The organism is Ruegeria sp. CF1 (assembly GCF_056537445.1).
The window spans coordinates 167,834-209,738 of the sequence record NZ_JBQFRN010000007.1 but is presented as its reverse complement, the minus strand read 5'-3'; the positions used below and the strand labels follow the sequence as shown (position 1 = coordinate 209,738).

The 41,905-nt window shown below is 58.2% G+C and carries 55 protein-coding genes (1 of these 55 only partly in view); 21 read left to right on the top strand and 34 right to left on the bottom strand.

Annotated elements, in window-relative coordinates; all coding sequences use genetic code 11:
• The 3 genes from ACRZ96_RS14300 to parC all read right to left on the bottom strand — a co-directional run.
• Nucleotides 1-91: GTP-binding protein (locus tag ACRZ96_RS14300; protein WP_036223564.1), on the bottom strand; the 91-nt coding region annotated here is incomplete at its 3' end.
• Between the two features lie 116 nt (nucleotides 92-207).
• The gene (locus ACRZ96_RS14295; protein WP_170392584.1) at nucleotides 208-798 is read right to left on the bottom strand and encodes a hypothetical protein; all 591 of its coding nucleotides are present in this window, start codon (nucleotides 796-798) and stop codon (nucleotides 208-210) included.
• Nucleotides 799-895: 97 nt separating this feature from the next.
• Nucleotides 896-3,244, bottom strand: a complete 2,349-nt coding sequence (gene parC, locus ACRZ96_RS14290; RefSeq protein ID WP_480707396.1) for a DNA topoisomerase IV subunit A — start codon at nucleotides 3,242-3,244, stop codon at nucleotides 896-898.
• 200 nt (nucleotides 3,245-3,444) lie between these two features.
• Between parC and ACRZ96_RS14285 the strand changes: the two genes are divergently transcribed.
• From ACRZ96_RS14285 to ACRZ96_RS14260, 6 genes are all read left to right on the top strand, one after another.
• Nucleotides 3,445-4,086, top strand: coding sequence for an SH3 domain-containing protein (locus ACRZ96_RS14285; RefSeq protein ID WP_480454364.1), 642 nt, complete (start codon nucleotides 3,445-3,447; stop codon nucleotides 4,084-4,086).
• A 69-nt stretch (nucleotides 4,087-4,155) separates the two neighbouring features.
• Nucleotides 4,156-4,983 (top strand): SDR family NAD(P)-dependent oxidoreductase, encoded by an 828-nt coding sequence (locus ACRZ96_RS14280; protein ID WP_480814768.1) that lies wholly within the window; start codon nucleotides 4,156-4,158, stop codon nucleotides 4,981-4,983.
• A gap of 79 nt (nucleotides 4,984-5,062) precedes the next feature.
• Nucleotides 5,063-5,263: a twin transmembrane helix small protein gene (locus tag ACRZ96_RS14275; protein ID WP_170392587.1), complete on the top strand. Its 201-nt coding sequence runs from the start codon at nucleotides 5,063-5,065 to the stop codon at nucleotides 5,261-5,263.
• A 3-nt stretch (nucleotides 5,264-5,266) separates the two neighbouring features.
• Nucleotides 5,267-5,839 (top strand): cob(I)yrinic acid a,c-diamide adenosyltransferase, encoded by a 573-nt coding sequence (locus ACRZ96_RS14270; protein ID WP_170736993.1) that lies wholly within the window; start codon nucleotides 5,267-5,269, stop codon nucleotides 5,837-5,839.
• Nucleotides 5,840-6,024: 185 nt separating this feature from the next.
• Entirely contained in the window at nucleotides 6,025-6,783 is a 759-nt protein-coding gene (locus tag ACRZ96_RS14265) for an electron transfer flavoprotein subunit beta/FixA family protein (RefSeq protein ID WP_170392589.1), read from the top strand.
• The gene (locus tag ACRZ96_RS14260; protein ID WP_170402252.1) at nucleotides 6,783-7,712 is read left to right on the top strand and encodes an electron transfer flavoprotein subunit alpha/FixB family protein; all 930 of its coding nucleotides are present in this window, start codon (nucleotides 6,783-6,785) and stop codon (nucleotides 7,710-7,712) included. The genes ACRZ96_RS14265 and ACRZ96_RS14260 overlap by 1 nt, the downstream gene beginning before the upstream one ends.
• Before the next feature lie 63 nt (nucleotides 7,713-7,775).
• Here ACRZ96_RS14260 and ACRZ96_RS14255 read toward each other — a convergent pair whose 3' ends face one another.
• The gene (locus tag ACRZ96_RS14255) at nucleotides 7,776-8,594 is read right to left on the bottom strand and encodes a DUF6473 family protein (RefSeq protein ID WP_480814767.1); all 819 of its coding nucleotides are present in this window, start codon (nucleotides 8,592-8,594) and stop codon (nucleotides 7,776-7,778) included.
• 163 nt (nucleotides 8,595-8,757) lie between these two features.
• Here ACRZ96_RS14255 and ACRZ96_RS14250 point away from each other — a divergent pair, with 163 nt between their 5' ends.
• Nucleotides 8,758-9,633, top strand: a complete 876-nt coding sequence (locus ACRZ96_RS14250) for a 3-hydroxybutyryl-CoA dehydrogenase (RefSeq protein WP_170392931.1) — start codon at nucleotides 8,758-8,760, stop codon at nucleotides 9,631-9,633.
• A 79-nt stretch (nucleotides 9,634-9,712) separates the two neighbouring features.
• Here ACRZ96_RS14250 and ACRZ96_RS14245 read toward each other — a convergent pair whose 3' ends face one another.
• From ACRZ96_RS14245 to ACRZ96_RS14215, 7 genes are read right to left on the bottom strand one after another with little or no spacing between them, the layout of a single operon-like run.
• A complete protein-coding gene (locus ACRZ96_RS14245; protein ID WP_170392592.1) occupies nucleotides 9,713-10,612 on the bottom strand; it encodes a lysophospholipid acyltransferase family protein in 900 nt (299 codons plus the stop codon).
• 34 nt (nucleotides 10,613-10,646) lie between these two features.
• The gene (locus ACRZ96_RS14240) at nucleotides 10,647-10,916 is read right to left on the bottom strand and encodes an HPr family phosphocarrier protein (RefSeq protein WP_170392593.1); all 270 of its coding nucleotides are present in this window, start codon (nucleotides 10,914-10,916) and stop codon (nucleotides 10,647-10,649) included.
• Nucleotides 10,917-10,932: 16 nt separating this feature from the next.
• Nucleotides 10,933-11,325, bottom strand: a complete 393-nt coding sequence (locus ACRZ96_RS14235) for a PTS sugar transporter subunit IIA (protein ID WP_170392594.1) — start codon at nucleotides 11,323-11,325, stop codon at nucleotides 10,933-10,935.
• Nucleotides 11,322-12,215 carry an RNase adapter RapZ gene (gene rapZ / locus ACRZ96_RS14230; RefSeq protein ID WP_170508468.1) on the bottom strand — a complete coding sequence of 298 codons (894 nt, stop codon included), beginning with the start codon at nucleotides 12,213-12,215 and terminating at the stop codon, nucleotides 11,322-11,324. The genes ACRZ96_RS14235 and rapZ overlap by 4 nt, the downstream gene beginning before the upstream one ends.
• Nucleotides 12,200-12,670 (bottom strand): HPr kinase/phosphorylase, encoded by a 471-nt coding sequence (locus ACRZ96_RS14225; protein ID WP_480707393.1) that lies wholly within the window; start codon nucleotides 12,668-12,670, stop codon nucleotides 12,200-12,202. Before ACRZ96_RS14225 ends, rapZ begins: the two co-directional genes overlap by 16 nt.
• A 3-nt stretch (nucleotides 12,671-12,673) precedes the next feature.
• Nucleotides 12,674-14,383 carry a sensor histidine kinase gene (locus ACRZ96_RS14220; protein ID WP_170392597.1) on the bottom strand — a complete coding sequence of 570 codons (1,710 nt, stop codon included), beginning with the start codon at nucleotides 14,381-14,383 and terminating at the stop codon, nucleotides 12,674-12,676.
• A 32-nt stretch (nucleotides 14,384-14,415) separates the two neighbouring features.
• On the bottom strand, nucleotides 14,416-15,120 hold the full coding sequence (locus ACRZ96_RS14215; RefSeq protein WP_170392598.1) for a response regulator transcription factor: 705 nt from the start codon (nucleotides 15,118-15,120) through the stop codon (nucleotides 14,416-14,418).
• Nucleotides 15,121-15,464: 344 nt separating this feature from the next.
• Here ACRZ96_RS14215 and ACRZ96_RS14210 point away from each other — a divergent pair, with 344 nt between their 5' ends.
• From ACRZ96_RS14210 to ACRZ96_RS14200, 3 genes are all read left to right on the top strand, one after another.
• Nucleotides 15,465-17,063, top strand: a complete 1,599-nt coding sequence (locus tag ACRZ96_RS14210; protein WP_170465138.1) for a phosphoenolpyruvate carboxykinase — start codon at nucleotides 15,465-15,467, stop codon at nucleotides 17,061-17,063.
• Nucleotides 17,064-17,385: 322 nt separating this feature from the next.
• Nucleotides 17,386-17,676 (top strand): hypothetical protein, encoded by a 291-nt coding sequence (locus ACRZ96_RS14205; RefSeq protein WP_170392600.1) that lies wholly within the window; start codon nucleotides 17,386-17,388, stop codon nucleotides 17,674-17,676.
• Between the two features lie 32 nt (nucleotides 17,677-17,708).
• Nucleotides 17,709-18,251 carry a hypothetical protein gene (locus tag ACRZ96_RS14200; RefSeq protein ID WP_255611805.1) on the top strand — a complete coding sequence of 181 codons (543 nt, stop codon included), beginning with the start codon at nucleotides 17,709-17,711 and terminating at the stop codon, nucleotides 18,249-18,251.
• On the opposite strand, the gene ACRZ96_RS14195 is transcribed toward ACRZ96_RS14200, so the two are convergent.
• Nucleotides 18,248-19,012 (bottom strand): sulfite exporter TauE/SafE family protein, encoded by a 765-nt coding sequence (locus tag ACRZ96_RS14195; protein WP_170392601.1) that lies wholly within the window; start codon nucleotides 19,010-19,012, stop codon nucleotides 18,248-18,250. The two genes, ACRZ96_RS14200 and ACRZ96_RS14195, sit on opposite strands and share 4 nt — an antisense overlap.
• A gap of 144 nt (nucleotides 19,013-19,156) precedes the next feature.
• On the opposite strand from ACRZ96_RS14195, the gene ACRZ96_RS14190 reads away from it, so the two are divergent.
• The 3 genes from ACRZ96_RS14190 (at nucleotide 19,157) to ACRZ96_RS14180 (ending at nucleotide 22,013) form a co-directional block, all read left to right on the top strand.
• Nucleotides 19,157-20,848, top strand: a complete 1,692-nt coding sequence (locus ACRZ96_RS14190; protein ID WP_480772130.1) for an acyl-CoA dehydrogenase family protein — start codon at nucleotides 19,157-19,159, stop codon at nucleotides 20,846-20,848.
• 217 nt (nucleotides 20,849-21,065) lie between these two features.
• On the top strand, nucleotides 21,066-21,608 hold the full coding sequence (locus tag ACRZ96_RS14185; protein WP_170402284.1) for a hypothetical protein: 543 nt from the start codon (nucleotides 21,066-21,068) through the stop codon (nucleotides 21,606-21,608).
• Between the two features lie 12 nt (nucleotides 21,609-21,620).
• Nucleotides 21,621-22,013: an META domain-containing protein gene (locus ACRZ96_RS14180; RefSeq protein ID WP_480814766.1), complete on the top strand. Its 393-nt coding sequence runs from the start codon at nucleotides 21,621-21,623 to the stop codon at nucleotides 22,011-22,013.
• Here the strand turns inward: ACRZ96_RS14180 and recO are convergent.
• A complete protein-coding gene (recO, locus tag ACRZ96_RS14175) occupies nucleotides 21,997-22,722 on the bottom strand; it encodes a DNA repair protein RecO (protein WP_480814765.1) in 726 nt (241 codons plus the stop codon). The genes ACRZ96_RS14180 and recO overlap by 17 nt on opposite strands.
• Nucleotides 22,723-22,890: 168 nt before the next feature.
• Between recO and ACRZ96_RS14170 the strand changes: the two genes are divergently transcribed.
• A complete protein-coding gene (locus ACRZ96_RS14170) occupies nucleotides 22,891-23,280 on the top strand; it encodes a VOC family protein (RefSeq protein WP_170402289.1) in 390 nt (129 codons plus the stop codon).
• Between the two features lie 9 nt (nucleotides 23,281-23,289).
• On the opposite strand, the gene ACRZ96_RS14165 is transcribed toward ACRZ96_RS14170, so the two are convergent.
• The 15 genes from ACRZ96_RS14165 to folK form a co-directional block, all read right to left on the bottom strand.
• Entirely contained in the window at nucleotides 23,290-23,613 is a 324-nt protein-coding gene (locus ACRZ96_RS14165) for a SemiSWEET transporter (protein ID WP_170392607.1), read from the bottom strand.
• Between the two features lie 110 nt (nucleotides 23,614-23,723).
• Nucleotides 23,724-24,053 (bottom strand): DUF1491 family protein, encoded by a 330-nt coding sequence (locus tag ACRZ96_RS14160; RefSeq protein ID WP_170402292.1) that lies wholly within the window; start codon nucleotides 24,051-24,053, stop codon nucleotides 23,724-23,726.
• A 55-nt stretch (nucleotides 24,054-24,108) separates the two neighbouring features.
• Complete coding sequence (gene era, locus ACRZ96_RS14155; protein ID WP_170392609.1) at nucleotides 24,109-25,017, bottom strand: GTPase Era; 909 nt, start codon at nucleotides 25,015-25,017, stop codon at nucleotides 24,109-24,111.
• A 168-nt stretch (nucleotides 25,018-25,185) separates the two neighbouring features.
• Nucleotides 25,186-25,698, bottom strand: a complete 513-nt coding sequence (locus ACRZ96_RS14150; RefSeq protein WP_170392610.1) for a GNAT family N-acetyltransferase — start codon at nucleotides 25,696-25,698, stop codon at nucleotides 25,186-25,188.
• A 19-nt stretch (nucleotides 25,699-25,717) separates the two neighbouring features.
• Nucleotides 25,718-26,395: a ribonuclease III gene (rnc, locus tag ACRZ96_RS14145; protein ID WP_170392611.1), complete on the bottom strand. Its 678-nt coding sequence runs from the start codon at nucleotides 26,393-26,395 to the stop codon at nucleotides 25,718-25,720.
• Nucleotides 26,392-27,231 (bottom strand): signal peptidase I, encoded by an 840-nt coding sequence (gene lepB / locus ACRZ96_RS14140; RefSeq protein WP_170392612.1) that lies wholly within the window; start codon nucleotides 27,229-27,231, stop codon nucleotides 26,392-26,394. The genes rnc and lepB overlap by 4 nt, the downstream gene beginning before the upstream one ends.
• A 59-nt stretch (nucleotides 27,232-27,290) precedes the next feature.
• Nucleotides 27,291-27,710, bottom strand: coding sequence for a holo-ACP synthase (acpS, locus tag ACRZ96_RS14135; protein ID WP_170392613.1), 420 nt, complete (start codon nucleotides 27,708-27,710; stop codon nucleotides 27,291-27,293).
• Nucleotide 27,711: 1 nt separating this feature from the next.
• Nucleotides 27,712-28,689: an NADPH:quinone reductase gene (locus ACRZ96_RS14130; protein WP_480814764.1), complete on the bottom strand. Its 978-nt coding sequence runs from the start codon at nucleotides 28,687-28,689 to the stop codon at nucleotides 27,712-27,714.
• A 16-nt stretch (nucleotides 28,690-28,705) separates the two neighbouring features.
• On the bottom strand, nucleotides 28,706-29,032 hold the full coding sequence (locus ACRZ96_RS14125) for a Dabb family protein (RefSeq protein WP_170565060.1): 327 nt from the start codon (nucleotides 29,030-29,032) through the stop codon (nucleotides 28,706-28,708).
• A 16-nt stretch (nucleotides 29,033-29,048) separates the two neighbouring features.
• Nucleotides 29,049-29,672, bottom strand: a complete 624-nt coding sequence (locus ACRZ96_RS14120) for a LysE family translocator (RefSeq protein ID WP_170425202.1) — start codon at nucleotides 29,670-29,672, stop codon at nucleotides 29,049-29,051.
• Complete coding sequence (locus ACRZ96_RS14115) at nucleotides 29,669-30,415, bottom strand: pyridoxine 5'-phosphate synthase (protein ID WP_170392617.1); 747 nt, start codon at nucleotides 30,413-30,415, stop codon at nucleotides 29,669-29,671. The genes ACRZ96_RS14120 and ACRZ96_RS14115 overlap by 4 nt, the downstream gene beginning before the upstream one ends.
• Nucleotides 30,408-31,106 carry a DUF2062 domain-containing protein gene (locus ACRZ96_RS14110; RefSeq protein ID WP_170392618.1) on the bottom strand — a complete coding sequence of 233 codons (699 nt, stop codon included), beginning with the start codon at nucleotides 31,104-31,106 and terminating at the stop codon, nucleotides 30,408-30,410. The genes ACRZ96_RS14115 and ACRZ96_RS14110 overlap by 8 nt, the downstream gene beginning before the upstream one ends.
• A gap of 16 nt (nucleotides 31,107-31,122) precedes the next feature.
• On the bottom strand, nucleotides 31,123-33,255 hold the full coding sequence (locus tag ACRZ96_RS14105) for a RelA/SpoT family protein (RefSeq protein ID WP_480814763.1): 2,133 nt from the start codon (nucleotides 33,253-33,255) through the stop codon (nucleotides 31,123-31,125).
• A 25-nt stretch (nucleotides 33,256-33,280) separates the two neighbouring features.
• Nucleotides 33,281-33,634, bottom strand: coding sequence for a DNA-directed RNA polymerase subunit omega (gene rpoZ, locus ACRZ96_RS14100; RefSeq protein ID WP_010437681.1), 354 nt, complete (start codon nucleotides 33,632-33,634; stop codon nucleotides 33,281-33,283).
• 94 nt (nucleotides 33,635-33,728) lie between these two features.
• Entirely contained in the window at nucleotides 33,729-34,310 is a 582-nt protein-coding gene (folK, locus tag ACRZ96_RS14095; protein WP_170565063.1) for a 2-amino-4-hydroxy-6-hydroxymethyldihydropteridine diphosphokinase, read from the bottom strand.
• Between the two features lie 126 nt (nucleotides 34,311-34,436).
• Between folK and ACRZ96_RS14090 the strand changes: the two genes are divergently transcribed.
• The 7 genes from ACRZ96_RS14090 (at nucleotide 34,437) to ACRZ96_RS14060 (ending at nucleotide 38,902) form a co-directional block, all read left to right on the top strand.
• Nucleotides 34,437-35,012, top strand: coding sequence for a LabA-like NYN domain-containing protein (locus tag ACRZ96_RS14090; RefSeq protein ID WP_039541714.1), 576 nt, complete (start codon nucleotides 34,437-34,439; stop codon nucleotides 35,010-35,012).
• A 202-nt stretch (nucleotides 35,013-35,214) separates the two neighbouring features.
• Nucleotides 35,215-36,165: a 4-hydroxy-3-methylbut-2-enyl diphosphate reductase gene (ispH, locus tag ACRZ96_RS14085; RefSeq protein WP_480814762.1), complete on the top strand. Its 951-nt coding sequence runs from the start codon at nucleotides 35,215-35,217 to the stop codon at nucleotides 36,163-36,165.
• On the top strand, nucleotides 36,162-36,614 hold the full coding sequence (locus ACRZ96_RS14080; RefSeq protein WP_480734725.1) for a DUF3429 domain-containing protein: 453 nt from the start codon (nucleotides 36,162-36,164) through the stop codon (nucleotides 36,612-36,614). The genes ispH and ACRZ96_RS14080 overlap by 4 nt, the downstream gene beginning before the upstream one ends.
• Nucleotides 36,611-37,198, top strand: coding sequence for a class I SAM-dependent methyltransferase (locus tag ACRZ96_RS14075; protein WP_170565069.1), 588 nt, complete (start codon nucleotides 36,611-36,613; stop codon nucleotides 37,196-37,198). The genes ACRZ96_RS14080 and ACRZ96_RS14075 overlap by 4 nt, the downstream gene beginning before the upstream one ends.
• Complete coding sequence (rnhA, locus tag ACRZ96_RS14070; protein ID WP_170402325.1) at nucleotides 37,191-37,658, top strand: ribonuclease HI; 468 nt, start codon at nucleotides 37,191-37,193, stop codon at nucleotides 37,656-37,658. The genes ACRZ96_RS14075 and rnhA overlap by 8 nt, the downstream gene beginning before the upstream one ends.
• Entirely contained in the window at nucleotides 37,655-38,278 is a 624-nt protein-coding gene (locus tag ACRZ96_RS14065; RefSeq protein WP_170392625.1) for a trimeric intracellular cation channel family protein, read from the top strand. The genes rnhA and ACRZ96_RS14065 overlap by 4 nt, the downstream gene beginning before the upstream one ends.
• Nucleotides 38,279-38,302: 24 nt before the next feature.
• Complete coding sequence (locus tag ACRZ96_RS14060; RefSeq protein WP_170392626.1) at nucleotides 38,303-38,902, top strand: COG3904 family protein; 600 nt, start codon at nucleotides 38,303-38,305, stop codon at nucleotides 38,900-38,902.
• On the opposite strand, the gene speB is transcribed toward ACRZ96_RS14060, so the two are convergent.
• The 6 genes from speB to def (ACRZ96_RS14030) form a co-directional block, all read right to left on the bottom strand.
• Nucleotides 38,899-39,720 (bottom strand): agmatinase, encoded by an 822-nt coding sequence (gene speB / locus ACRZ96_RS14055; RefSeq protein WP_170513426.1) that lies wholly within the window; start codon nucleotides 39,718-39,720, stop codon nucleotides 38,899-38,901. The two genes, ACRZ96_RS14060 and speB, sit on opposite strands and share 4 nt — an antisense overlap.
• A gap of 62 nt (nucleotides 39,721-39,782) precedes the next feature.
• Nucleotides 39,783-40,019 carry a GlsB/YeaQ/YmgE family stress response membrane protein gene (locus ACRZ96_RS14050; protein ID WP_170392628.1) on the bottom strand — a complete coding sequence of 79 codons (237 nt, stop codon included), beginning with the start codon at nucleotides 40,017-40,019 and terminating at the stop codon, nucleotides 39,783-39,785.
• A 1-nt stretch (nucleotide 40,020) separates the two neighbouring features.
• The gene (locus tag ACRZ96_RS14045) at nucleotides 40,021-40,257 is read right to left on the bottom strand and encodes a hypothetical protein (protein ID WP_170392629.1); all 237 of its coding nucleotides are present in this window, start codon (nucleotides 40,255-40,257) and stop codon (nucleotides 40,021-40,023) included.
• Between the two features lie 6 nt (nucleotides 40,258-40,263).
• Nucleotides 40,264-41,178, bottom strand: a complete 915-nt coding sequence (gene fmt / locus ACRZ96_RS14040) for a methionyl-tRNA formyltransferase (protein ID WP_170609168.1) — start codon at nucleotides 41,176-41,178, stop codon at nucleotides 40,264-40,266.
• Between the two features lie 23 nt (nucleotides 41,179-41,201).
• Nucleotides 41,202-41,696: a peptide deformylase gene (def, locus tag ACRZ96_RS14035; RefSeq protein ID WP_170513416.1), complete on the bottom strand. Its 495-nt coding sequence runs from the start codon at nucleotides 41,694-41,696 to the stop codon at nucleotides 41,202-41,204.
• Nucleotides 41,693-41,905, bottom strand: the 3' portion of a protein-coding gene (gene def / locus ACRZ96_RS14030; protein WP_170392632.1) for a peptide deformylase. Its footprint extends 306 nt past the window's final position; the window shows 213 of its 519 coding nt (coding positions 307-519); the start codon falls outside the window, past its right edge; the stop codon is at nucleotides 41,693-41,695. The genes def (ACRZ96_RS14035) and def (ACRZ96_RS14030) overlap by 4 nt, the downstream gene beginning before the upstream one ends.

Genomic DNA, 41,905 nt, shown 5'->3' with positions numbered 1-41,905 from the left:
CTGCGGTCAGCGTGGTCTTGCCGTGGTCAACGTGGCCAATCGTGCCGATGTTGACGTGCGGCTTATTACGCTCAAACTTTTCCTTTGCCATTCCTCAGGCGCCCTTTTTGCAATTTGGGGGACCCTTGGTCCCGTGGTTACATCTGCGCGCGCGAGATATTTGGTTCAGGGGGGAAAATCAAGCACATCCTGAGGGAAATGCATCCATCACGCCGGATTTTGTGTGACAGCTTCGGTTTCAAGCGGCTGGATCAAGCTGGGGCGCTTGTCAAACCAGCCATCATCCTTGTGCTCTTCGGCCAGCCACTCCTCAACCCGGTCGGCAACCTTCAAGGCCAGACCGTTCATCTGTTCTTCTCGGGTGCGCGCATTTCCTGACCCAGTAAGGGCGCTTTCACCGGTGGTATCTTCGAGCACCTGAAACTGCTTGCCTTTAGCAAGGAACTCTTTCTTTTCGACGTCATAGACGTTTACCAGAACGATGGCGGTGCTTTTGGGGTTGTAAATCACAGGAATTCCCGGAGGTGCCAACATGTAGCCCTCGAGACTGATGCCAATGTCGTATTCCTGCGAACCTTCATACCGGCCAAGCCTGATGTCCACTGCATTCTGGATCGCTTTGGTCCATTCATCCGGCGTGGCATCCCGCGAAACCGGTCCCTGAACGGCCTTTTCCGCAAAGGCATAATTCACGCGTAGCTTGAATTCACCCAGCGACTCGGGGTCTTCATAAACCTGCGTTTGGGTGCATGCGCCCATCAGGGCCAGTCCGGTGATCAGGGTCAGAATGCGCAACATGTCTCTCGTCTCGATAGGCCTGTTTTTCTTGGATGTAGCGCACCGATACGGGTTGTGCCAAGCCGTATCGGCAGAAATTCACCAAACGGGTAATGGATCACGAGAACTTGTAGTCCCGCGGGAAGCCATATGGCGCCTTCTTTCCGACCCCTGCGCGCTTGGCCAGCCACTGGGACATATCGGCCTCGTGCCGGGTTTTGTCGCCGCCCATGGACCATTTCAGGCCTTCTTCCCAGTTGAAGGTCGTCACGTCCGACAAACCGCCATCCAGCTCCAGCGTTCCCTGACGTCCACGAGCCATGTTGTACTTCTGCAGACGCACACCCTTGCCACGGGTCATCTCGGGCAATTCTTCGGTCGGGAACACAAGGAATTTCCCGTTCTGCGACACCACAGCCACGTGATCGCCAGCAACCGGCTTGCAGATCATCGCGGTTTCGTCGCCTTTGACGTTTAGCACCTGCTTGCCGTTTCGGGTCTGGGCCAGAACGTCATCCTCGGGCACCATAAAGCCGTTGCCCGCATCCGAGGCCACCAGCAATTTGCGTCCCGGCTTGTGGATCAGGATATCAATGATTTGCGCTTCGTTCGGCAGATCGACCATCAAACGCAGGGGTTCGCCCATGCCGCGCCCGCCGGGCAGGTTGGCGGCGCTGACGGTATAGAATCGGCCATTTGAAGCGAAGACCAGCAGACGGTCCGTCGTTTCCGCATGGAAGATGAAACGCGGGCCATCGCCGTCCTTGAACTTCAACTCGCGCTTCAGATCGATATGCCCGGTCATGGCGCGAATCCAGCCCATCTGAGAGCAGACGACCGTGATCGGTTCCTTGTCGATCATCGCCTCGAGCGGGACTTCCTCGACCTGCCCAGCCTCGGCAAATTGCGTCCGGCGCGCACCGCCTTCGTAGTCTTTGCCAAAGGTCTTCTTGGTTTCTTTGAGTTGTTCGGCAATCTTGGCCCATTGCAGGGCGGGATCGGCCAGCAGGTCTTCGAGATTGGCGCGTTCCAGCATCAACTCATCGCGTTCGCGGACCAGCTCCATCTCTTCCAGACGTCGCAAGCTGCGCAGGCGCATGTTGAGGATGGCGTCAACCTGAACCTCAGACAATTCGCCCTCACCCGGTTTGGGCGAGACATAGTCGGACTCATCCGTGGCGCGGACGTGATCGATGCCCCAATCTTCGCGCATCAGCGCAGCTTTGGGGTCGTCGTCGTAGCGGATGATGTCGATCACGCGGTCTAGGTTCAGGAAGGCGACGATAAAGCCTTCCAGCACCTCCAAACGGTGATCGATCTTGGCCATGCGATGGCGCGAGCGGCGCAACAGCACCTCTTGCCGGTGGTCGAGGAAGGCGCGCAGCACCTCCTTCATCGAACAGACCTTGGGCGTCACGCCGTCGATCAGCACGTTCATGTTCAGGCTGAAGCGTACCTCAAGGTCCGAGTTGCGGTAGAGCATCCCCATCAGCACCTCGGGGTCCACATTCTTGGAGCGCGGCTCAAGGATCAGACGGATGTCATCGGCGGATTCGTCACGGACGTCTGCGAGGATCGGGATTTTCTTGGTCTGGATTAGCTCGGCGATCTTTTCGATCAGCTTGGATTTCTGAACCTGATAGGGAATCTCGGTGACGATGATCTGCCACTGGCCACGCCCCAGATCTTCAACCTCGTATTTACAGCGCAGCCGGAAGGATCCACGCCCGGTGCGGTAGGCCTGAGCGATATTTTCGGGCGGCTCGACAATGACGCCGCCGGTCGGAAAATCCGGGCCGGGAACGTAATTCAATAGCGTGTCGTCACGCGCATCCGGCGTCTTGATCAGATGCAGACAAGCGTCGCACAGCTCGGAAATATTATGCGGCGGGATATTCGTCGCCATGCCCACCGCGATACCGCTGGCGCCATTGGCCAGTAGATTCGGGAACTGTGCGGGCAACACGACCGGTTCGGTCAGTGTGCCGTCATAGTTGTCGCGGAAATCGACAGCGTCTTCGTTCAACCCTTCCAACAGGGCTTCGGCAACGATGGTCATCCGCGCCTCGGTGTATCGAGAGGCCGCCGGATTATCGCCGTCGATATTGCCAAAATTCCCCTGCCCGTCGACCAGTGGATATCGGACGTTGAAGTCCTGTGCCAAGCGCGCCATTGCGTCGTAAATCGCCGCGTCGCCATGAGGGTGATAGTTACCCATCACGTCGCCAGAGATTTTCGCTGACTTACGGAAACCGCCCGTCGCACTGAGTCGCAACTCGCGCATCGCGTAGAGGATTCGCCGGTGAACCGGCTTCAATCCATCGCGCGCATCTGGCAAAGCGCGGTGCATGATGGTGGAAAGCGCGTAGGTCAGGTAGCGCTCGCCAATTGCGCGGCGCAGCGGCTCGGCTACCTCGCCCCCATTGTCAGGGGTCTCCATATTGGGGTCGTCGATCGTATCGTTCATACATGATGTGATACGACGCAAGCGCGCGCGGGTAAAGCAATCGGCGCATATTTTGCTGGGGACAAGTCGGGCTTTTTGCAACAGGGGGAGGCAAGTATCGGATTTCCCCCGCTTTTCGACTCGAAGCTGAATCTATGGTAGGCTTTCGAACATTAAGACTGCTGCCTTTTATTGATGTTACGATTGCCAGGGGGTGCGCCATGAAGCGTGTTATTGTTATCACTTTCGCCATGCTCGGCTGGAGCTTCTATGTGATGAGCGGGGGCCCGGATTTCGAACCGCGCGGCACCCGCACCGAGCAACCGGTTCGCGTTGCCTCTGTGCCAGAACATGAGCCTGCATCCGACCACGCACCTCGGGCCAAAGACGACCACGCACCTCGGGCTGAAGACCTTGTGACCAACGTTGCCGCGCGCATTGTACAGGCGCGCGCTCAGCCCGAGCCACAAGTAGAGGAGGATGCCGCGGTCGTCCTGTCACAAGTCACCAACGATCCGCTGTCTCAGTTCTCTGCATTTGACGAGAACGGCGTCAGCTTTACTCTGGCTTCGCTTGAAGACGGAGCCGCCGGACTGTTGCAGGTCGAGGCCGAGGTGCAGGATGACATCACACCTGTGAATCAGGTCATCGAGCCAGAGAAAGATATCCGCGAAATCTCGGGCACGCGGGTCAATATGCGCGATGGGCCCGGAACGATTTACCCCATCATCGCCAAAGCCAAACTTGGCCAGCGCGTTGAGGTTCTCAGCGATTCCGGCACCGGCTGGCTGCGGTTGCGATTATACCCTGATCAGCGGGTGGGTTGGATTTCTGCCTCACTGGTTCGGAAACCAACAAACTGACGCAACTGTGTCATTGTCCTGACCTAAAGCTCGCCATAGCTATGGGCGAAATACACAGGCGGGGGCAATATGCAGAAATCGATTCTGATCACAGGCTGCTCATCCGGGATCGGTCTGGACGCGGCGCACGGGATGCGCGCGCGCGGTTGGCGCGTTTTTGCCTCATGCCGTCAACAGCGTGACTGTGATCGGCTACGGGCACAGGGTTTCGACAGCCCGCTGATCGACTATACCGATTCCGATAGCATTACCTCAGGCCTGCAGCAGGTTTTGGACGCGACCGGTGGCACGCTGGATGCGTTGTTCAACAATGGCGCTCACGGACTTCCCGGCGCGGTTGAAGATGTCCCAATCGAAGGGCTTCGCCTAATTTTCGAGACCAACGTATTTGGCTGGCACGAACTGACCCGGCAGGTGATTCCCGTGATGCGGGCTCAGGGCCATGGGCGCATCGTGCAGAACTCATCAGTGTTGGGACTGGTCGCGTTCCCCTGGCGCGGGGCATACGTCGCCACCAAATACGCCATCGAAGGCCTGACCGATACCTTGCGCCTAGAGCTACGAGACACCGACATCAAGGTCATCCTGATCGAACCAGGCCCGGTCACCTCGAAGATCCGTGTGAACGCGATCCCTGTCTTCGAACGCTTTATTGACTGGAAAAGCTCGGCCCTGCGACAGAGATACGAGGATACGCTGCTGAAACGCCTCTACGAATCCTCCGGACCTGACAAGTTCGAACTGCCTGCCTCGGCTGTTACCGCCAAATTGGCGCATGCGGTTGAATCCAAGCGCCCACGTCCGCGATACTATGTGACGACGCCCACCTATATCGCCGGATATCTGCGCCGTATTCTGCCCACCCGGGTCATTGATCGCATCCTCTCGGACATATGAGGCGAAATTACCTGTTCGCTTTTGCCGCTATCAACGCTAGATGACGGCTCAACAACTGAACAAACACGGACGGTGAGCTATGGACCTGACGATGGTCATACTGCTTCTGGCCATGGCGGCGGTCGTCGTCGTGCTGGTGATGGGCATTGCCAATTTTGGAAAACCCGGCAAAGAAGCCGCGCTGAAAAGCAACAAGCTGATGCGCCTGCGGATCCTGTTTCAGTTCATTGCGGTGCTGCTGATCGTACTTTACGTCTATCTGCGTGGGCAGGGAGGGTAAGGCATGGTCGTTCTCAACAAGATTTACACGCGCACCGGCGATGATGGGAAAACCGCTCTGGGCAATGGTGAGCGCGTTGCCAAATATTCCGGGCGTGTCGCGGCCTATGGCACTGTGGATGAGCTGAATTCCTTTGTCGGCGTGGCACGGACCGAAGCAGTCGGAGAAGTCGAAGCCGCCTTGTCCCGTATCCAGAATGACCTGTTTGATCTGGGTGCCGATTTCTGCCGCCCCGACATGGATAAGGATGCCGAGGCCGACTACCCGCCCCTGCGTATCGTTTCCGCTCAGATCGACCGGCTTGAAGCCGAGATCGACGCGATGAATGAAGCGCTCCAGCCCTTGCGCAGTTTCATCCTACCCGGTGGCTCACGTTTGGCCGCGCATCTGCATGTGTGCAGAACAGTTTCGCGCCGGGCCGAGCGGTTGGCGGTTGAGCTGACAAACATGGAACCGGTCAATGAGGTGGCTGTCAAATACCTCAACCGCCTGAGCGATTGGTTCTTTGTCGCCGCGCGCTGTGCCAACAACGGCGGGCACGATGATGTGCTCTGGATTCCCGGCGCAAACCGGTGATCGCGCCTGCCGTCGGGAAACTAAATTTCGTTTCTGGTCCAAAAAATGACAAAACGCGACGTCTCGAAACCATGACGTGACGATTTTGCTCTGTCGCAGAACATCACGACCCGCTATCTAAGCCAGCGAGAGCATTGGTGGAGTCGCTGCGCGGCTTGCCGTTTTTGTAAGGAGCATACGCAAAAATGAAGGTACTCGTGCCTGTCAAGCGCGTGATTGACTACAACGTGAAAGTTCGTGTGAAAGCGGATGGCAGCGGCGTTGATCTCGCCAATGTAAAAATGTCGATGAACCCGTTCGACGAAATTGCCGTGGAAGAGGCGATCCGCCTGAAAGAGGCGGGCAAGGCCGATGAGGTTGTTGCCGTTTCGATCGGTGTGAAACAGTCGCAGGAAACCCTGCGGACCGCACTGGCCATGGGCGCCGACCGTGCCATTCTGGTTGTCGCGGCGGATGACGTGCATCAGGACATCGAACCGCTTGCCGTTGCCAAGATCCTCGCCAAAGTTGTCGAAGAAGAGCAGCCGGGCATCGTTCTGGCGGGCAAGCAGGCGATCGACAATGACATGAACGCCACCGGTCAGATGCTGTCAGCCCTGCTGGGCTGGAGCCAAGGCACTTTCGCGTCCGAACTGGACATCGAAGGCGACACTGCCAAGATCACCCGTGAGGTTGACGGCGGTCTGCAGACCATCTCCGTCAAAATGCCAACCATCGTGACCGTCGACCTGCGCCTGAACGAGCCGCGCTATGCGTCGCTGCCGAACATCATGAAAGCGAAGAAAAAGCCGCTGGATGAGAAAACCGCCGCCGACTATGGCGTCGACGTCACTCCGCGTCTGGAAGTCGTCAAGACCGAAGAGCCGCCGGCACGTGCTGCTGGTATCATCGTGGGCTCGGTTGATGAGCTGGTCGAGAAACTCAAAGAAGCGGGGGCTGTATAATGGCTGTTCTTCTTCTCGCAGAGGTTAACAATGGTGAGCTGTCGGTTGACGCCACCGCCAAGACCGTAGCGGCTGTCAAATCGCTGGGCGACATCACCGTTCTGGCCGCAGGTGGTTCTGCCGCTGCTGCTGGTGAGGCCGCTGCCAAGATCGATGGCGTATCCAAGGTTCTGGTGGCCGAAGACGCCTCGCTGGGTCATCGCCTGGCGGAATCGACCGCAGCCCTGATCGTGGGGCTGGCCGATGGGTACGAGCATATCGTTGCCCCTGCCACCACCGACGCCAAGAACGTGATGCCGCGCGTTGCAGCTCTGCTGGACGTGATGGTGATTTCGGATGCATCCGGCGTGGTCGATGCCACGACCTTCGAGCGTCCGATCTATGCGGGTAACGCGATCCAGACCGTGAAATCGAACGACGCCAAGAAAGTCGTGACCATCCGGACCGCCAGCTTCGATGCGGCGGGCGAAGGTGGTTCGGCGGCGGTCGAGACCATCTCGGTCGGCGAAAACCCCGGCCTGTCGTCGTGGGTCGAGGACAAGGTTGCTGAAAGCGACCGTCCTGAACTAACTTCGGCTGGTGTTGTTGTTTCGGGTGGCCGTGGTGTTGGCTCGGAAGACGACTTCAAACTGATCGAAGGCCTGGCCGATAAGCTGGGAGCCGCCGTTGGTGCCTCACGCGCCGCAGTTGACTCGGGCTACGCCCCGAACGACTGGCAGGTGGGTCAGACCGGTAAGGTTGTTGCCCCTGACCTGTACGTTGCAGTCGGCATCTCGGGTGCGATCCAGCACCTGGCGGGCATGAAGGACTCCAAGGTCATCGTTGCGATCAACAAGGACGAAGAAGCGCCTATCTTCCAGGTCGCAGACTTCGGTCTGGTCGCAGACCTGTTCCAGGCCGTACCGGAACTCACCGAAAAACTCGGCTGATTTCAGACAAAGATTTTTCGACGAAAAATCTTAGAAGGCCCGCCACCGGCGGGCCTTTGCTGTTTATGCGCCCAGGTCGTTGATCACTTGTGCAAGTGAGCCAGCGATATTGCGATGTGTGGCTGGGCCGATCATATGCTCGGCAATCGGTTGTTGCAGGGTGCCAAACAACATGTCTTCAAGCTCATCGGATACGCCGGATACCTGAACCTGCAAGGACAAAATACCCGTACAATGGGGTCTCAAAGGCTCAATCATCTCGGGGTTGATTGCAAAGCCGTCACCCGGTGTCGAATCCAAATCGCTTCTCTCCACTTGCAGATGCAAAAGCAGGACGGGCGGGCCTACTTCTGCAAGAAACTTGCCGAGCTTTTCGATCCAGACATTGCGCAGCTCTTGTTCCACAAGTTCAATACGGGCATCCGAGCGTGCCGACAGGCGGTTCAGCAAGTGCTGTACAAAATGGACATCCGTAAAATCTTCTTCGGGATACAGCGCAACCAGATCGGCATTCGGCGCAACGAAACGGTCATTGCGTCGTGGGTGCACCCGGTAGAATCGGTTCGATAGCCCCAGCATGCCGGGTAACTGCAGGACGCATATATCAGACCGGTTTGCGATCTCCAGTAGCCCTTTGTCCTGCGTCAACGCCTCGGCACCGCAGAACAGGCTGCCCAGATTGACGCAGCGGCGATCCAGACGACGTTCCAACTCATTGGGAAAGGGGGTTTCTACGAAACGGCCAAAGGTCTCTTCGCCCCCCAAACATGCCACATAGGGGTTGTTCAACGCCCTTTGGGGGCCCCTGAAACGCAGTTTCGAATTTTCATATTCGCACGTCGTTTCCGCGGAATGGACCGCATTGATCGATTGATAGCTCATCACACTCACCCAAATATTCACCCGACCGCCATTTTGCCGCCGCAAGTCTTGAGAAAGTCCTAATGCGCGCATTTGAAGCGAAATTGACTGTCCCCGTCCCCTTGCCGCCCATAGGGAACTGCCGATAATGTCGCCGTATTCTGCGAACAAGGGCATCGAACAAATGGACGTAAAATCAGTCGGAGTGATCGGCGCTGGACAGATGGGCAACGGGATTGCTCATGTTATGGCGTTGGCAGAGTATGATGTTCTACTGAACGATGTCAGCCAGGACGCGCTAAACAGCGCGATGGCAACCATTGAAACCAACCTGGCGCGTCAAGCGTCGCGCGGCAAAATCTCGGATGATGCAGTGAAATCCGCGTTGGGTCGGATCACGACGACGCTGAATCTGCCGGATTTGGGGCAGACCGATCTTGTAATCGAAGCCGCGACCGAGCGGGAAACGGTGAAACAGGCAATCTTTGAAGACCTGTTGCCGCACCTACAGCCACATACGATCCTGACATCGAACACTTCGTCGATCTCAATTACCCGGCTGGCCAGCCGCACCGACCGGCCCGAACGTTTCATGGGATTCCACTTCATGAACCCGGTCCCTGTGATGCAGCTCGTCGAGTTGATCCGGGGCATCGCCACCGATGAAGCAACCTTTAACTCCTGTAAAGCCGTAGTGGACCGGCTTGGCAAAACCTCAGCCAGCGCCGAAGATTTTCCGGCCTTTATCGTGAATCGCATTCTGATGCCCATGATCAATGAGGCGGTTTACACATTGTATGAAGGTGTCGGGAATGTGCAGTCCATTGACCAATCGATGAAACTGGGCGCAAACCACCCTATGGGCCCATTGGAACTGGCGGACTTCATCGGCTTGGATACCTGTCTGGCGATCATGAACGTGTTACATGACGGACTGGCAGACACCAAGTATCGTCCCTGCCCGCTGTTGACGAAATATGTCGAAGCCGGATGGCTGGGACGCAAAACCGAACGCGGGTTTTATGATTATCGAGGCGAGGTTCCGGTACCCACACGGTAGAATCTGAGAGGGCCAGCCCTCTCTTGTGCCTATGGCTCAATTCACTCCCGAGATATTTTTGGCCAGATGAAGGGGCGGATCAGGATTTGAGCGTCTTGCCCAGCGCCATGGTGTGATCACGGAGCCATGCCATGAAACCGCGGGGGTCGCGTTCCAGCAGGTCCATGTCTTTATCCGAAATCGGGTCACCGATCACCGGCGACTGGGGCCTGTTGCAGGATCGGACGATTTCGTGCAGCAGTAGGCCCTGGCGCAGGATGGGCGATATCCGGTTGGCAATTTGATACCAGCGCGAGTTGCTGCCAGGGAAGAAGATCGGCACGACCTTGGCACCCGACCTACGGATCATCTTCGCGGTGAAGACATTCCACTCCCGCTCGATGGCTGGTCCGAACCAATCATCCGAAGACATCACAACACCTGACGGGAATAACGCGACAACGCCCCCATCTGCCAGATGTTTCATCGTCTTGCTGCGCATCTCGAGCATCTTGGCCTGCGCTTCAGGATCATGCGGGAACGGCACCGGGATCATGAATGAGGTCGCAGCTTCATCCAACCCGGTCAGGACTGAGCGGGTCAGGATGCGATAGTCACTGCGGACCCGGCCGATGAGTTCAGCGAAGATCATGCCATCAACCATGCCGTGCGGATGGTTCGCGACGACCACTACGGGGCCTTCTTTTGGGATGCGGGCGATCTGTTCGGCTGGGGTTGTCAGCTCGATACCCATGGTCTTGAGCGCACCGCCCCAGAACTTCTGACCTCGATAGCGTTCGTTCTGCTTCTCGAACTTGTTGACCATGCGCAAGATGGTCAGCTTGCCTGTGCACCATTCGATGGCGCGAATGGCCGTAGACGTCCAGGCATCGTCAAACGAGTTGGCGTAGGTCAGGGTTCTGCGGTCGTAGATTTCACCCTGATCGGTGTCGTGATCCACTACAGGACCTGTCTTGGTATCGTGCGTGGTTTCCGCCAATTGCCTTGTCTTTCCGTCCTTGGTGTCGTGGCTGTCAGAACCCTTCGCCGAACTTATCGTTCACCAATGTTTCCAAAGCCTCTGCCAACGCCTCAGCATCCGGGCCGGACGTCTCGACGTCAATAGTGCTTCCGCGCGACGCTGCCAACATCAAAAGGCCCATGATACTGTCGCCCGAGGCAGAAAGCCCGTCTCGTGACACCTCGGCGCGCGCATCAAAGCCCTCGACCACCTCGACCAGCTTGGCAGAAGCGCGGGCGTGAAGGCCCTTTTCATTGATAATTTTCAAACTCTTGGTCGTCATATGAATCTATCCGGTGTCAATCCAATGTCACATTTTGCGCATTGATGTACTTTCGTCCAGCTTCCAAAGCCAAACGTACGGCCTCGGCCAGTGGCAAGTGGCGACTTTTGGCCAGTTTGATCAGCATGGGAAGGTTGGCCCCGTAAAGGATTCGCCGGTCTTGTGGCGCACATGCGCGCAGGCTCAGATTCGAGGGGCTGCCGCCGAACAGATCGGTCACCACAACGACGCCATCGCCCATATCGACCTCGTCCGCCGCGCGGCAGATTTCAACTTGTTTCGCTTCGCGATCATGGTCGGCTTCTATCGGGATGGCCACCAGTCCGGGTTGCTTTCCAACCACATGCTGCGTGGCCGCAAGATACTCCTGAGCCAACCCACCATGTGCAACAATAACGATCCCGATCACTCCGGCCTCACATTCAACGCGCGTCGTTCCATTTCGCGATGCCTAATTGCCACCTGCTGCCCCCCTTCTGCAAGGGCCTTTGCAACTGCTTCAGCCACCGCGACCGAGCGGTGCTGCCCTCCGGTGCACCCAAATGCAACTGAAAGGTGCGCTTTGCCTTCCTCACGGAAGGCCGGAAGCAGTTCGATCAGCAGGTCGACCACCCGGTCAAAGAAGACGCCATAGTTTGCATCTGATTGAACATAGGCCGCCACATCCGAGTTTCGACCATCCGCATCCCGCAGTTCAGGCCGCCAGTATGGATTGGCCAGAAACCGGCAATCGAACACCATGTCCAAACCGCGCGGCAAGCCCCGCTTGTACGAGAAGGATTCGATCGACACCGCCAGATGCCGCCCGCCCTTTGGGGCGAACCAGCGTTCGACCTCTTCCCGCAGCTGATGCACATTCAACGCGCTGGTGTCGATCAGCGTGTCGGCAAACTCGCGAATTGGGGCTAACAGTTCCTTTTCCTGACAAATGCCGGTTTCTGGGCTGGCATCAGTCGCAACCGGGTGACGGCGGCGGGTCTCCGAGAAGCGACGCAGCAGCACCTCGTCACTGCAATCCAGATAGAGGATTGTCAGGTCGACATTCTCCATCCGGCCCAGTTTGGCGGCAAGTTCGATAAACCCGGTGGTTGAAAAATCGCGATTGCGCGCGTCGATACCCAAAGCCATTGGGCGCGCAGGCTCCGAATTGTCGACGAGGCGAGCCAGCAACCCCATCGGCAGGTTGTCAATCGCCTCGAACCCCAGATCTTCAAGCACATGAATTGCGGTCGATCGCCCTGCACCGGAAGGACCTGTTATCAGAACGACGCGCTGTTGTGCTGTCATGTATTCGGCCATTCCGGGGCTACGCGCCCCATTTTCACAAGTTGAATAAGTCCTGCAGCCAAATTGGGCACGCCAGCCCCCCGAAGCAAGGGAACAGTTTGCTTCAGCACAAGAATTTCAGTGGGTTCAGGCAGCCGCGCAGGCTCGGCTTGGTCCATATCCACAACAAATGCCAATCGAACCGGCCTCGCGGCTTCAGCTCGCAGTAACCCGATGCCGCGCGCTTCAATCAGGCCGCGGATCTGCGGAAGTCCAGCTGCCATCACGTGATCGGCCTGTCCGGTCAATTCGACCCGGTCATCAGCGACAAGCTGCGCCCCAAGCGCCATCATCTGTAGCGCCAAAGAAGATTTGCCCGTACCCGAGGCACCAATGATCAATAAGCCCTTTTCCTGAACCGCAATACAGGTCCCATGAATGCAGGCCGACCCTTGATCCGCTATCTCAGAAAGTGGGGTGGTCCTCATAACCTAGACGGGAAGCCCGACAACAAACCGCGCACCTAGCGGGTCCGAGGTGATATCGGCCTCGGTTGGACGGATATTTTCTGCCCAGATCACACCACCATGCGCCTCGACGATTTGTTTCGAAATCGCCAATCCAAGGCCCGAATTGTTGCCGAAATGCTCTTCGGGGCGTTCGGAATAGAAACGCTTGAAGATCTTGGTCAGCGCCTGATCAGGAATGCCGGGACCGGTGTCTTCAACCACCACGAGCACGCGGTTGTCACGACGGCGGACCCAGACCCGGATGGCGTCTTTGTCCTCGCAGAACGAAATCGCATTGGTGATCAGGTTGACAAAGACCTGCGCCAGACGCGCCTCGAGCCCGTTGACCACGATGGGGTCCGAGGGAAGGTCTGTGATATATTCGATGCCTTTCGAACGGGCATCTTCACCCAGAAACTGACTGATATTGCCAAGCAGATTGAGCAGGTCAAAGGGCTGCTCTTCTTCTTTCACCAACTCCGCGTCCAGCCGCGATGCGTTCGAGATATCGCTGACCAGTCGATCCAATCGCCGCACATCATGCTCAATCACGCCCAATAGCTTTTCGCGCTGATCATCGCGTTTGACCATACGCATGGTGCCCACGGCGGATTGCAGGCTCGCCAGTGGGTTCTTGATCTCATGCGCGACATCGGCCGCAAATTGTTCGTTCGCGTCAATGCGGTTATAAAGCGCCGTGACCATCCCGCGCAAAGCCTGGCTCAGACGGCCGATTTCATCCGGGCGCGCACTGAGATCCGGGATGCGGATACGTCCGGGGTTCACGCCGGCTCCGCGGTCCTTGCCCATCTCGGCAGCGGCGGCCAGATCAGCAAGAGGATTGGCAATCGTTGAGGCCAAAACGAGGCTCAGACCGATCGAGACCAGCAGTGCTACCACAAACATCTGCAGGATCCGCTCTTGCTCCTTGCGGGCCAGCGCATCGATCTCGCCCGCCGGGCCCGCCATAGCAACGGCACCCACAGGCGTATCGTCCAATAGGATCGGGGCCACGGCGACAATCACCGTCTTGCCTTTATCGTCGTGCACGGCCTGTACTTGCAATCCGCCGTTCAGCGCCTGCGGGATCATTTCCTGCACCCGTTGCGCCAGCGTCGGAGCCTCGCTTTCGGAAGAACCGCTAAAGACCGCAGACACACCATTCCAAACCGCATTCAATGCGTCGCTGATCAAAGTGCTTCCAGTGGCGCTGTCGGCGTCCTGATGCAAAAGGCTGGGCAATTTGTCGGCCATGGACGCCCCGCGTGTCCAACCGATCAGAGTGCCCGTGCCGTCATAAACAAAAACCTCGCCGCCTTCGGGCAAGCTGAGACCCGCTAGCGTATCACGGACATCCAATGTGCCTGCACCATTGGCAGAGGGTTGACGCAGCTGGGTTTCAAAAACGTTGCTGACAAGTTGCGCATCACCGACCAGGTTCTGCGCGGTTTGTTGAACCCGTTCTTTTCGCGTGTCGTCCAGATACAGCAGCCCTGCCACCAAAATGACAAGGGCAATGAGGTTGAAGGTGATGATCCTGCGCGCCAGGGGCGAATAGCGCATAGAAAACAGGTTTCGTCGCGAACGCTTGGCCTGTAGCTCGGCAGCATCAGGGTCTTGGGGGATGACCCAGTCATCCCCAAGAACGACGTCTGCGTCGTGCACTTGGTTGGCTTGTTCAGTATCGCGCACGAGACCCCTTCGGCTTGATAAAACGGCCGCGCCTATTCTTCGTTATAACGATACCCGATACCGTACAGCGTTTCTATCGCCGAAAACTCGGGATCGGCTGCGCGCATCTTCTTACGCAGTCGCTTGATATGACTGTCAATGGTGCGGTCATCCACGTAGACTTGATCATCATAAGCCACATCCATCAGCTGATCGCGGCTTTTGACAAAGCCCGGACGTTGCGCCAAGGCCTGCAGCAGCAGAAACTCGGTAACTGTCAGCGAGACATCATTGCCTTTCCAGCTGACTGCGTGGCGCAGCGGGTCCATCCGCAGCTCGCCCCGCTCCATCACTTTTGTATCGCCCGAGGCCGCGTTGGTCACATCGCCATCGACCGCTTCCTGACGGCGCAACAAGGCGCGAATCCGTTCGACCAGCAGCCGCTGAGAGAATGGTTTTTTGACGTAGTCATCTGCACCCATGCGCAGACCCAGAACCTCGTCAATCTCGTCATCTTTGGAGGTCAGAAAAATCACGGGCATCTGGGTTTTCTGCCGCAGCCTTTGCAGAAGATCCATGCCGTCCATCCGCGGCATCTTGATATCCAGTACGGCCATGTCTGGCAGCTTTTTGTTGAAAGCGTCCAGCGCAGCCTGACCATCGTTGTATGTTTCGACCTCAAACCCTTCGGCTTCGAGTGTCATGGACACGGACGTCAGGATATTTCTGTCGTCGTCCACCAGTGCAATCTTTGACATCGGGTTCACCCCTATTCCTGCTCACTCGCGCAATAATACGCTTTTTTGTAAGGCATTGTTGGCGGTTTTGAGCCACCGAATCAACTCGTAACCTCGAATCGTGCCATTCTTGCGGCAGGTATGCGGCAAATTTGCCTTGCTGCGCCCAAATAGCTGCCTTGATTTACGGCAGACAAATCGTGATGGCGCTAAACCTCAACTTGGTTGCGCTAACTACCCCCAACCCTCCTGTTCATGTCCCAAAATACCGTGATAAGAGGCGCTTGACCGCCGGCTCTTTCCGGTATCCGCCCCAATGGTGCACCCGGCCCAAGGCCCTCGCGCCGCCACAGGAGAAGACACACATGACATCTGGACGGGTTAACCCGCAATTCTGCCTCGAAGATCAGGGCATCGAGGGTCTGGGCAATGTCTATTACAACTTCATGGAACCGGCGCTGATCGAAGAAGCGCTGAAGCGCGGCGAAGGCACCCTTGGCAATGGCGGCGCCTTTCTGGTCACCACCGGCAAATTCACTGGCCGCTCGCCCAAGGACAAGCATGTCGTCAAGACAGACAGTGTTGCCGACAGCATCTGGTGGGAAAACAACGCCGCCATGAGCCCTGAAGGTTTTGACGCGCTCTATGAAGATATGCTGACCCATATGAAAGGCCGCGACTACTTCGTTCAGGACCTCGTGGGCGGGGCTGATCCCAGCTACTCGATCAATGTGCGCATGGTAACCGAGCTGGCGTGGCACAACCTGTTCATCCGCCACCTGCTGCGCCGTCCGGATCGTGAGGATCTGGATGATTTCACGGCTGACTTTACCATCATCAACTGTCCCAGCTTCCAGGCGGACCCCAAAAAGCATGGCTGCCGCAGCGAAACGGTGATTGCACTGAACTTTGATCGCAAGCTGATCCTGATCGGCGGCACCGAATACGCCGGCGAGAACAAGAAGTCCGTCTTCACCCTGCTGAACTATATGCTGCCCGAAAAAGGCGTGATGCCGATGCACTGCTCGGCTAACCACGCGGTTGGCAACCCGGTCGACACCGCCGTATTCTTCGGCCTGTCCGGCACCGGCAAGACCACCCTGTCTGCCGACCCGTCGCGCACCTTGATCGGTGATGACGAACACGGTTGGTCGGATCGAGGCACCTTCAACTTTGAAGGTGGTTGCTATGCCAAGACCATCAACCTGAATGCCGAAGCCGAGCCAGAAATCTACGCCACCACCTCGAAATTTGGCACTGTGATCGAGAACATGGTTTTTGATCCCGAGACCAAAGAGCTGGATTTCAACGACGACTCTCTGACTGCGAATATGCGCTGCGCCTACCCGTTGGAATACATCTCCAACGCGTCGAAAACTGCATTGGGCGGGCATCCTAAGAACATCATCATGTTGACCTGCGATGCGTTCGGCGTTTTGCCTCCGATCGCTCGGTTGACGCCTGCGCAGGCGATGTATCACTTCCTTTCCGGCTTTACCTCGAAGGTCGCCGGGACCGAACGTGGCGTGACCGAACCGCAGCCCACCTTCTCGACCTGCTTTGGCGCGCCCTTTATGCCACGCCGCCCCGAGGCTTATGGCAACCTTCTACGCGATAAGATTGCTCAGCATGGCGCGACCTGCTGGTTGGTCAACACCGGCTGGACTGGAGGTGCCTACGGCGTGGGCAGCCGCATGCCAATCAAGGCCACCCGCGCGCTGCTGACGGCTGCGCTGGAAGGATCACTGACTGATGCGGAATTCCGCAAGGACGCCAATTTCGGCTTCGATGTGCCGGTCTCTGTCCCTGGTGTGCCCGAGGTCTTGCTGGATCCGCGCCGCACCTGGGACGATCAGGAAGCGTTCGACAAACAGGCGGAAAAGCTGGTGCACATGTTCGCGGAAAACTTCGAGCAGTACCTGCCCTTCATCGACGAAGACATCAAAGCTGTCGCGATCGGTTGATCGAATTTAGGGGCCATCATGGCCCCTGACCCACCAAAGCTTACGCTTCGGCACCTTGTTTGCACACAGACAAGTTCATTGCGATAACGTGCAACATGCGCTATCGCAATTTACCCAAGACGCTTCGAAGCCCGGCGTCCTTTGGCAGCGGCTTCTGTTAAATTTGAACATCGGGCGATCCGGGCTATCTTACTCACATCATGTCTCGGGCCGTTCAACAAGGTAATGATTATTTCTACACGGGGATGGGTGTCGGCGTGATGTGTTCAAAAGGTCAGCCTTTCGAACTGCCTCGGTCCGTCACGGAAACTATAGGCAAGTAATGACTGAAATCTCAAAACTCACCGAACTGCGCAAATTGATGCAAAGCATGGAGCGCACTCTTGGGCTGGAAGAACTCTCACCGGTCGAGCGCGACATCTACTATGCCGCCGAAGAACTGTCGAAAGATGATCGCGAAGTACGCACCTTTGGTCTGATCGAACACACGCTGGTCAAAAGCGTATCTCGCCCGACATTTTTCCGCGCGCTGAAGTCTCTGGTTCAAAAGGGTTATCTGTCGCAAAGCGGTAGCGCCAATCGCGGACGGTATCTGGTTCATGCGCCCAGGTGATCGCCACCCCAGATCTGTAATCGGCTGACCCCGTGCGCAGATGGGCCTCTGAAACATTCTATGCCTCTTTGGCCTATGTCGCTGCATCGTTCCTAACATTCCAGGTGCTGATGCCGCTTCAGAACGTGTTTTTTCCCGCATACCCCAGCTATGCCAGCTTATTGTTCCTGCCGCACGGCGTGCGGGTTCTGTCGGCCTGGTTATTGGGATGGAGGGCGATATTCGCACTGTTGCCCGGCGTTGCCATAGTCTTTGCCCTTGTGGGCGGTTGGGATGTTCTTCTGCCCAGCAGATTGCTGGCGATCACTATCGCGGTCACCACAGTTCCAGCGGTTTTTTATGTCTGCAAGGCGTTGGGCTGGGATTTGTTTCCGCGCGTCGATCGGAAGCCATGCTGGCTGTGCGTGATGGGCGTTGGAATCATCACATCGGTATTGGTGTCCGTTCTCACCAACATGGCCTTCGGCAGCGCAACGGCCGAGTATATCGCCTATCTGATCGGTGATATCTCAGGTCTTTTTTTCCTAATGTTGGGCCTCTATTTCGCCTTTCGGTTTGCTGAAAGACGCAATTAACCCAAAAGACCCCTGCGCAGCAGGTTCAGCCCTGCAATCAGCAGTACAAGCAGAGTGAGTTTGCGGAACTGTGCCTGATCGATACGATCCTGCAGAAACTGACCGCCGCGCATTCCCACCAAGGCAGGGATAATCAGCAGCGCTGAGAACACCGCTGTGTCAGTCCTTAGAATACCCGAACCCAGATGCGCCACAATAAGCGCCACGGCGCCCAGACCGTATATCACGCCCTGTACCCGCATCTGATCCTTCTTCGGTGTATTCAAGGCTGTCAGATAGGCCACGGTTGGTGGTCCCCACACGCCCGAGATGCCGCCGACAGCACCGGCCACCGCACCCACCATAGCCTCAACCCGCATTGAGGGCGCTTGCAGCGTCAGTTTCAGCCCCAGTAGTTGCATCAGAGCGAAGAACGAAACTGGTGCGCCTAAGATCAGCAGAAATGCCTTGGGCGACAAGATGTTGATCAGCTGCGCGCTGGCCAATAGACAGACCAGTCCAACGCTCAGAAATACCTTGAACTTTCGAACTGACGCCGCCGCCGCAGGTAAACCTTCCCGCAAGGCCTGCACCCCATTGGTCACCAGCGTGGGCAAGATTAGACCTGCCAGCGCCAGCTCAGGCGGCAGCATCATGCTAAGACCAGAAACAAGCACCATTGGCATGGCAAAACCGACCATGCCTTTGACCCAGCCCGCGACGAAGGCAACGACCAAAGCCAGACAGAAATCCTGCGGCGACATAAGTGAAAACAGTCCCATCGACCCTTCATACCAGTCCAAAAAATTTCTGCACTGCAAAAGTCACTAAGCAATTTTTGAACTTTTTATGGATGATTTGCGTATTTTTGTTGCGCTGCACGTGCAGCATGATATGACCAGACAACCCAGCAGAGGACGTGATTCATGGCCCATGACGGACAGGATGTGACGAACATGACGCAGCCAGCGGTTTTGCCCGATCTTCTAACACTCAGCGCAGCAGCCCTGCCCGGCGTTCAAGCGGTGTTCGATAAGGCGGTCGAATCGGTTCGCGCGCAGGTGACAAGCGAAGGTCGCATATCGGGCGCACTGATCGAGGCCAATCAGACAGCCGCCCATGGGCTGGCTTGGCTGGCCACATACCACCAGTCGCTGCAGCAGATGCAGCGCTGGGCCGAGGCGCTTCAGGCCGAGGGTAAATTCGGCGAGATGGAGCAGCTGTTGCATCAGATCGCCTTTGGGGAATACTTGCATCAGATCGCCGGTGGTATTCCGATGAACCAGGGCGAGGTTGTACGTTTGCAGGATCTTGGCCTTGGCTGGGATGCTCTGTCGGGATTCCAATGCAGCGAAGTGCAGACACTGATGGCGCAAGCCAACTTTCAGGCCGCGCGCACGCGTCTGGTTGAGTTGATGCAGGACCAGTCCGGTGCCACTATGTTTGGTGCGTCTGGTCTGGACGAAGAACTGGAGATGATCCGAGACCAGTTTCGCCGCTATGCCGTTGAAAAGGTTGAGCCTAATGCCCATGAATGGCACCTGAAGGACGAACTGATCCCAATCGAGATTATCGCGGAACTGGCCGAGATGGGCGTGTTCGGTCTGACCATCCCCGAAGAATTCGGCGGGTTCGGCCTATCCAAAGCCTCAATGTGTGTGGTCTCGGAAGAGCTTTCGCGCGGGTACATCGGTGTGGGTTCTCTGGGCACACGGTCCGAAATCGCCGCAGAACTGATCATCGCGGGCGGTACGGATGAACAAAAGGCCAACTGGCTGCCAAAACTGGCCAGCGCCGAGATCCTGCCAACCGCTGTTTTCACTGAACCCAATACCGGATCGGATTTGGGCAGCCTGCGCACGCGGGCCGTCAAGGGTGAAGATGGTAACTATAAGATAACAGGAAATAAAACATGGATCACACACGCGGCGCGCACCCATGTGATGACCTTGTTGGCGCGGACTAATCCCGACAGTACCGATCATCGTGGGCTGTCCATGTTCCTGGCCGAAAAGACACCTGGAACCGACGAGAACCCCTTCCCCACGCCCGGCATGACTGGTGGTGAGATTGAGGTGTTGGGTTATCGTGGCATGAAGGAATACGAGCTGGGATTTGACGGCTTCGAAGTGAAGGGTGAAAACCTGCTGGGCGGCGAAGAAGGCAAAGGTTTCAAGCAGTTAATGGAAACCTTCGAGTCTGCCCGCATCCAAACGGCTGCCCGCGCCATCGGCGTAGCGCAGAGTGCATTGGACATTGCCATGCAATATGCACAGGACCGCAAGCAGTTCGGCAAATCTCTGATCAATTTCCCTCGCGTCTCGGGCAAGCTGGCGATGATGGCGGTCGAGATCATGATCGCGCGACAGCTAACTTATTATTCTGCTTGGGAAAAAGATCACGGTCAACGTTGCGACCTTGAGGCCGGGATGGCCAAGCTGCTGGGCGCTCGAGTTGCTTGGGCTGCGGCGGATAACGGGCTGCAGATTCATGGCGGCAACGGTTTCGCTCTGGAATACAAAATTAGCCGCGTGCTTTGTGACGCGCGCATCCTAAATATCTTTGAAGGCGCCGCAGAAATACAGGCGCAAGTCATCGCGCGTCGATTGCTGGGCTGACGCCCGAAGCGACGCGGTTTCCCCAACTGAACCCGGCCTTGCGCCGGGTTTTCTTTTTTCTTCCGTGTTGTACGGATCTTCAGGCCTATTTCTTCCGAGTTGTACAACTCGGTTTCAGGGCTTAATGGGCGAAACTTCCCCCTCGGATCGAGCGCAGAAATCGGGTAAAGGGCGTCAACCAAACCCAGCGCTCAAGCTGGCCAGAGGAGAATCGAGCGTGAAGATCATCATCGCAGTTTTGGCCACCTGCATGGCCCTTGCCGGATGCGCCATGGCACCAAACACCGGGCCCGATGATGTGGACCAGTTGGCACAAGCGATCCAGCAGCTTGACCCCAAGGTTGACCCTGCCGAGGCGCGGCGTGCAGCCGAGATATCTTATGCCTATTCCAATCAACTGAAACAGGACTGGAACGTCACCGATCCAGCCATCATCCACAACGCAAAGGTCATCAACGGATTTCGCGAAAAAGGTCTGTGCAATGATTGGGCGCAGGCCATGACCACGCGTTTGAAGCAAGAGAACTTTCGCACTCTGGATTTGCACTGGGCCACGTCGCCTCCAACTGCGTTCCGGATCATCCACCATTCGGCTCTGATCAGCGCTAAGGGAGATTCAATGTATGAAGGCATCATCCTTGACCCGTGGCGCAACAGCGGGGTGCTTTATTGGGATCAGGTGCGCGAGGACACCAAATACAACTGGCGCCCCCGCCTTGAAGTGCGCGAAGAGTTAATCAGCGGTGTGAACCCCTACTGACAGGATATTGCGATGTTACGTATGGCCTTGTTCCTGCCCCTTTTAACCCTGTTCCAATGCGACAAGGATGAGACTGTCGCCGCCTATGGCGCAGCGGATCAGACATGGGCTTTGCAAGAGATCGACGGGCAGCCTTTTGAGGCCAGCGCCCTTTTGCGATTCCCCGAAGAGGGTCGGATTGAGGGCAATGCCCCGTGCAACACTTATTCAGGTACACTGAATGCACCCTACCCGTGGTTTGAGATCACCGATCTTGTCGCCACCCGCGCGGCTTGCGCCGGGCTTGAAGCCGAGGGGTTTTATTTCGCCGCACTGATGGCGATGACCCAGTCCGAGGTGTCCGGCGATGTGCTGATCCTGCGCAATGAGGACGGGCACGAGATGGTGTTCAAAGCCGCCGAGTAAACTGCGCCACAAATCGCGCGCGTGCGTCCGGCAAAGGCGTATGACCCAGCGACGGAGCCAGATGGTTTTCCAGAAAATACCCGGTCGTGCGCAAGGCTTCAGCAATCTCGGTATCCGGAGCCGCGCCTTCGCCGCGCAGGCAGGGGGGCAAAGGCAGCAGCTTATCGGCCCAGTCCCCTGCCCCCGCCGCACTGACCGCGCGGCCGGTTTTCGGAGAGACATGGACCAACCCCTCGGTCGCCCCTGTCACTGCGCAGGCCGAAAGATCCAAGCCAAAGCCCAGCTCTTCCAGCAGCGCCAGTTCCCAGCGCAGATAGGCCAGTGGCCAGATGTCATCCTGACCCAGCAGGTCCATCAACTGTTCTGTTTGCTGATAGGTCGCCGGATGAGGCTCGCGTTCGGGCAGGCAAAAGGACAGCAGCGCCACCACCGCATTTAATCCGGCCAGCGCCAGCCGCCCTGAAAACGCCGCTGCAGCGCGCGAACGCAGGGGTTCGACCTGAAAGGTGCCAAGATGTTCTTCGAGCCGCGCGCGCCAAAGCACGTCCAGTTGCGCGCCGGGTTGCAGGATCGGGGCGATCTTGCGGCTGGTGCCACCGCGCACAATTCCGGCGTGACGACCATGGGCTTCGGTAAAGACCTCGATGATCGCCGCTGTCTCACCATGACGGCGAGAAGTCAGAAGAATGCCGTGATCACGCCAGTCCAAGTTTGGCCTCGTCAGGTCACCAGATATATACGCAGGAAATCTTATGGCCGTTGCAGGTTCAAGATGGAAACGCGTTAGGTTGACCCTGTGGAACACCAAAAACACGTTGCGTGACATCTGTTCACGCAATAGTGTTCACTTTATGTTCTACACGGAGGAATTTAAGAAATGTCACTTAACTATGTCATGATCGGTTCAAATGATGTCGTCAAAGCGCGAAGCTTTTACGATGCGGTTGTGCCCAAAATCGGCGGCAAGGTTATTGCTGAATATATGCCCCACGCTGTTTGTTACGAGCTGCGGGGCGGTGGGTCCATGTGGGTCGCGACGCCCTTTGACAAAGAGGCCGCGACGGTTGGAAACGGCAACATGGTTGGCTTGCTTTGCGAAAGTGAAGCGGAAGTTCGCGAGGTGCATGCGGAGGCTCTTGCCAATGGCGGAACAAATGAAGGTGATCCCGGAGATCGACCTCAATATGGCCCGAACTTCTATGGCGCTTATGCGCGCGATCCTGATGGCAACAAGATGAGCTTTGTCTATTTTAGCGATGCAGGCTGATCGCGCGCCCTAGAACGTCATACCTGCGTGAATCAGAATGCCGATAACCATCAGCAGGTTCAGCACCATTGAGATTCCGTTGCCCACATAGATGGGCAACTTGCCCACCACCAGCCCATAGGCGAACCACAAAAACGACAGCCCAGCATACAGAGACCAGGACAGCAGCGACTGTCCGGTCGCGTGTTCGGAGTGGGTGAAATAAAGCTTGATCAGTTGTGGAAGCGTGGCGAAGGGGCCAACGACGCCGATGAAGACCATGAACCCCTCGAACCGCTGCATCCAGTGACCGAGATTTGAGTTTTCCAGTTTCTGGGCAAGCGTTTCAGCCACTCAACCCCCTCCTGTTCCTGCGGCCCCCGGAAGATTGGGCCGTTTCATTCAGCCGGTTGCAAAGCAAAATAGTCGCTTTGCGCCGTACGTCCAAGATCATTTGGCGCGGGTTAGTCCAGACCTTCTTCACCCAGCAGGTGCCTGCCTTGGCGGTCTTCCACCTCGATCACCCAAAGGTCGGGGTCAAAACTGCGTTGGCGGGTGATGGCGGCATCTACGTCTGCCTCTTCGCCGGATGAGAGCTCCACCCATTTGCGCTCGCCGCTCATCAGATCAAAACTGCGCTGAAAGGCTGCGGCCCGCCCGTTGAGTGTGTTGAGTTTGATAAGCACCGCCCCAGCGGTGTCATCCCCATGCGCCACAACAAAAGCCGGTATTTCCTGAAACCGCAGCCGCGCCAGATAGGCATGCACCCAGAATTCAGCCGTCAGCCGGGTCATGGTTCTGACCTTTCCGTAGGGGTTGAGAATTTTCGACGAAAATTCTTGGCCCGGGTCATGCGTTGCCGTCTTTGAAATCCAGACCCATTTCCGAGTAGCGCTCGGACTCCTCCAGCCAGTTTGGCCGGACTTTCACCTGCAAGAACAGGTGAATCTTGCGGTCCAAAAACTCTTCCAGCTCGGCACGCGCCGCCTGACTGACGGCCTTTATGGTCTCACCACGTTTGCCCAGCACAATCCCTTTGTGGCCATCGCGCATGACATAGATGACCTGATCGATCTTAGCGGAGCCGTCTTTGCGCTCTTCCCAGTTCTCGGTCTCGACGGTCAGCTGATAGGGCAGTTCCTGATGCAGGCGCAGTGTCAGTTTCTCGCGGGTCATCTCGGCGGCGATCATGCGCAGGGGCAGATCGGCGATCTGATCTTCGGGGTAGAGCCACGGTCCTTCGGGCAGTTCCGAGGCGAGCCATTTGCGCAGGTCGTCGACACCATGGCCTTTTTCGGCCGAGATCATGAAGGTCTCGGCAAAGGGATAACGCGCATTCAGGTCACTGGTCAGCGCCAGCAGCTTTTCCGAGGGCACCTTGTCGATCTTGTTGATCGCAAGTGCGATGGTGCGGCCCTGTCCGATCTCTTCCAGGCCTTCGAGGATGCGTTCGACACCTTCGGTGATACCGCGATGCGCCTCGATCATCAGCACGACCACATCCGCATCTGCAGCCCCGCCCCAAGCGGCGGCTACCATGGCACGGTCCAGACGGCGGCGCGGTTTGAAGAGGCCCGGCGTGTCCACAAAGACCAGTTGCGCATCGCCCTCCATCGCCACGCCACGGATACGAGCACGGGTGGTTTGCACCTTATGCGTCACGATCGAGACCTTGGCTCCGACCATGCGGTTCAGAAGGGTGGATTTGCCTGCGTTGGGCTCTCCGATCAGGGCGATAAATCCGGCGCGTGTGCTCATGTGTCCTGCGATCCTGTTTGCAAGTGCGCACCCCTATAGCAGAATGCGCGGACGGGCCAGAGGGATTTGTCGCATCGCGGATATCTGTGAGCGAAGGCCAGTCTGCGGCCCATAGGGCGACGCTGCCCGGTCGGCCGGTGCCGGCATTGGCCGGGCTTGATCGCGCGATCAGGTTGTAGTGTTCAACGCCAGAACTTGGTTCGGATAGGCTTGGTCCCCGATCCGAAAATCTGTGACTCCGACCTGCCGGAACCCTTTGGCTAGATAGAAGTCGATTGCGGGCGTGTTCTCGGAATTGGTTGTCAGCCAAATCGACGGGCGCCCTTTTTCACGCATGTAGTCAATCGCGATATCGAGCAGCGCTGAGCCGATGCCTTTACCTTGATGGCGGTGCTGGACGTAGAACGTCACGATTTCTAGGTCAGAAAGCCCGTCCACAGGTGCGGCGCGACTTTCCGCAAGCCGAATATAGCCGTCGATCCCGTCTTCGTTTTCAGAAACCATCAAGAGATCTTGGCCGTCGTCCAATATGGCTTCGAACCGGGCGGTTGTGAATTCGGACAGTGCGAATTCGGCAAAGAAGGAATTCACACCACGCTTTAGGTAGGTTCCGATCCAGACCTCAATCGACAGGGCCGCAAGGCTGGCGGCGTCGGTTTTTTGGGCGGGTCTGATCTTCATGATCTGGCCGCAAAACGGATCAAGACAACTGTTCCAACAGAGCCTTTGCCGCTGCCTGTTCGGCCTGTCGCTTGGAGCCTGCGGTGGCCTGAGCTTCGGTACCATTTTGCAGACGAGCGGCGATCGTGAAGATCGGGGCATGGTCAGGGCCGGTGCGTTTGACCTCGACATAGCTGGGTGGTTTCTGGCCGCGGGCCTGTGCCCATTCCTGCAGGGCGGTTTTTGCATCGCGGGCGTCGGCCTCGACCTTGTGGATGCGATCGCCCCAGAGGGCGAGGATCACGTCTCGGGCAGCCTCGAATCCTGCGTCGCGGTAGATGGCCGCGATGACCGCCTCCATCGCGTCGCCCAGCAAGGCCTGCTTGCGACGACCTCCGGACAGCATCTCGGACCGGCCCAGTTTCAGCACCGCACCCAAATCAATCTGGCGGGCCACATCGGCGCAGGCTTCCTTGCGCACCAGCGCGTTGAAACGGGGGGCCAGTTGGCCTTCGGAAGCTTTCTTGTCGGCCTCAAGCAAAGCAGTGGCCATGACGAGACCCAGGACGCGGTCGCCCAAAAATTCAAGACGCTGATTGTCGGGGCGCGTGGCAGAGGACACCGAGCCGTGGGTCAGCGCACGCACCAGCAGTTCAGGGTCGGAAAACTCATACCCCAAGCGTTGCTGGAACGCCTTTATCTCAGCCGATAGCTTCAATTGACCGCCTTGAAGAAGCGGTCACCGCGCCATGTCCAGAAGAACAGCATGGACCGGCCAGCGGAGGAGAACATGATCCGGTCGGCGCGACCGATCAGGTTTTCGTAAGGAACATAGCCCACGCCACCGGCGGATTGCGGCAAGCGGCTGTCGGCCGAGTTGTCGCGGTTGTCGCCCATGAAGAAATAGTGGCCCTCGGGTACAGTATAGACCCCGGTATTGTCCGATCCCTGATTGCCGATGTTCAGCACGTCGTAGGACACGCCATTTGGCAGGGTCTCGATCAGGCGGTTCTTTTCGCAAACACCGCCGATCCCGACGGGACCGTTGGAACAGCGCGGGCGCAGGCCTTGTGGGCCCTGCGGTTCAGCAACTTCGGTGAACACACCATCGGGTTGCTGCGGCACAGGAGTGTCGTTGAGGATGATTTGACCTTCACGAATCTGGATACGATCACCCGGCAGGCCGATCAGTCGCTTGATATAGTCGCGCCCTGTTACCGGATGGCGGAAGACGATGACATCGCCCCGCTCGGGATCGCCACCCAGCAGACGGGAGTTGTCATCACCCTGCATCCAACCGCACACATCCTCGGCATCGATGTTCAGGCCGACGCTGGGGATGATCAGGCTAGGGCAGGACGCGTAGGAATAGCCATAGGCCATCTTATTGACGAAGAGGAAATCACCGATCAGCAGCGTCTGCTTCATGGAGCCTGAGGGAATCCAGAACGGCTGAAAGAAAAGCGTGCGGAAAACGCCCGCGATCAGCAGGGCGTAGACGATAGTTTTGATCGTCTCCCAGACGGCGTTTCCGGATTTGGCTTCCTCGGCCATACTGCTCTCTCCAGTCTATGCGTGGTTGGGGTGCTACATGCGTGTCGGGTGGAGGCAAGTCAAGGCTGCGCGGGTGCTTCTTGCAGCGGGCGGGCCTCGATCACCACAAAGGCCTGCGCCCAGGGATGATCATCGGTCAGGGTGACGTGGATGATCGCCTCGTGGCCTTCGGGAGTCATTTCTTTCAGACGCTCGGCGGCCCAGCCGGTGACATGCATAACGGGCTGACCCGTGCGCAGGTTGGTCACCGCCATATCTTTCCACGCGATCCCCATCCGCAGGCCGGTGCCTAACGCCTTCGAGCACGCCTCTTTCGCGGCCCAGCGTTTGGCGTAGGTGCCCGCAGTATCGGCGCGACGCTCAGCCTTGCGTTGTTCGGTTTCAGTGAAGACACGGTTACGGAAGCGGTCGCCGAACCGGTCGAGCGTGCCCTGAATGCGGTCAATATTAGCGAGGTCGGTGCCGATGCCGAGGATCATGTCAGACCTCCAACACAACGGTCCCGAGCTTTTGCCCCGCTTCGACCATTGCGTGTGCATTTGCCGCATCCATCAGCCCTCCGCCGGGGACGACGGCGTGCGACAGTGCGCCTTGTTCCAGCCACTGGCCCAACTGCGCCTCGCCACGACGGCGGGCCGCGGCGTCGAGTTGGTAGACGATCAGCATATGCAGGCGGATGTTCTTGAACATGAAGCCATAGAAATCCAGTTCGGGCTTCATTTGCGAAGCCGAGGCATAGCTGGCGATGGTGCCACCGGGGCGGATCATAGAAAGGGAAGCGGGTTGGTTGGCGGCGAAATCAACCTCGACAATGCGGTCTATGCCTGCGCCGTTGGTCATGTCCATCGCCGCCTCGGCCACGTCTTGCGTGCGGTACTTGATCCATTCGGACGCGCCGGAATGGGCGGCTTTTTCATCTGAACTGACCGTTGTGATAACGCGCGCGCCACCCAACGCGGCCATCTGGCAGGCGTAGCGCCCAACCGTTCCTGCACCACCGGTCACAAGCACAGTCTGGTCATTGATCGGTCCGTCACAATAGAGCGCATACCATGCAGTCAAGGCTGGGATACCAAAACACGCGCCCTCGGCGAAGCCGGTCGTATCTGGAAGGAATACGGCCTGTTCGGAGGGTAGCGCAATGTATTCGGCCCCAGTGCCAAAAGCGCGTTGCCATTGGCCGTTCCAGATCCAGACACGTTCGCCGACGCGCGCGGGATCGACCCCTTCGCCTACGGCCTCAATCACTCCGGCCCCGTCCGAGTGGGGAACAACCATAGAGTATTGCATCACAGCGCCAGGGCGCGCGCCGCCGCGCAGCTTGACGTCTGAGGGGTTGATGCCGCTGGCGTGGACCCGGACAAGAACGTCGCCTGGGCCGGGGTTGGGCGTGGGCAGGTCGACCAATTCTAGGACGTCCGACGCCGCACCGAATCCGCGATAAGTAATTGCTTTCATGAAAGTCCCTCGTCTCCTATTGGTCAACCGCGTCGGGCATTTCCAGATCGAACACCAAAACGCCCTCGGCCCCGTCCACGCACAAAGCGACAAGCCGAGCGCCCAGCTGCTGGTGGGTTTCGTCACTGGCGTAGCGCCGCAGGTCGGCCTGAGCCGCGAAATCCAGTGTGAAGCCGTAGGGATAGCTTGGGGATTTTGCCTCAAAATCGCGGTTGGGGCCGTGGGTGAAGCCACCGCAGCCAGACAAACGGTCTGCGACCGCGCCCAGCCCATCCATCACAGCTGCAAGCTCTGCGGTGTCGTGATCGGGCTTGAGTCGCAGCATCACGCAATGTCGGATCATCCTTGCACCTCAGAGGTCATGACAGGCGCACCGTGAGGATCTTGTAGCTGGCCACGCCAAAGAAACCCGCGAAGGCAAAATCAAACCATCGGCGGGCGCGGCGATAGGCGTTGACCATGCGCGCAGACGAAAACAGGAAGGCGTAGCCGATGAAGATCAGCAGTGAACCCGCATAGAGCATGGCGAAATAACCCAGCAGCATAGCAAGGCTGGCGTCATTTGGCGCAACGATGGCGTAGATCGAGCCCCAGCTGAGGATCGCCTTGGGGTTGGTCAGGTGGATCGCTGCACCCTTGGCAAATATCGTACCCAATGAGCCGGTGACCGGATTGCCCAGCGCCACTTCATCCGAAGTCAGCGCGCGACGTAGCGCCTTGAGCGCCAGCCAGCCCAGATAAGCGACGCCGATATAGCGGATCACCTCGAACACCCAGACATTGGCCAGCATGATCGCCGACAGCCCCAGTGCGGCGGCGATGCCCCACGCGGCGGACCCGGCGCAGATGCCCAGCGCAAAGGCCAGACCGGCGGTGCGGCCTTCGTTCATGGCGGTTCCGGCGATGCCCATGGTGGCAGGGCCCGGAGAGCCCCCGGCCATGAGCCATGCAAACCAGATCGCCACAAAACCGGGTGTGATCATGCCCGCGCCTCGTCCATCAGGCGGCGCATTTCGTGAACCGCCGGGGTGAGGCCGCGAAAGATGGCCTCGCCGATCAGGAAGTGGCCGATGTTCAGCTCACGCACTTCAGGGAAGGCTGCCACCGGTTGTACGGTGTCGTAAGTCAGCCCGTGACCCGCATGAACTTCAAGACCCAGCGAATGGGCATAGGCGGACATCTCGCGCAGGGCTTCCAGTTCGCGCGCGGCGTCGTCCAGTTTGCCTTCGGCGTGGAAATCGCAATAGGCACCGGTGTGCAGTTCGATCACCTCGGCCCCGATGCGGTGGGCGGCGTCGATCTGGCGCTGGTCGGCGGCGATGAAGATCGACACGCGGCAGCCCACATCGCGCAAGGGCGCAATGAAATGGGCCAGCTTATTTTCCTCGCGCGCGACTTCTAACCCCCCTTCGGTTGTGCGTTCCTCGCGCTTTTCGGGAACGATGCAGACGGCGTGTGGCTTGTGGCGCAGGGCGATTTTCTGCATCTCGTCCGTTGCGGCCATCTCGAAGTTCAGCGGCACCGACAGGATCTCCATCAACCCGTCGATATCGGCGTCCGAGATGTGGCGGCGATCTTCGCGCAGATGTGCTGTGATGCCGTCGGCCCCGGCCTCTTCCGCGATCCGGGCGGCGCGTAGTGGGTCGGGATAGGCCCCGCCGCGCGCATTCCGCACGGTGGCTACGTGGTCGATATTCACGCCCAGACGCAAACGGTTGTCAGACATCTTTCGAATCCTTCATTGTCCCTGAGGTCGAGCCTAGTGGTTTTGTCGGGGGAACGTCAGCCTCTGCCTGAGCAAGGCGTTTGATTTGTTCAAACTTCGCTTTGATTCTGGCGCGGCGGCGTTGCTGATAAGTACGGATAAGCGGCAGGCTAAGATAGGCGCAGATCACTCCGGCCACGATGCCTGGAATGACCCCGCCGATCATATAAGGAAAGAACACATCGTCATAGAACCGGCTAAGCCCGTGCCAGTCCGCCTCGCGATGGGTGAACATGGCGATGCAATTGTCCTTGAGATCGCCCATCGCATCCGCAAATTTCCCCATCAACCCATCGGTATCGTCTTTGCGGAACTTGGTCCCCAGCAGGAAATGCCCGGTTTGCAGGCTGATGACCGCGATCGGCACATAGGTCAGGGGATTGCCAAAGAACGTGCCGCTGAGCGCGGCAAGAATGTTGCCGTTCAGCAGCCGCGCCAGCACGGCGGCGACCAGGAAATGCAAGCCATAGAAAGGCGTGAATGAGGCAAACACCCCTGCCCCGATGCCACGCGCGATGCGTTCCGGGCTGTCAGGCAGGCGCCGAACCCGATGTTTGACATAGTGAAAGGCACGGGTCCATCCGCCGCGCGGATAGACGAACTCTGACGCGACTTGGACAGGCGAGCGGCGATCTCGGCGCTTGAAAACCACTCGTGATCACCCCTTCTCAGCCAGCCGCAACGGCGGGTTTCGCACTTTCCCGGTACCGTTCGACCGCAGCAACGTCGCTTTCAGCCTCGAGCATCAGCATCAGCGAATGCAACTGTTCAAGGTCGCGAAGTTCGACATTGATCATCAGCCGATAAAAATCCGGTTTGCGGTCGACAAATTCGAGGTTCGAGATATTGGCCTTTTTCTCGCCGATCAATGTGCAAATACGCCCCAGCACCCCGGCATCATTGCCGATGGTCAAATCCAGCGTCGCGCCATAGACGGCGGGGTGGGTGCCCGAATGCCAGTGCAGATCAACCCAGCGCTCGGGTTCATTTTCAAACTCGGTCAGGCGATCGCAGTCGATGGCGTGCACGACAACACCCTTGCCGCGATATGTAATTCCGACGATGCGCTCGCCTGGCAGTGGCTGGCAACAGGGGGCACGATCGAATTTCTGGCCCGGTTCAAGCCCGATCACAGCACGACGGGGCGAGATCGCGTCGCCATCATCCTTGGTGAGTTCGGGATATACCGCTTCGACCACCTCATGGGCGGTCAACTCGGCACTGCCCAGACGGGCCAGCAACTCGTCCCGATCTTTTAAACGCAGGTGTTTGGCAGCGGTTTCCAGCGCCTTGTCGGTGGCTTTGCGGCCCAGGTTTTCGAACCCGGCGCGGGCCAGTTCCTTACCCAGCTTGATGAAGCGTTCCCGGTCGACCTCGCGCAAGGCGCGGCGGATCGAGGTGCGGGCTTTGCCGGTGACCGCGATCTCAAGCCAAGTGACCTGCGGGCTCTGGCCATCGGCGGTGATGATGTCCACCGATTGACCGTTCTTGAGCCGGGTCCAAAGCGGCACACGAATGCCATCAACCTTGGCCCCCACGCAGGCATGACCAATGCGGGTGTGGATTGCGTAAGCAAAATCAATCGGCGTCGCCCCACGCGGCAGTTTCACCACATCGCCCTTGGGGGTGAAGCAGAACACCTGGTCCGAATACATCTCGAGCTTCACAGCTTCGAGGAAATCCTCATGATCATCCTCGCTGTCGAATTGCTCGGTCAGGTTTGCGATCCACTTTGCCGGGTCAACCGCAAAGGGGTTTTCGGACCGCACACCGTCGCGATAGGACCAGTGCGCTGCAACGCCGGTTTCGGCCACATCGTGCATCTGGCGGGTGCGGATCTGGACCTCGACCCGTTTGCCGTCGCGCCCCGAAACTGTTGTGTGGATCGAGCGATAACCGTTCGATTTCGGTTGGCTGATATAGTCCTTGAATCGCCCTGGCACCGCGCGCCAGCGCTGGTGGATGGCACCGAGTGTGCGATAGCAGTCTTCCTCGGTCTGGGTGATGATGCGGAACCCGTAGATGTCGGACAAACGTGAGAAACCCTGATCCTTTTCCTGCATCTTACGCCAGATCGAATAGGGTTTCTTGGCGCGACCAAAGACTTCGGCTTCAATGCCCGCCTTTTCCAATTCGTGCCGCATGTCGCCGGTAATGCGATGGATCACGTCGCCGGTTTCGCGTTGCAGAGTGATAAAGCGGCGGATGATCGACTGGCGGCCTTCGGGGTTCAGGACGCGGAAGGCAAGGTCTTCGAGTTCCTCGCGCATCCATTGCATCCCCATCCGGCCCGCAAGCGGCGCGTAAATATCCATTGTCTCACGCGCTTTTTGCACCTGCTTTTCAGGGCGCATCGCCTTGATCGTGCGCATGTTGTGCAGACGGTCGGCGAGCTTGACCAGAATAACCCGAAGATCCTTGGACATGGCCATGAACAGCTTGCGGAAATTCTCGGCCTGTTTGGTCTCACGGCTGGACAGCTGCAGGTTGGTCAGCTTGGTGACGCCATCGACCAGCTTGGCGACCTCATCCCCGAACAGTTCGGTAACCTTGCCATAACTGGCTTTGGTGTCTTCGATCGTGTCGTGCAACAGGGCCGTTATAATGGTCGCATCATCCAGACGCTGTTCGGTCAGGATGGCGGCAACTGCAACGGGATGAGAGAAATAGGGCTCGCCGGAATGGCGGAACTGGCCTTGATGCATCTGTTGGCCAAATTCATAGGCCCTTTCGATGCGGTCGGCATTTGTCTTGGGATTGTAATTGCGGACCAGCGCAATCAGGTCTTCTTCTGAAATCATCCGGTCCGCACCTTTGTCGCTTGGGTTACCCCTGGCCCTGGGCCTCCATCAGAGCGCGCAGGAGCTTTTCTTCCGACATGTCGTCATCCGCAGGCTTGTCAGATTCCGCACCCATCAGCAGGGCCATCTGATCTTCTTCGGGCTCATCAACCTCGATCTGGGTCTGGTTGGCTTCGATCAGACGTTCGCGCAGCTCATCAGCGCTTTGGGTTTCGTCGGCGATTTCGCGTAGCGAGACGACAGGGTTCTTGTCGTTATCGCGGTCAACGGTGATCGGGCCACCAGCAGAAATCTCGCGTGCCCGGTGGGCTGCAAGCATCACCAGTTCGAACCGGTTCGGGACCTTGTCTACACAATCTTCGACCGTAACGCGGGCCATGGGGCGCTCTCCGTAAATGAATCCGTGGCAGGAAGGGGTTTATCTAAGCGCGAATCCCCGCCTTGACAAGCAAGAAATGCCGCAAATGCGAGGATCACAGAGGCTTGACCTCTGCCACCTCATCGGGCGGCAAGGCTGCAACCATCTGCGTCACTGTCCGGTCCAGAACGGGATGGCGCCAATCGGGGGCGACATCCATCATGGGAACAAGCACAAAAGCGCGGTCCTGCAAGCGCGGATGGGGCAGGATAAGGTGTTCCGGCGCAGATTTGGTCTGATCTTCGGGGGGAAGGGTCAGCCAGCGCTGGTATTCGGCGTCATCCGGCAGCACAAGTTCATCCCAACAGACCAGATCGAGGTCCAGAGTGCGCATGCCCCAACGCTGTTCACGGGCGCGCTCAAAATCATGTTCGATGCGGTGCAGCAGGTCCAGAACACCCTGTGGCGTGAGGTCCGATTCGATCAAAACCGCTGCGTTGACATAGTCCGGCCCTGCCCCTGCCGGAAAGCATGGGGTGGCAAAAAACCGGCTTATCTTGCGAATCACCAAGCCAGCCTCGGCCATCGCGATCAGCGACCGCTCAAGTGTCACCTTGGGCCCACAACCTCTCAGACTGAGATTTGCCCCTAGGGCAATGACCGCTTTTGACAAGGTTTTGTCCACTTCAGACCCCATATTCGGACCAGAGAATACTTGCGATAAAGCCTAAAACACCTATTTTTAGGACACCATTGCACTGACCTATTACTTTATCACTCACGGAGCTCACGGTGCGGTGGCTTATACCGGAAGGACCATTTTATGTTTTACAAGGACGAACGGCTAGCGCTGTTCATCGACGGCTCGAATCTTTATGCAGCCGCCAAAGCACTGGGGTTTGACATCGACTACAAGTTGCTGCGTCAGGAATTTATGCGCAGAGGCAAACTGCTTAGAGCTTTCTACTACACAGCGCTACTGGAAAATGACGAGTATTCCCCGATCCGGCCTCTGGTGGACTGGCTGCACTATAATGGCTTCACCATGGTCACCAAACCGGCCAAGGAATACACCGACAGCATGGGGCGTCGGAAGGTCAAGGGAAACATGGATATCGAGCTTACCGTCGATGCCATGGAACTGGCACCACGCGTTGATCATATCGTACTGTTTTCGGGCGATGGGGATTTCCGCCCGCTGATCGCAAGCCTGCAACGGCAGGGCGTACGTGTTTCCGTTGTTTCGACCATCCGTAGCCAGCCGCCGATGATTTCGGACGAACTGCGCCGCCAGGCCGATAACTTCATTGAGCTGGAAGACCTGCGCGACGTGATCGGCCGCCCTCCGCGCGAGATGCCGACTGAACCCCGCAGCGTCGCAGCTGCAGGCGGGCACTGACCCCACCAAACCCCACCACTCACCAATGGGGGTTGGCAAGAATATGCGCGGCCAGGGCCAGAAGCCCTGGCCGCGCGACTTTAAAGGTATAGGTGCTGAAAACACCCTTGTGCTAACAGCGATTCATGTCAGTGAAATGACGCAGTGCTGTCTGGACCATGGCAATGAAAAGACCTAGGTGTTCGGTCCAGGAGATCGCCGAATGACAAAGCCGCCGCTGACATTATATCTGGCCGCCCCGCGCGGGTTCTGCGCCGGTGTGGACCGTGCCATCAAGATTGTGGAAATGGCCCTTCAAAAATGGGGGGCGCCTGTCTATGTGCGCCATGAGATCGTGCACAACAAATTCGTCGTCGACGGGCTGCGCGCCAAGGGTGCCGTGTTTGTAGAGGAGCTGGACGAATGCCCTGATGATCGCCCCGTGATCTTCTCGGCCCACGGTGTGCCAAAATCGGTGCCCGCCACAGCAGCCCAGCGCGAGATGATATATGTCGACGCCACCTGCCCGCTTGTATCCAAGGTACATGTCGAGGCGCAGCGCCATGCGGATGCCGGGCTGCAGATGATCATGATCGGCCACAAGGGCCACCCCGAAACCATCGGCACCATGGGGCAACTGCCCGAGGGCGAGGTGCTGCTGGTTGAAACGGTCGAAGATGTGGCGCAGGTCGCTGTGCGTAACCCCGAAAAGCTGGCCTTTGTCACCCAGACAACCCTATCGGTGGATGACACCAAGGACATTATTGCCGCGCTTGAGGCCCGCTTCCCCGCCATCGTCGGGCCGCACAAGGAAGACATTTGTTATGCCACCACCAACCGGCAGGAAGCGGTGAAAGCTGTCGCTCCGAAGGCCGATGCCTTGCTGGTGGTGGGTGCGCCGAACTCATCGAATTCACGTCGTCTGGTCGAGGTCGCCTCGCGCGCCGGATGCAGTTATGCGCAGCTGGTGCAGCGCGCGACCGAGATCGACTGGCGTGCGCTGGAGGGGATTTCCAGCATTGCGGTCAGCGCCGGGGCGTCCGCGCCCGAGGTGCTGGTGAACGAGGTGATCGATGCATTCCGCGACCACTACGATGTCACCGTCGAACTGGTCGAAACCGCTGTCGAGAATGTCGAGTTCAAAGTTCCCCGCGTATTGCGGGAACCATCATGAGCGGCATCCCCCGCGCGCCGTTATTCCTTGGTTTGACTGGGCTGATCCCGTTTGTCTGGGGCGCGCTGACTTATCTGAACGGTGATTTGAACGATTGGGGTCGGCAGACGCTGGGGTCGCGCTTCGTGGGGCCGTATATTCAGCTATTTTATGGCTCGGTAATCCTGAGTTTCATGTCGGGCGTGTTGTGGGGCTTCGCCACCAAAACCTCAGGCAGCAAAGCTGCGGCCTGTTACACCTTGTCGGTGTTACCTGCACTTTGGGCATTTTTCACGACCGGCGGCGGTCCGGTGAATGCGGGCACCAACCTGATGTATGGGTTTGCGGGCTTGCTTTTGCTGGACGCCATGTTCTCATATTGGCGGTTGACCCCGGTCTGGTGGATGCGGCTGCGCGTCCTGCTAACTGCTGTCGTGCTGACCTGTCTTGCTATGGGAGTTTACCTGTGAGTGATGAACGGACCATCAAGGCCTACACGGATCGCGTTGCGGATTACCTAAGGATCCCCCTGCCCGCCGAGCAGCTAGAGGCGCGTCAGGCTTTTGTAGATGCGGTCCGCGAGGGTGGATATGTGCTGGATCTGGGCTCGGGTCCCGGATCAGACAGCGCGTTTCTGATGCGGCAAGGGCTGAAGGTACGGGCGCTGGATGCAACCCCTGCCTTTGTTGAACATGCGCGGAGCAACGGTGTTGACGCCCACCTTGGCACCTTCGATGACGTCACCGAGGTGGCAGAGTATGACGGCGTCTATGCCAGTTTCTGCCTGCTGCACGCCCCGCGCGCCGATTTCCCGCGTCATCTGAACGCGATCCACACCGCACTGAAGCCGGGCGGGCAGCTGTTTCTAGGAATGAAGCTGGGCACGGGCGAGCATCGCGATGATTTGGACCGTTACTATACCTATTATTCAGAGACCCAGATCAAGGACGCCCTGACCTCGGCAGGTTTCACCATTGATCGTACCATGCAGGGAATGGGGAAAGGTTTGGCCGGGTCTTACGACGGATTCATTCTGGTATTCGCTCATGCCTGATCTCTTTGCCTATACCGATGGTGCCTGTTCCGGAAATCCCGGCCCCGGCGGCTGGGGCGTACTGCTGCGCGCGATGGATGGCGAGACCATCCTGAAAGAACGCGAGCTGAGCGGAGGCGAAGCCGAGACAACCAACAACCGGATGGAACTGCTGGCTGCAATCAGTGCTTTGGAGACGCTGGAGCGGCCCTCGAAACTGACCATCGTCACCGACAGCGCTTATGTGAAGAACGGCGTGACGGGATGGATTTTCGGGTGGAAGCGGAACGGCTGGAAGACGTCGAACAAGAAGCCGGTCAAAAATGTCGATCTGTGGCAGCGGCTGGATGAGGCGCAAGAGCGGCATCAGGTGACCTGGGAATGGGTCAAGGGCCATGCGGGCCATCCCGAAAATGAACGCGCGGATGAGTTGGCACGCGCTGGCATGGCTCCATTCAAACCTAAGAAGGCGCAGGCGTGAGCGGGCTTGCCCTGCTGGATTACGCCTCGGTTTTGGTCTTTGCGCTGACCGGTGCGCTGGTGGCCAGCCGAGCGCAGCTTGATCTGGTCGGGTTTGCCTTCATCGCCTGTCTGACGGCAGTGGGCGGTGGTACCGTACGCGACTTGCTGCTGGACCGACATCCGATCTTCTGGGTCGGTCAGCCCGCTTATATCCTGATCGCTTGCGGCGCTGCGGTGCTGGTATTTTTTACCGCTCATCTGGTCGAAAGCCGGTATAATTGGCTGGTCTGGTTGGACAGTTTCGCCCTGTCCATCGCGGTCGCTGCTGGCACGGGTGCAGCGTTGTCACTGGATCAATCCGGTATCATCGTAGTGCTGATGGGGGTGACCACGGGCTGTTTGGGCGGCTTGATGCGTGACGTGGTGTGCAACGAGGTGCCGCTGGTACTGAAACAGGGTGAGCTTTATGTATCCTGCGCCTTTATCGGAGCCTTGACCGCTGTGTTTGCCACCCGCCTCGGGCTGGAAGGCCTGCTGGCATTGGGCTTATGTGCATTGATTTGCTGGGCGTTGCGCGCCGGATCTCTGCTGTTCGGTTGGCAGTTGCCGGTTTACAAGGCCCGACCGCCTCGGCAATAGGGTAGAAACGGACAAGAGATCGCGATGACCTACAGACTTTCGTTTCTGGCCACGGCACTGCTGCTAACGGCATGTGCAGAGCAATACGCCCCGGTGAGCTTCACGGCAGTGGGCAATCAGATCGTCGCGTCCGGAACGATCGACCACACAACGCTCAGCGCGTTTGAAGAAGTGATGGACGAGAACCCCGAGATCAAGACGCTGGTGCTGCAAAATATCGAAGGTTCGGTCGATGATGACTCGAATGTGGTCTTCAGTCGCGTAGTGCGTGAGGAAGGGTTCGACACGGTGGTTCCGTCAAACGGGCTGGTGGCCTCGGGCGGCACCGATTTGTTTCTAGCCGGTAACCGACGCGTGCTGGAACCCGGCGCCTGCGTGGGCGTACACAGCTGGGGCGGCGGCGGCTATGTCGCTGCGGAGCTACCCGAAGATCACCCCGAGCATGACCGGTATTTGAACTATTTCGAAGATATCGGCGTCGATCCCGACTTCTACTGGTTCACGCTGGATGCAGCATCCGAGGAAGAGATGCACTGGATGACGGCGTCCGAGGCGAACCGGTTCGACATGACTACACGGTCCGCCCCTCGCCTTGGCACTGCCGCAATCTGCGACGAACGTTAGCGACTGAGCAGCTGCGCGCCGATTTCCTTGACGAATTTCGCCGCCACCATGGCGGTCATGCCATAGGGGTCGCGGTGCGGGTTCAACTCGACAATATCCGCGCCGATCAACTGGCCTTTGAACCGATGGATCAGGTCGATCACCTCACGCGTGCTGAGACCGCCGGGTTCGTGATGTGAAACGCCGGGGGCAAAGGCCGGATCCAGCGCATCGAGGTCCAGTGACAGATAGACCGGGCCGTCAAAGCTGATCTCCAGATCGGGGCGCCAGTTGCGCATGTCGATCACCTCGACCCCGAACTTGTCGGCCTGTTCCTGTTGGTGCTTGTTCATGGTGCGGATCCCGACCTGAACAAGACGTTTGATCTTGCCGGTCTCCATCACGCGGGCAAATGGACAGCCATGACCCAGCGGGCCAATCTGCTGGCTGTCATAAAGGTCGGGATGGCTATCAATATGCAGGACATTCAGCCCCTCATACCGGTCCGCATGCGCCTTGATCAGCGGATAGGCGACCGAGTGATCGCCCCCCAACGACAATAATCGTGCACCGGCTTCGATCCGGGCGGCGGCCCCTGCCTCGATCCGGTCGATGGGTTCCTGCCCCATCATCTCGAACACATCCAGATCGCCGGTGTCTTTGAAGCGGTCGGTTGCGCCCAGATCAGTGCCATCCTCGGCGGTCAGGTTGGCCGCGCCGGAATGCAACGCCTCGCGGATGCGACCCGGGGCAAAGGCGGGGCCTTGCAGGAATGAGGAATGCAGGTCCAACGGCACGCCCATCAGCGCGACGTCTCCGGCGGTCAGATCATGCGACATGAGAGGCCTTTCAACAAAGAATTGACGGGACATTGGTCGCAGATCACGGTCGGGTCAAGCGATCAGCGGCGGATATATGTCTGCCAAATCCATATCACCAAAAGCGCGCCCAGAACGGCGCCGATAAACCCTGAGAGCCATCCCATCACGGTGATGAGCGTGCGTAGGACCAAACCGCCTACCAAAGCGCCGACAATGCCGATCAGCATGGTGGTTGGAATATCGGCCTCGATCCGCATTAGGCGGGTGGCGAGGAAACCTGCAGCGGCTCCGACGATGATCAGGGCGATGATCGGCATATCATTTCCTCCAATGCGTGGGCACGATGATCAGCGCACCGATCGAGGACAGCACCGCGTCCAACCCCGGCGGGCCAAAGCTGATGCCGAACATGATGCGCACGAAATAGAACAGGAAAGCACCACCCACGCAGATGATGATCGACTGCAGATAGCCGTTATGGGTAAAGCCAGTCTGTTCAGACAGATAGCCTACGATCCCGGCAATCACGACCGTGCCCATCATGATCATGATCATGTACGCCTACTCCGATGACAGGCGGGTCCCGGCCGGCATGGGCCATCCCCGCAGAAAAGTTTCCCTATCCTGCGCGCCCTTGCCTGCCCGTTGCAAGCGCAGCAACTCAACTGCGCCTTCGCCGCAAGCCACGCGCAGGTGGTCGTCCAGCACCTCGCCCGGAGTGCCCCGTCCTTCGGCCAGCCGCGAAGCCAGTAGTTTGATCCGATTACCCTCGACCTCGGTCCATGCGCCGGGGAACGGGGAGAGACCACGGATTTTTCTATCGACTTCGGACGCGGGGGCCGACCAGTCGATACGTGCCTCGGATTTGTCGATCTTGGCGGCGTAGGTCACGCCCTCATCGGGCTGCGGGTCAGGTGTAAGGCTGTGCAGTTTGGCCAGAGCCTCAACAATCAGAGCCGCGCCCATATCCGACAGGCGGTCATGGAGTTGCGCCGTGGTTTCCTCAATCCCGATCTCGGTGGCTTCGCGCAGCAGAACGGGACCGGTATCCAGCCCGGCCTCCATCTGCATGATACAAACACCGGTTTGCACATCGCCTGCCATGATCGCGCGGTGTATAGGCGCGGCCCCACGCCAGCGCGGCAACAGGCTGGCGTGAATGTTCAGGCAGCCATGGGTTGGCGCGTCCAGAATAGGTTGTGGCAGGATCAGGCCATAGGCGACGACCACCGCGATATCGGCGTTCAGCGCGGCAAAGCTGGCCTGTTCTTCGGGCGATTTCAGCGAGGTCGGATGGCGAACGTCTAAGCCCAGCGCCAAGGCACGCGCGTGCACCGGGGTTGGACGGTCTTTTTTACCGCGACCGGCGGGGCGTGGCGGTTGGCAATAGACGGCGGCGATTTCGTGCCCGGCACGGACCAGCGCATCCAGCACCGGCACCGAGAAATCTGGCGTTCCCATGAAGATGATACGCATCCGTCCCTCCGTAGGATGGGGTTTCACCCCATCTTCTGTGCTTTGCGCAGCAGCATGTCGCGTTTGACCTTGCTGAGCCGGTCGAAATACATCCGCCCGTTCAGGTGGTCGATCTGATGCTGCACGCTGGTGGCCTCGATGCCGACAAAATCGCGGCGGTCGATCTGGCCCTGTTCGTTGAGAAATTTCACAGTCACTGCGCGCGGTCGCTTTACCTTGGCGGACACGCCGGGCAAGTTCGGGCTGGCCTCGTCATGTTCACGCAGCTCAACCGAGCTGTGCAGAATCTCGGGGTTGGCCAGTCGCACAGCTTTGCCCCGCTGGGTCGAGCCATCCACGACAGCCAGCCGCAGCATCACTCCGATCTGCGGCGCAGCGAGGCCAACGCCCGGCATCGCCTCCATCGTATCGATCATGTCATCCCAGATGGTGCGGATGTCGTCGGTGATCTCGGGGACGTCCTCGGCCTTGGTGCGCAGACGTTTGTCGGGCCATGGCAGGCAGGTCCGCACCGTCATGTGCGGGCCTTTTCGCGCTTGAGCTTTTGCATCTTACGCGTGATCATCTGACGCTTGAGCGGTTTGAGATAGTCGATGAACAGCTTACCGTTCAGATGGTCGATCTCATGCTGCACACAAGTCGCCCAGAGATCATCAAAGGTTTCCTGCTGCAGATTACCGTCACGGTCCAGCCAGGTGACATCAACCGTCTTCGGGCGCGTGACTTC

Excerpts from the sequence above, each read along its gene's own strand:
- ACRZ96_RS14295 (WP_170392584.1), bottom strand. The coding sequence starts at position 798 with ATGTTGCGCATTCTGACCCTGATCACCGGACTGGCCCTGATGGGCGCA.
- parC (WP_480707396.1), bottom strand. The coding sequence starts at position 3,244 with ATGAACGATACGATCGACGACCCCAATATGGAGACCCCTGACAATGGG.
- ACRZ96_RS14285 (WP_480454364.1), top strand. The coding sequence starts at position 3,445 with ATGAAGCGTGTTATTGTTATCACTTTCGCCATGCTCGGCTGGAGCTTC.
- ACRZ96_RS14280 (WP_480814768.1), top strand. The coding sequence starts at position 4,156 with ATGCAGAAATCGATTCTGATCACAGGCTGCTCATCCGGGATCGGTCTG.
- ACRZ96_RS14275 (WP_170392587.1), top strand. The coding sequence starts at position 5,063 with ATGGACCTGACGATGGTCATACTGCTTCTGGCCATGGCGGCGGTCGTC.
- ACRZ96_RS14270 (WP_170736993.1), top strand. The coding sequence starts at position 5,267 with ATGGTCGTTCTCAACAAGATTTACACGCGCACCGGCGATGATGGGAAA.
- ACRZ96_RS14265 (WP_170392589.1), top strand. The coding sequence starts at position 6,025 with ATGAAGGTACTCGTGCCTGTCAAGCGCGTGATTGACTACAACGTGAAA.
- ACRZ96_RS14260 (WP_170402252.1), top strand. The coding sequence starts at position 6,783 with ATGGCTGTTCTTCTTCTCGCAGAGGTTAACAATGGTGAGCTGTCGGTT.
- ACRZ96_RS14255 (WP_480814767.1), bottom strand. The coding sequence starts at position 8,594 with ATGAGCTATCAATCGATCAATGCGGTCCATTCCGCGGAAACGACGTGC.
- ACRZ96_RS14250 (WP_170392931.1), top strand. The coding sequence starts at position 8,758 with ATGGACGTAAAATCAGTCGGAGTGATCGGCGCTGGACAGATGGGCAAC.
- ACRZ96_RS14240 (WP_170392593.1), bottom strand. The coding sequence starts at position 10,916 with ATGACGACCAAGAGTTTGAAAATTATCAATGAAAAGGGCCTTCACGCC.
- rapZ (WP_170508468.1), bottom strand. The coding sequence starts at position 12,215 with ATGGCCGAATACATGACAGCACAACAGCGCGTCGTTCTGATAACAGGT.
- ACRZ96_RS14225 (WP_480707393.1), bottom strand. The coding sequence starts at position 12,670 with ATGAGGACCACCCCACTTTCTGAGATAGCGGATCAAGGGTCGGCCTGC.
- ACRZ96_RS14215 (WP_170392598.1), bottom strand. The coding sequence starts at position 15,120 with ATGTCAAAGATTGCACTGGTGGACGACGACAGAAATATCCTGACGTCC.
- ACRZ96_RS14210 (WP_170465138.1), top strand. The coding sequence starts at position 15,465 with ATGACATCTGGACGGGTTAACCCGCAATTCTGCCTCGAAGATCAGGGC.
- ACRZ96_RS14205 (WP_170392600.1), top strand. The coding sequence starts at position 17,386 with ATGACTGAAATCTCAAAACTCACCGAACTGCGCAAATTGATGCAAAGC.
- ACRZ96_RS14195 (WP_170392601.1), bottom strand. The coding sequence starts at position 19,012 with ATGGGACTGTTTTCACTTATGTCGCCGCAGGATTTCTGTCTGGCTTTG.
- ACRZ96_RS14190 (WP_480772130.1), top strand. The coding sequence starts at position 19,157 with ATGGCCCATGACGGACAGGATGTGACGAACATGACGCAGCCAGCGGTT.
- ACRZ96_RS14180 (WP_480814766.1), top strand. The coding sequence starts at position 21,621 with ATGTTACGTATGGCCTTGTTCCTGCCCCTTTTAACCCTGTTCCAATGC.
- ACRZ96_RS14170 (WP_170402289.1), top strand. The coding sequence starts at position 22,891 with ATGTCACTTAACTATGTCATGATCGGTTCAAATGATGTCGTCAAAGCG.
- ACRZ96_RS14160 (WP_170402292.1), bottom strand. The coding sequence starts at position 24,053 with ATGACCCGGCTGACGGCTGAATTCTGGGTGCATGCCTATCTGGCGCGG.
- era (WP_170392609.1), bottom strand. The coding sequence starts at position 25,017 with ATGAGCACACGCGCCGGATTTATCGCCCTGATCGGAGAGCCCAACGCA.
- ACRZ96_RS14150 (WP_170392610.1), bottom strand. The coding sequence starts at position 25,698 with ATGAAGATCAGACCCGCCCAAAAAACCGACGCCGCCAGCCTTGCGGCC.
- lepB (WP_170392612.1), bottom strand. The coding sequence starts at position 27,231 with ATGGCCGAGGAAGCCAAATCCGGAAACGCCGTCTGGGAGACGATCAAA.
- acpS (WP_170392613.1), bottom strand. The coding sequence starts at position 27,710 with ATGATCCTCGGCATCGGCACCGACCTCGCTAATATTGACCGCATTCAG.
- ACRZ96_RS14130 (WP_480814764.1), bottom strand. The coding sequence starts at position 28,689 with ATGAAAGCAATTACTTATCGCGGATTCGGTGCGGCGTCGGACGTCCTA.
- ACRZ96_RS14125 (WP_170565060.1), bottom strand. The coding sequence starts at position 29,032 with ATGATCCGACATTGCGTGATGCTGCGACTCAAGCCCGATCACGACACC.
- ACRZ96_RS14120 (WP_170425202.1), bottom strand. The coding sequence starts at position 29,672 with ATGATCACACCCGGTTTTGTGGCGATCTGGTTTGCATGGCTCATGGCC.
- ACRZ96_RS14115 (WP_170392617.1), bottom strand. The coding sequence starts at position 30,415 with ATGTCTGACAACCGTTTGCGTCTGGGCGTGAATATCGACCACGTAGCC.
- ACRZ96_RS14105 (WP_480814763.1), bottom strand. The coding sequence starts at position 33,255 with ATGATTTCAGAAGAAGACCTGATTGCGCTGGTCCGCAATTACAATCCC.
- rpoZ (WP_010437681.1), bottom strand. The coding sequence starts at position 33,634 with ATGGCCCGCGTTACGGTCGAAGATTGTGTAGACAAGGTCCCGAACCGG.
- folK (WP_170565063.1), bottom strand. The coding sequence starts at position 34,310 with ATGGGGTCTGAAGTGGACAAAACCTTGTCAAAAGCGGTCATTGCCCTA.
- ACRZ96_RS14090 (WP_039541714.1), top strand. The coding sequence starts at position 34,437 with ATGTTTTACAAGGACGAACGGCTAGCGCTGTTCATCGACGGCTCGAAT.
- ispH (WP_480814762.1), top strand. The coding sequence starts at position 35,215 with ATGACAAAGCCGCCGCTGACATTATATCTGGCCGCCCCGCGCGGGTTC.
- ACRZ96_RS14080 (WP_480734725.1), top strand. The coding sequence starts at position 36,162 with ATGAGCGGCATCCCCCGCGCGCCGTTATTCCTTGGTTTGACTGGGCTG.
- rnhA (WP_170402325.1), top strand. The coding sequence starts at position 37,191 with ATGCCTGATCTCTTTGCCTATACCGATGGTGCCTGTTCCGGAAATCCC.
- ACRZ96_RS14060 (WP_170392626.1), top strand. The coding sequence starts at position 38,303 with ATGACCTACAGACTTTCGTTTCTGGCCACGGCACTGCTGCTAACGGCA.
- speB (WP_170513426.1), bottom strand. The coding sequence starts at position 39,720 with ATGTCGCATGATCTGACCGCCGGAGACGTCGCGCTGATGGGCGTGCCG.
- ACRZ96_RS14050 (WP_170392628.1), bottom strand. The coding sequence starts at position 40,019 with ATGCCGATCATCGCCCTGATCATCGTCGGAGCCGCTGCAGGTTTCCTC.
- ACRZ96_RS14045 (WP_170392629.1), bottom strand. The coding sequence starts at position 40,257 with ATGATCATGATCATGATGGGCACGGTCGTGATTGCCGGGATCGTAGGC.
- fmt (WP_170609168.1), bottom strand. The coding sequence starts at position 41,178 with ATGCGTATCATCTTCATGGGAACGCCAGATTTCTCGGTGCCGGTGCTG.
- def (WP_170513416.1), bottom strand. The coding sequence starts at position 41,696 with ATGACGGTGCGGACCTGCCTGCCATGGCCCGACAAACGTCTGCGCACC.